We start from the raw sequence: 44,703 nt of genomic DNA on the forward strand, positions 1-44,703 counted from the left end.
GGCCCCCCTTCCCCTCCTGCACTCGCCGCTTGGCCAGGTCGTCCAGCGCGGTGGCGTCGCCGGCGTCGGCGGCGGCGCGGGCGAGGCGTTCCGCGCCTTCGTGGTCGCCGGCCTCCTCCCGCTTCCGCGCCAGGTCCCGCAGCGCGGAGGTGTTGCCGGTGTCGGCGGCGGCGCGGGCGAGGCGTTCTGCGCCTTCGTGGTCGCCGGCCTGCTCCCGGATCCGCGCCATCTCCCGCAGCACGCTGGTGTCGCCGGCGTCGGCGACTGCTTGGTACAGCGCGGAGGCGTGCCGATAGCGCCCGCGGTCGCGGGCGGCCTGAGCGAAAGCGCGGTGGTCGCTCACCGAGGCGGCGTGCCGGGTGGCGGCGTTCCAGAAGGTGGCGGGGGGACAGAGGAAGCGGCGGGTGCGGGCGCCGTGTTGTTCGAGGTAGTCGGCGAGGCGATAGGCCGGCTCGCCTTCACCGTGTGCGGCGGGGACGTGACCGGTGTCGGGACGGGGTTTGATCCGGGTCAGCGGCGGGCGGGCTCCCCTGCAGGGGCGGTGGTCGGTGAGGTAGGCGAAGGCGCTTTCGACCCAGTCGTCGTCGAGCAGGTTCCATTGCTCGTCGCTGAGATAGCCGGGGGCGGCTTCTGCGAGCAGGCGGCGGGGCAGGGCTGGGCCGTGACCGAGCCGGCGGGCGTCGATCGCGGCGTCCAGGATGGCGCGGGCGCCGGGTTCGGCGTTGTCGTAGAGCTCCAGCAGAGCCGGACCACCGGCCAGGTACTGGGTCAACCGCCCCTCCGGGGCCCGGCGCAGGGCCTCGGCCAGACGGGGATCGCCGGTGTTCGCCGCCTGCCGACCCGCGGTGTCGAGGTCGGTGCCGGCGAAGGACTCGGGAAGGCGGATGCTGGCGCTTTTGATCAGCTCGCGGGCCTGGGCGTACGGATCGGGCCGACCGGCGTGCGGGACCGCGGTGAGAGTCTTCCAGTAGGCGGGCCACAGGGTGCCCAGCACCAGCACCGGCCCTCGCTCCTGAGCACGCAGCAACTCCCGTAGCCCGCCGGCGATCCGCTCCCCGACGGCTGGATCGGCGGTGAGCAGATAGTGCTGGGTCTCGTTCAGCCACACCACGGTGTGCGGGCCGATCGACCTCAGCTCGGTCAGGACCGCCGCCGGACGGCTCGGCTCGATCGGGTGCCATAGCCGCCACGGCTCGGGCAGGGTCCGAACCGCTTCCCACAGGGCGCGGGTCTTGCCCGTCGCCGAGTCGCCGACCAGCACGACCAGCCGGGACGCCCCTTCCTGCACCTCGCGGACCACCTGGGCGAGGGTTTCGTCATGCGATCGAGGGATGTAGGCGGGTAACTCCTCCAACTCCCGACGGGCGGTGTCGACGCGAATCGCCGGATGGACTTCCAGGTCCAGCGGCCGGAACTGTCCGATCGGCCGCCCCGGTTCCGCTGCGGCCGGGGGCGGGGCGGGGGAGGCGGCCATCGGGAGAGGGCAGGTCGGCGGCCGGCCGTTCTGCGCGTCGTCATAGGCCTGCTTCCACGCCGTCATGGCCCCCAGCACCGCGTCGGGATCCCCGCGCTTGTCCTCTGCCACCTTCTTTCGGTAGGCCTCCAGCAGGCGCTCGACCTGGTCGCTCCAGTTCGGGAGCCGCTTACGCGTGCCGTGGATGAGCGACTCGACCGTGGTCTTCGGGATGCCGGAGTGGCGGGACAGCCACTGCGCCGAGGGGTTCCAGGCCGCCGACCGCGCCCGCGCCAGGTAGTCGAGGAAGAGTCGCACGCCGTCGCCGTCGCCGTCGCCGTGGTCGTTGGGCGGTTTCGCCATGTCGTGGCTCCTTCGCTGTCCTCCCCCGACAGATCCCCGGTGCCGCCGGCTACGGCGGCGATTTCAGGCTAAAACCGGATCAGCAGCCCTGCACGTCCGCCGCGGCCACGGAATGACCCCGGATAATCCGGGGTCGCCCGGCATCCGGACGTGGCAGGCCGTCGGCGGGTGCTCGTGCGCCGGTTGCCGGTTGACTCACCCCTGTACGTCCGGTTAGCTCTACTGGCAGCTCGCGACGACCTCTCCGCCGGGGAGTGACGGATGACAGACGCTCGCATGCGCGTACTCATGGACCGTCTCGGCGGGCTGGCGTACGGCGGGGACTACAACCCCGAGCAGTGGGACCGGGCCGTGTGGCGGGAGGACGTCCGGCTCATGCGCGAGGCGGGGGTGAACCTCGTGTCGCTCGGCGTCTTCGCGTGGGCCTCGCTGGAACCGGAGCCCGGCACGTACGAGTTCGGCTGGCTCGACGAGGTCATGGACCTGCTCCACGAGAACGGCATCGCGGTCAACCTGGCCACTCCCACGGCCGCGCCGCCCGCCTGGCTGACCCACCGGCACCCCGAAGTCCTCCCGGTCATGGCCGACGGCGAGCGGTTCGGCTTCGGCAACCGCCTGCACTACGACCCCTCGTCCCCGATCTACCGCGAGCACGCGGCGAACATCACCAGGCGGCTCGCCGAGCGCTACTCCTTCCATCCCGCCCTGGCCATGTGGCACATCAGCAACGAGTACGGCCCTACCGCGTACAACGAGGCCGCCTCGGACGGCTTCCGGCGCTGGCTGCAGCGCAGGTACGGCGACCTGGAGACCCTCAACGAGGCGTGGACCACCCGCTTCTGGGGGCAGGTCTACACCGGCTGGGACCAGGTCGAGGTGCCGAGCGTCCCCCGCACGTGGATGAATCCCAGCCGCATCCTGGACTTCAAGCGCTTCACCTCCGACGCCCTGCTGGAGTGCTTCGTCGCCGAGCGCGACATCGTCCGCTCCTTTCGCGACGACATTCCGATCGTCACCAACTTCATGCGCTTCTACCGGAACGCCGACTACTGGCGGTGGGCGCCGGAGGAGGACGCGGCGGCCCTGGACATCTACCCCGACCCCGCCGAGCCGGACTCGCACGTGTCGTCGGCCTTCCAGTTCGACCTGTTCCGGTCGCTCAAGGGCGGGCGGCCGTGGCTGCTCATGGAGCAGGCCACGAGCGCGGTCAGCCAGTGGAGGCTCAACGTGGTCAAGGAGCCAGGCCGGATGCGGCTCGGCTCGCTCCAGGCGGTCTCGCGCGGAGCCGACTCCGTGATGTTCTTCCAGTGGCGGGCCGGTCGCGGCGGGCACGAACGCTTCCACTCCGCGATGCTGCCGCACTCCGGTCCGGAGTCGCGCACCTTCCGGGAGGTCGCGGACCTCGGCCGCGAGGTCGGGCTGCTCGCACCCGTGGCGGGCACGACCACGCGGGCCGAGGTCGCCGTCCTGTTCGACTGGAACGGCTGGTGGGGGCTGGAGGAGCTGTGGGGCCTGCCCCGCAACGACTTCAGCTACGTGGAGACCGTCATGCGGCACTACCGGCCGCTGTGGGAGCACCACTACGCGGTCGACGTCGTGTCCACCCGGAGCGACCTGTCGCCGTACAAGGTGCTGGTCGTGCCCAACGCGTACCTTGTCGACGACGAGGGCGTCGCCGCCGTCGCCGAGTTCGCCCGCAGCGGCGGGACGGTCGTCGTGTCCTTCTTCTCGGGCGTGGTGGACGAATGTAACCGCGTCCGGCCGGACGGCTACCCGGGCGCCTTCCGCCGCCTCATCGGCGCGAAGATCGACGAATACTGGCCGGCGCGTCCCGGCGAGCGGTTCACCGTCGACTTCGCCGACGGACGTACGGCGACGGCGGACTGGTGGCGCGAGGACATCCACCTCGAAACCGGGACGGCACTGGCGACCTACGCGGACGGACTGCTCAAGGGGCGCGCCGCGGTCGTCGCCAACCGCTTCGGGACCGGCCGGGTCGTCTACTTCGCCACCCTTCTCGAACAGGACGCCTTCGACCGGGTGCTGATCGGCGAGCTGAGAGCGGCGGGCGTGGGGAACCGCTACGACGGCCTCCCCGCCCACCTGGAGTGCACGGTCCGCGAGGACGAAGGGCACGAATACCTCTTCCTCCTCAACCACGACGCGGAGGCGGCCGTCGCCGTTCCTCTCGAAAACCCCGGTACGGACCTCCTCACCGGCCTGCCGGCGTCAGGGGAGGTCACCGTGCCTCCTCTCGGAGCGGCGGTCGTCCGCCGGGCGCGGCAGGCGTGACCGTGGCCCGGCCGCCCGGCGGCTTCCGTGGAGGCGCGGTGCTCTCGCGGACCACGAGTTCGTTCGCGAGGTCGATGCGGTTCACGGCGACGTCCAGGCCGCGGGCGAGGTCGAGCAGCGTCTGGGTCGCGACGGCCGCCATGTCGGACAACGGCTGATGCACCGTGGTGAGGGCGGGGTCGATCCAGGCGGCGGCCGGCACGTTGTCGTATCCGACGACCGACAGGTCCCCCGGGATGTCGAGGCCGAGCCGCCTGGCCGCCCGGATGACGCCGAGTGCCTGCAGGTCGGAACCGGCGAAGATCGCCGTCGGCCGGTCCGTACGCGTCAGGAGATCCATGCCGTGCTCGTAGCCGGCGTTCACGTAGAAGGTGCCGTAGCGGACCAGGTCGGGATCGACGGGGAGCCCCGCCTCGTCATGGGCGACCCGGAAACCGGCGACGCGTGCCCTGCTGCACAGCACGTCGCGGGGGCCGGAGACGACCGCGATGCGGCGATGGCCCAGCTCCAGAAGGTGACGCGTGGCGAGCAGGCCGCCGTCCCAGTTGTTCGAGCCGACCACGGGCACGGACGCCGAGGTCTCGCCGTCGGTGTCGACGACGACGAACGGAATCCGCTGCCGCCGCAGCCTCTGCTGCTGGGCCTGCGACAGGCCGCACAGGACGAACAGCACGCCGAGAGGCCGGCGGTCGAGCACGCCGTCCAGCCATTCGTCGGAGGGCCGGTGCGCCCCGCCCAACTGCGAGAGGACGACCTCGATCCGCGCGGCGGACGCGACGGAGTCGACGCCGCGGATGATCTCCATGGACCACACGGAGTTCAGCTGGTGGAAGACGAGGTCGATCTGCCCCTTGAGCGCGCGCCGCTTCGGGCGGCGGCGGTACTGGTGCCGCGCGAGGCCGGCCTCGACGCGTTCGCGGGTGTCGGGCGCCACGTCGGGCCGGCCGTTGAGGACCTTGGAGACCGTGGTCACCGAGACACCGAGCTCTTCGGCGATGGACGCGATCGTGGCGGGGCGTGGATCGCGGGCGGGGAGGGCTGGTCATCTGTCCGCTCGTCGGTTTTTCCGAAAGTTTCGCGAAACTCTACCATCGAAAGGCCCTGAGATATGCCGAGATCCAGGGTGTATTCGGCTCGGCTAGGGCGGAGTCTCGGCAATTGACTGCCCTCTTGACGCACCCATGTCCGGGTCCTATATTTCCGCAATATTACTGAGAACTTTCGAAACTTTCGGTTCGCGCTGTCGTGCCGTTTCCCGGTGCGGGGTGCGCGAAGCCGCCCCCTTCGGCGGCCGCACGCGCCGCCGTGGATCCGTTCGGATGGCACCGGAGGCACGGGATGAGCACCACCAGGACGATCGACGCGTCGCCGGACACCGGGGATCCCCGGCGGGCGCGGCCCGATCCCGCGCGTAAGCAGCGCCCGCCGCGCCGCACGTGGCGACAGGCGCTGCGCCGTGACTGGCAGCTCTACTCGCTGGCGATCCTCCCGCTGCTGTTCTTCGTGGTCTTCCGGTATCTGCCGATGATCGGGAACGTCATCGCCTTCCGGAAGTTCGAGCCAGGCGGCAGCGTGCTGGGCGAGGAATGGGTCGGCCTGCGCTACGTGAAGATGTTCCTGAACGACCCGTCGTTCTGGCAGGTGTTCACCAACACCGTGGTCATCGGCGCGCTGACCCTGCTGTTCTGCTTCCCGACGCCGATCGTGCTCGCGCTGCTGATCAACGAGTTGCGCGGCCGCAGGATCAAGCGGTTCGTCCAGTCGGTGTCCTACCTGCCGCACTTCCTGTCGATGGTGGTCGTGGCCGGGCTGGTCATGGAGATGCTGTCGGTGGACGGGCCGGTCAACCAGCTCCTGCGCGCGGCGGGCAACGAGCCCATCGCGTTCCTGCAGGAGGCCGGCTGGTTCCGGACGATCTACGTCTCCTCCGAGATGTGGCAGACGGTGGGCTGGGGGACGATCATCTACCTCGCCGCGCTCACGACCATCGACGAGCAGCTGTACGAGGCGGCCAGGATCGACGGCGCGAGCCGGTGGCGGCAGGTCTGGCACGTGACCCTCCCCGGCATCCGGCCGACCGCGGTCACCCTGCTGATCCTCAACATCGGCACGTTCATGGCGGTCGGCTTCGAGAAGATCCTGCTGCTCTACAACCCGCTCACGTATCCCACCGCCGACGTGATCTCCACGTACCTCTACCGGATGGGCATCGTCTCCAACAGCTTCAGCTACGCCGCGGCGATCGGCCTGTTCGAGGCCGTGATCGGGCTGGCCCTGGTCATGTCGGCGAACCTGATCTCCCGGCGCACGGTGGGGACGAGCCTGTGGTGACCGTCGACAGGACGCGGGGCTACCGGGTGTTCCGGGTGGTCAACGCGATCATTCTGACCGGCGTCGTGGTCGTGACCGTGTACCCCTTCGTCAACATCGTCGCCCGGTCGCTCAGCGACGAGTTCGCCATCCGCGCCGGCAAGGTCAACCTCGTCCCCGTCGGGTTCACCTTCCGTACGTACGAGTTCGTGGCCTCCGACCCGACGTTCTGGATCAACTACCGCAACACGGTGATCTACACGGTCGTCGCCACGGCCATCGCGATGGTCATGACCACGTGCTACGCGTACGTCCTGTCGAAGAAGCACCTGAAGGGCCGCACGTTCCTGATCGGGATAGCGGTCTTCACGATGTTCTTCTCCGGCGGGCTCATCCCCAACTACATCCTCATCTCCAGCCTCGGGCTGAAGGACAGCATCTGGGCCATCGTGCTGCCGAACGCGGTAAGCGTCTTCAACCTCCTGGTGATGAAGGCGTTCTTCGAGGGCCTGCCGGCCGAACTTGAGGAGGCCGCCGCGATCGACGGCATGAGCACCTACGGCATCCTGCTCCGGATCGTGCTGCCGCTGTCGAAGGCGGTCCTCGCGACGATGGTGCTGTTCTACGCCGTGTCGTTCTGGAACTCGTGGTTCGCGGCCTTCCTCTACATGAGTCAGAACGACCTGTTCCCGGTGACCGTCTACCTGCGCAACCTCATCGCCGGCGCCACCACGGGCACGTCCGTCGGCGCCGACGCCACCGACATGACGGTGGCCACCAACATCAAGTCCGTGACGATGGTGCTCACCGTCATCCCGATCCTGGTGGTCTACCCCTTCGTCCAGCGGTACTTCGTCAAGGGCGTCATGCTCGGCGCGGTGAAGGGATAACACGCCGGACCTCTCATTCCGCTTCCACCCAGCCCGTTTCCCCAGCTCGTCTCCCCAGGGAAAGGACCCCCCTTTCATGTATGAGATCAACCGGCGTCAGGCGATGGTCGCCGTGGGAGCCTTCCTCGCGCTCGCCGCCTGCAGCAGCGACGGCGGTTCCGGCGGCAAGAAGAACGGCGACGACTTCGCGGTGAACCGCGACGGCGCGATGGCCGACTACGGCGTCGGCACGCAGTTCAAGGCCACTGCTCCCGTGTCGTTCAGCATCCTGTACAACAACCACCCGTTCTATCCGATCAAGGACGACTGGTTGTTCTGGTCCGAGCTGAAGAAGCGGACCAACGTGACGCTCCAGCCGAACGTCGTGCCGCTGAGCGACTACGAGAACAAGCGCAGCCTGCTGATCGGGGCCGGCGACGCGCCGATGATCATCCCGAAGACCTACCCCGGCCAGGAGACCCCCTTCGTCGCCTCCGGCGCCGTCCTGCCGGTCAGCGACTACCTCGACCTGATGCCGAACTTCAAGGAGAAGGTCGCCAAGTGGAACCTGCAGCCCGACCTTGACACGCTCCGGCAGGCCGACGGCCGCTTCTACGTGCTCCCCGGCCTCCACGAGGACTACTGGGTGGACTACACCATGGCGGTCCGCGCCGACGTACTCGACAAGCTCGGCCTGGAGATTCCGCAGACCTGGGACGACGTGCACACCGTGCTGAAGGCGATCAAGGAGGAGCACCCGGACTCCTACCCCTTCTCCGATCGGTGGGGGACCGTCTCCACGCCGGGCGGCGCCCTGATGAACTACCTCGGCACGGGCTACGGCGCCCCCTGGGGGTGGGGCTACACGAACGGTGTGATGTGGGACCCCACCGCGCAGAAGTTCGCCTACGTGGGCGCCATGGACCAGTTCAAGCAGGCGCTGCAGTTCCTCAACACGCTGGTGAAGGAGAAGCTGCTCGACCCGGAGAGCTTCACGCAGCAGGACGACCAGGCGATCCAGAAGCTGGTGTCCGGCAAGTCCTTCGTGATCAGCACGAACGCGCAGACGCTGGTCAACGAGTACCGTCCGCCGTTGAAGAAGGCGGACCCGAAAGCCAGGCTGATCAAGATCCCGGTGCCCATCGGGCCGCTCGGCCCGATCAAGGCGGGGTCCAACACCACCCGCCTGGAGAACGGCGTCATGATCTCCAAGAAGGCCCGGGACAGCAAGAACTTCGTCGCGATGATGCAGTTCATCGACTGGCTCTGGTACTCCGACGAGGGCCAGGTGTTCGCCAAGTGGGGTGTCGAGGGGACGACGTACACCAAGGACGCCTCCGGCAAGTTCCAGTTGGCGAAGGACGTCGACTTCGTCGGGCTCAACCCCGGCGCGCCCAAGCACCTGCAGAAGGACTTCGGCTTCTCCAACGGCGTGTTCGCCTACGGCGGCAGCACCGAACTGCTCCAGTCGACCTTCTCCGACGAGGAGATCGAGTTCCAGAAGACGATGAACGCCAGGAAGGCGTTGCCGGTGGCGCCTCCCCATCCGCTCACCGACGAGGAGCGCGAGCAGGCCTCGCTGTATGAGACGCCGCTCAAGGACCACGTCAGCCAGAACATGCTCAACTTCATCCTCGGCAAGCGGAGCTTCGACGAGTGGGACGCGTACGTCAAGGAGCTCGAGGCGAAGAACGTGTCGTCCTACATGAACCTCGTGAACGGCGCGTACGAGCGCTACAAGAAGGAGCACGGCTGAGCGGCCCGGGCCGGCCGTGCCTGTCCCACGGCCGGCGCGCGCTGTCGGCAACGGTGAGTGAAGGATGACGATGCGCGATCCTGTCCCCGATGTTCCGGACGAGACCCCCAACCGGCTCACGGACGCCTGGCGGTTCTGCGTGGGCACCGGCCGCTTCGACCTGGCCCTGCGGCGCGACTACCAGGAGTCGCTGGCGCTGGTGCAGCGGGAAATCGGCTTCCGGCACATCCGGGGGCACGGGCTGCTGAGCGACGGGGTGGGCGTCCACCGGCCGTACGAGTACCGGGGGACCCGGCACGTGCGGCACGTGTTCACCTACGTGGACCAGGTGATCGACGCCTACCTCGACCTCGGGATCAAGCCGTTCGTCGAGCTGGGTTTCATGCCGTCCGGGCTCGCGTCCGGCGACCAGACCGTGTTCTGGTGGCGCGGCAACATCACCCCGCCCCGCGACTGGCAGGAGTGGGCCGCGCTGGTGCGGGCCACGGTGACGCACCTGGTCGACCGGTACGGCCTCGAGCAGGTGCGCACCTGGCCGATCGAGGTGTGGAACGAGCCCAACCTCAAGGAGTTCTGGCTCGACGCGGACCGGGACGCCTACCACCGCCTGTACGAGGTGACCGCGAACACCGTCAAGGACGTGGACGCCTCGCTCCAGGTGGGCGGGCCTGCCATCTCTCCCGGCTCCGACGACTGGCTGGTGCGCTTCGCCGACTTCGTCGTCGAGCGGTCCCTGCCGATCGACTTCGTCAGCCGGCACGCCTACACCTCCGGCCCGGCCCAGCACGTGCCGTTCGGCGTGCACCAGACGCTGGCCCCGCCGTCGCGGCTGCTGGAGCAGTTCGCCACACCCCGGCGGCAGCTCCGGGGCGTCCGATGGCGGACCTACCCGTGCACATCACCGAGTTCAACTCCTCCTACCGGCCCGACAACCCGATCCACGACACGGCCTTCCACGCCGCGTACCTCGCGCCGGTGCTGGCCGCCGGGGGAGACCTGGCCGACTCCTTCTCCTACTGGACGTTCTGCGACGTGTTCGAGGAGGCAGGGGTGCCGACGTCGCTGTTCCACGGCGGCTTCGGGCTGCTGACCCACCGCCAGATCAAGAAGCCGACCTACCACCTGTACGCCTTCATGGCCCGGATGGGCGAGGAGATCCTGGCGCGCGGACCGGACCACCTGGTCACGCGGGACGACTCCGGCCGGGTCACCGCGCTGGCATGGGCGCCGGTGGACGTCACCGGCGGTCCGCCCGTCGACGGGCACACCGTGCGGCTGTCGATCCCGGTCGGCTCCCCGTCCGGCCGCGCCTTCCTGCTGCGCTCGTCGGTGAGCGAGGAGAAGGGCAACGCCTGGAGGGCGTGGTGCGAGATGGGCCGCCCCGCGTCCCCCCGGCCCCGGCAGCTCGACGCGCTGCGGGAGGCGGCCGAGCCGGTCCGCAGCCATCGCTGCCTGCCGGTCGAAGGCGGGCGCGTCGGCCTGGACATCACCCTCGACCGCCACGAGGTCACCCTGCTGGAGATCACGCCCGTGGTGGACGAGACCCCGCCCTGGGGGGACGGATGGGACGACGGCCGCCTGCTCGGCCTGAACGCGCTCGCTTCGGATGGGGAAGCCGCGCCATGACCGAGACGACGATGCGGCGGTTCGGCCAGGGACCGCTCTCACGCGCCTCCGCGCTTGTCTACACGCTGCTCGTGGTCGAGCTCCTGGTCCTGGTCACCACCGCGCCCGGCCTGGCCGGGCTCGTCCTGCTCGGCCACGACGCGGCCAACGTCTCGCTGGCCGCGGCCTGCGCGCTCCCGGCCGGCCCGGCGCTGTCCGCCGCGCTGTACGCGGTGCACCACCGCCGGCTCGACCTGACGGACCTCCATCCGGCGACGGCGTTCTGGCGCGGCTACCGGATGAACGTCTGCGGGGTGATGAAGCTCTGGATCCCGTGGCTGGCGTGGCTGACCGTCGTCGGATCGACGCTCGCGAACTTCGGCGCCGCTGGGGTCCCGGGGTGGTGGGCGATCCTGCTGGTCCTCATCGCGCTGGCGGCGGCCCTCTGGGGCGCGAACGCACTCGTGATCACATCGCTGTTCGCCTTCCGGGCGAGGGACGTCGCCCGCCTGGCCGCCTACTTCCTCTTCTCCTCGCCCCGGGTCGCGCTGGCCAACGCCTGCCTGCTGGTCGTCGCGACCGGCGTCACGCTGGTCGCCACCGAGGCCGCGCTGGCGCTGCTGGCCTCGGTGTTCGCGTCGGCGCTGCTGCTGAACAGCCGCCCGATGATCACCGAGGTCACCGAGCGGTTCACCGTCGAGGGGGCCTCGTGACGATCCCTGATCCCGTCCACCCGGCGTGGCTGCCGCCGGAGGCGTTCCGGGCGATCGGCTCGCGCCGCACGGCCGTGCTCGGCGACGGGCTCCTCGTCGAGACCGTGCACGACGAGGTGGCGCGGGCCTGCGTGCAGTACGGCGGGCGCGTGCGCGCGGCGCCGACGGCGGGGCAGTATGATTTCGTGCTCGCGCTCACGACGGCGGAGCCTCGGGCGGCGATCGGGGTCCGGCGCGATTCCGCGACCGGCGCCGAGGGATACCTGCTCGCGCGGCACGACGGCGTCACGGTGGTGCTCGCCGACGATCCCGCCGGGCTGCTCTATGGCCTGTTCCACGTCGTACGGCTCGGCGAGTCGGCGTTCACGGGCGAGCGGCAGGCCGAGCAGCACCGGCCCGCGACGCGGCGGCGCATGCTCGACCACTGGGACAACGTCGACGTGCACCCGGTGATGGGCCAGGTCGAGCGCGGCTACGCGGGCGGGTCGATCTTCTGGCACGACGGCGGGCCGCGCGGCGACCTGGCCCGGGTGCGCGCCTACGGGCGGCTGCTGGCCGCCTGCGGGATCAACGCGGTCGCCGTGAACAACGTCAACGTGCACGCCACCGAGGCCCGCCTGCTGACCGACCGGCTCGGCGACGTCGCCGCGATCGCGGACGTGCTGCGGCCGTATGGGATCCGGGTCCACCTGTCGGTGAGCTTCGCCTCGCCCGTCGTCCTCGGGGGGCTGCCGAGCGCCGACCCCCTCGACGAGGACGTACGCAAGTGGTGGACGGACGTCACCGATCGGGTCCACGACGCGATCCCCGACTTCGGCGGCTACGTGGTGAAGGCCGACTCGGAGGGTCAGCCGGGCCCGTTCGCGTACGGGCGCGACCACGCCGACGGCGCGAACGTGCTCGCCGAGGCGCTGGCGCCGTACGACGGGGTCGTGCACTGGCGCGCCTTCGTCTACAACCACCGGCAGGACTGGCGCGACCGGACGACCGACCGGGCCCGCGCCGCGTACGACCACTTCGCCCCGCTCGACGGGCGGTTCCGCGACAACGTGATCCTGCAGGTGAAGCACGGCCCGATCGACTTCCAGGTGCGCGAGCCGGTGTCGCCGGTGATCGCGGCCATGCCCGCCACCCGCCTGGCCGTCGAACTCCAGGTGACGCAGGAGTACACCGGCCAGCAGCGGCACGTCTGCTACCTCGCCCCGATGTGGCGCGAGGTGCTCGGCTTCCGCCCCTGGGGACCGGACGGAACCGCCGTGGCCGACGTCGCCGGGGGACCTGACGGAGACGGCGGCGGGCTCGTCGGGGTCTCCAACGTGGGCGACGACCCCTACTGGACCGGTCATCCGCTCGCCCAGGCCAACCTGTACGCCTTCGGCAGGCTCGCCTGGGACCCGTGGTCGGACCCGGCGGCGATCCTCGACGAGTGGATCGACCTCACCTTCGTGCCCGTGAGCGAGTCCGGGACGAGCGCAGACGTCGAGCGGTTGCGCCGCACCCTACATTCGATCATGGACGACTCCTGGCGCACTTATGAGCGGTACACCGCGCCGCTGGGCGTCGGGTTCATGGTCCGTCCCGGCCACCACTACGGGCCCGACGTGGACGGATACGAGTACACGCCGTGGGGCACCTATCACTTCGCCGACCGGGACGGCGTCGGCGTGGACCGCACCCGCGCCACCGGGACCGGCTTCACCGGCCAGTACCCGCCGCCGTGGTCGGAGGTGTACGAGTCGCTCGACCGGTGCCCCGACGAACTGCTGCTGTTCTTCCATCACGTCCCGTACGGACACGTGCTGCACAGCGGATCGACCGTCATCCAGCACATCTACGACACCCACTTCGCCGGGGCCGAGCAGGTAAAACAGGCCCGGCGACGATGGGAGGAGGCCGCCGGACTGTTCGACCCGTCCCTGCACGCCCGGGTCAAAGAGCTTCTCGACGAGCAGGTCCGCTGCGCGGAGGAGTGGCGGGACCAGATCAACGCCTACTTCTTCCGCAAGTCGGGCATACCCGACGTTCGCGGTCGCCACATCCCATGACGGAACCACGACGCGACGGCGTCTACAGGGCGGAAGGACACAGGGCAGAGGAACACAGGGCAGAAGGACGCTGGGTCGCGACCTGGACGGCGATGCCGCAGCTGACGGAGCCGGACAACATGCCGCCTTGGCCGTTCGCCCGGGACGACCTCGTTCTCGCCGATGCCACGCTGCGGCAGACGGTCCGGGTCTCGGTGGGCGGGCGGCGGACACGGCTGCGGTTCTCCAACGCCTTCGGCGGCGCCGCGCTGCCCATCACGAAGGTCACCGTCGCGCTGCCGGTCGGCGGGCGGGCCGGGGTGAGCGCGATCCGGCCGGAGACGGTGCGGCCGGTGACCTTCCACGGCCGCCCGTCGGTGACCGTCCCGGTCGGGGCGCAGGCGGTCTCCGACCCGCTGACCGTCGAGCCGGCGCCTCGGTCGAACCTGACGGTGACGGTCCATCTGGCCGACGGCCAGCGCTCGGCGAGCATCACCTCGCATCCGGGCTCGCGAACCACCTCGTTCCTGCTGGCCGGCGACCACGCCGACGCCGCGGACCTGCCCGGCGCGACCGCGCTGGACCACTGGTACTTCCTCAGCGGGGTGGAGGTGTGGGCCGAGCCGCCGGTCGCCGCAGTGGCGGTGGTGGGCGACTCGCTCACCGACGGCCGGGGCTCGACCACCAACGGCAACGACCGCTGGCCGGACCGGCTGTTCGACCGCCTCCAGTCCCGGCGCGCCACCTCCGGTGTGGCGGTGGTCAACCAGGGGGCGGGCGGCAACCGGGTGCTCAACGACGGACTGGGCCCCAACGTGCTGGCCCGGCTGGACCGCGACGTGCTCGCCCAGAGCGGCGTGGCCTGGCTGGTCCTGTTCGAGGGGGTCAACGACATCGGCACCGCCGAGGCGAGCCCGGCCGCGCAGAAGCAGGTGGCCGACGAACTGATCTTCGCCTACGACCAGATCGTCACGCGGGCGCACGCGCGGGGCGTCCGCGTCTACGGCGCCACGCTGACGCCGTTCGGCGGCAACGCCTCCTACGACGACGCCCGGTGCTACCGGGAGGCGGCCCGGCAGGCGGTCAACCGGTGGATCCGTACCGGCCGCCGGTTCGACGCGGTGATCGACTTCGACCGCGCCGCCCGTGACCCGGCCGATCCCCGCCGGTTGCTCGCGGCGTACGACGTGGGCGACCACCTGCACCTGAACCCGGCGGGCTACCAGGCCCTCGCCGACGCCGTGCCCGCCCACCTGTTCCGGCGGGAGCCGCTGCCCCCGGGCTTCGGATTCGACTGACGCGGCGGCGGCTAGAGTGGCGTCCTGCTGTGTTCCCCGGCCACCGACGTCACTGAGCACCCTGGATGAGCGAGCGCGATGAGAATCGTCGAGGACGACCTGTCCGGCCCGCAGATCGCCGAGTTCCTGCGGGAACACGTGCGGGAGATGCGGTCCATCACGCCCCTGGAGAGCAAGCACGCCCTCGACCTCGACGGCCTGCGCACGCCCGATGTCACGTTCTGGTCGGTGATGGACGGCGACACGATCGTGGGCTGCGGTGCGATCAAGAGGCTCGACCCGGAGCACGCCGAGCTGAAGTCGATGCGCACCTCGGCGGCGCGCAAGCGCAGCGGGATCGCGTCCCTGCTGCTGGCGCACATCATCGCCGAGGCCGGGCGGATGGGTTTCACCCGGCTGAGCCTGGAGACCGGCTCGGCCGACTTCTTCCTGCCCGCCAGGAGGCTGTACGAGAAGTTCGGGTTCGGCTACTGTGAGCCCTTCGCCGGCTACCGGCCCGATCCGCACAGCGTGTTCATGACCAGGCTGCTCTGACGACGTCGTCAGTACGCGTCGGGGCGTAGGGCCCGCGCGCACACGGTGAGGCCCTCCCTGAGGGTCTCATGCGTCGCGTCGTCGACCTTCTCGAGCATGACCGCTTCGATGTCGTCGAGCGAATCGTCGCACCGCCGCAGCACGGCCACCCCTTTGGGAGTGAGGCGGGCGCACAGCGTGCGGCCGCCGTCCGGGTGCGGGTCGCGGCGGATCAGGCCGCGCCGTTCCAGGTCGCGGATGACGAGGTTCATCGCCTGCGGAGTGACGAAGGCGATCCGGGCCAGCTCCGCCGACGACACCCCGTCGCGCGTGCGCAGTTCGCTGAGCGCCATGTATTCGGTCGTGGTGACGCCGTGCCGGGCGAGCGCGTCGTCCAGGCGGGCGCGGATGCGGCGCTCCAGGCGGAACACCAGGTAGCTCAGGCGTGCCGCGGGCGCGGGCGGCTGGGCGGCGGGACGGGAGCGGCGGGCGGTCACCGGACGACCATACCGCGCGATCTCCGGAATGTAAGTTTCGCGGTTTGCTATCAAGTCAATTGATAGCAAGTGCCTTGATAAGCAGTGGAAATGCCTGTTTGATCGCCGGAGCCCTTGGGGGCGTGTCTTGACCGCCGGGCGTCTCCGCTCCTATACCGGCTGACGTCACTACCTGCGAGTGAGCGGCGGTTCCGCGAACGTGCGTGGAAAAGACGCGAAAAGAGGGGGCCGCCGCCGATCGGAAAAGGAGGAGCGGATGAGGCGATTACTCACGGCGCTCGCCGGCGCGGTCACCGCGGTGCTGTGCGCCGCCGCGGTCCTGGTGTCGGCGCTGGTGTCCGCACATCCCGCCGCCGCGGCGACGTTGACCGAGGTGACGAACTTCGGCGCCAACCCCGGCAACCTGCGCATGTACGTGTACGTGCCGAACAGCGCCCAGCAGAATCCGGCGATCGTGCTGGCCATGCACACCTGCGGCGGCTCGGGGCCGGGCTTCTACTCGTCCACCGAGTTCGCGTCGCTGGCCGACCGGTACGGCTTCATCGTGATCTATCCGTCGGCGTCGAAGAAGATGAACTGCTTCGACAACTGGTCCGACGCGTCCAAGGTGCGCGGCGGCCAGACCGACCCGGTCTCGCTCATGTCGATGGTGACCTACGTCGAGCAGCAGTATCACGGCGACCCGAACCGGGTGTTCGCGACCGGCGCCTCCTCGGGCGCCATGATGACCAACGCCATGCTCGCCCTGTATCCCGAGGTGTTCAAGGCGGGCGCGGCGTTCATGGGCGTGCCGTTCACGTGCTTCCCCAACGAGGCGGCCTACAGCCCGGGGGGCAACTCCTCCCCGTGCGTGGGCAAGACCGCGCAGCAGTGGGGCGACGCGGTCCGCAACGCGAACCCCGGTTATCGGGGGCCGTGGCCGCGCATGCAGCTGTGGCACGGCACCAGCGACACGGTCGTCTCCTACGCCGAACTGGAGGAGGAGATCAAGCAGTGGACGAACGTGCACGGCCTGAGCCAGACGCCGACCTCCACGGACACGCCGCAGTCCGGGTGGAGCCGCCGCCGCTACGCCGACGCCTCGGGGACGGTGCGGGTCGAGGCGTACACCATCCAGGGCGCGGGCCACAGTCTCCCCATGAGCGGCATGGCCGCGGTCGCCATCCAGTTCTTCGGGCTCACCGGTAGCAGCCCGAGCCCGAGCGCCACCGTCAGCCCGTCCCTCAGCCCGTCCGCCAGCCCGCCCGCGAGCCCGTCGCCGAGCCCCTCGCCGTCCGCGAGCCCGTCGAATCCGCAGCAGGGCGGCGCGTGCCGGATCACCTACAGGGCCAATTCCTGGAACAACGGCTTCACGGCGGACGTCACGATCACGAACACCGGCACCGCTCCCGTCAACGGCTGGACCGTCACCTGGACGTGGCCGGGCAACCAGCAGATCACCAACGCGTGGAACGCCGGCGTGACCCAGTCCGGCGCCCAGGTCACCGCGCGCAACGTCTCCTACAACCCCGCCATCCCCGCCGGAGGCAGCACGAGCTTCGGCTTCCAGGCCTCCTACAGCGGCAGCAACACCGCACCGGCCGGTTTCGCCCTCAACGGCGCGGCCTGCACCGTCGCCTGACCGGGCCTCGGCCCCACCCTGCCCCTGCCGTCCCCTGCCGCGCCGCGAGCCGTCAGGGGGCGGCGCGGCCGGGTGTCAGACGGCCAGCGTGTCCAGGACGGTGGCGGCCAGCTCGGCGGCGGGCGGCTCGTACCGCTGGGCGAGCGCCTGGAAGGTCTGCTCGGCCTGGATCGCCGGCCAGTCCCGGGGCAGGTGCTCGGCCGGCAGGTGCGGGTCCTGGCGGACGAGCTGCAGCCAGTCGGTGTGCAGCAGCAACTGCCGCGCGAGGTCGTCGGCGCCGGGGAGCGGCCGGGAGACGTCCCACTGGGCGAGGAACGCCCGGTAGCGCGCGGCGATCTGCTCGATGTCGAACGCCTTCCCGACGAGGTCGGCCGCCTCGGTCGGCTTGAACGCCTTGGCGGTGAGCACGGTGACGTGGTCGCCCAGATCCAGAGAGTCAAGGACGTCGCTGACGTCCTTGACGCCCGGCGCGATCCACAGCCCGCTCTGCAGCAGGCCGAACCCGTGCCAGATGAGCCGGGACCGCAGGTCGTGCCGGGTGCTGCGGCGGCTGTCCGGAATGGAGAAGCCGACGAGCGTCCAGGTGCCGTCCCAGTCGCGGTTCACCGCGCCGGTCTCCCACACCCGCCTGCGCCCGTCCTCCAGGACCTCGACGGCACGCGGGGTGAGCCCGAAATACACCTTCCGTCCCTGCCGGTGCCGCGCCAGCAGGTTCCGCTTCACCATCCGCGCGAGCGTCGACCGTACGGCCTCCTCGGAGACGCCGAGGCGGGCGAAGACGTCGATGACGCTCCCGGAGTAGACGGCGATGTCGCGATGCAGCACGTAGATGCCGAGGAAGCTGAACATCAGGGACTGTGGGCGCAGGGATGGCGCCGTCTGGTCGTCTTCACCGCCGAGGGTCACACCAGCAGGGTAGACCGTCTCCGACGTCATGCAAATCTTTGACGGCCGTCACATAGTTGCCATACATTCGACGAAGTCACGCTGCCGAGCGAAGGGCGCAACTATGGATCTTTCCGGCAAGGTGGCCGTCGTCACCGGCGCGGGCCGCGGCCTCGGCCGCGCGTACGCCGAGGCGCTGGCGGCGGCGGGGGCGGCGGTCGTCGTTAACGACGTGGACGGCGACGCGGCCACGGGGGTCGGCTGGCGGGATCACCGCGAAGGGAGGCAGGGCCGCGGCCGTCGTGGCCCCGGTCGGCTCCGCCGAGGTCGCCGAGCGGCTGGTCGACACGGCCGTCAAGGAGTTCGGCCGGCTCGACGTGATGGTCACGAACGCCGGCATCCTGCGTGACCGGGTGCTGTGGAAGATGACGGACGACGACTTCGACGCGGTGATCGGCGTGCACCTGCGCGGCACGTTCACCTGCGCCCGGGCGGCGGCGGTGCGCATGCGCGAGCAGGGGAGCGGAGGACGACTGATCCTCGTCTCCTCACCGGCGGGCCAGCGCGGGAACTTCGGCCAGACGAACTACGCCGCCGCCAAGGCGGGCGTGGTCGCCATGGCCAGGACCTGGGCGATGGAGCTGGCCAGGGCGAACATCACGGTGAACGCGGTGGTCCCGGTGGCGGCCACGGAGATGACCAAGACCATTCCCGCGTTCGCCCCGGTCATCGAGGAGGCCGAGCGGACCGGAAAGCCGTTCCCCGACTGGCTGCGCAGGGACGAGGGGCTGGGCACGGTCGAGGACGTCGCCCCGCTCGTCGTCTTCCTCGCCTCCGACGCCTCCGCGGGCGTGACCGGCCAGGCGATCGGCATCGGGGGCGACCGTCTGGCGCTGTGGGCCCACCCGAAGGAGAAGGCCGTGGCGTTCGCCGACGGCGGGTGGACGGCCGACGCCATCGCCGCAGCCTGGGAGCCGGGTGTCGGCGCCGACCCCGAGACGTACGGCATCCCCGCACCCAGGAATCCCGTGCCGGAGGCGCCGAAGACGACGGAGGCCCGGTGAACACCGAGGACCTGGTCGCGATCGACGTGCACACGCACGCCGAGGTCTCGGCCGCCGGGCACGCCTCGCTGAGCGCCGAGCTGTTCGGCGCCTCCGAGAAGTACTTCAAGGAGCACCCGAGACCGACCATCCCCGAGATCGCCGCCTACTACCGCGAGCGGAGGATGGCCGCGGTGGTGTTCACCGTCGACGCGGAGCACGCCACCGGGCACCCCCGCATCTCCAACGAGGAGGTGGCCGAGAGCTGCGCCGAGCACCCGGACGTGCTGATCCCGTTCGGCAGCGTCGATCCCTGGAAGGGCCGGGCGGGGGTCCGGGAGGTGCGCAGGCTCGTCGAGGAGTACGGCGTGCGCGGCTTCAAGTTCCACCCCAGCATCCAGGGATTCGCGCCCGACGACCGGATGGCCTACCCCCTCTACGAGGCGATCCAGGAGCTCGGGGCGGTCGCCCTGTTCCACACCGGCCAGACGGGCATCGGCGCGGGAGTGCCCGGCGGGGGCGGGATCCGGCTGAAGTACTCCAACCCGATGCTGGTGGACGACGTCGCCGTGGACTTCCCCGAGCTGCGGATCATCCTGGCCCACCCGTCGTTCCCCTGGCAGGACGAGGCGCTGGCCGTGGCCACGCACAAGCCGTACGTCTACATCGACCTGTCGGGGTGGTCGCCCAAGTACTTCCCGCCGCAGCTCGTCCGGTACGCCAACACGCTGCTCAAGGACAAGGTGCTGTTCGGGTCCGACTACCCGGTGATCAGCCCGGACCGCTGGCTGGCCGACTTCGACAAGCTCGAGATCAAGCCCGAGGTCCGGCCCAAGATCCTCAAGGACAACGCCGTACGCCTGCTCGGGCTCGGCACCGGAGAAGGCGCACAGGACGGTTCCACGGAAGGGACGGCAGGCACATGACCATCACGGTGAACGGGCTCGACGAGATCAAGGCGCTGGCTGGCAAGGATCTCGGCCACAGCGGCTGGCTGCAGATCACCCAGGACCGGGTGAACACCTTCGCCGACGCCACCGACGACCACCAGTGGATCCACGTCGACCCCGGCAGGGCCAAGGACGGGCCGTTCGGCGGCCCGATCGCCCACGGTTATCTGACGTTGTCCCTGGTCATCCCGCTCTTCACCCAACTGCTGGACGTCCGGGGCGTGAAGATGAGCGTCAACTACGGCCTGGAGAAGGTGCGCTTCCCCAGCCCCGTGAAGGTGGGCGGCAAGATCCGCCTCGCGGCCGTCGTCGTCTCCGTCGAGGACGTCCCCGGCGACGGCGTCCAGATGCTGCTCGACTTCACCGTCGAGACCGACGGCTCCGCCAAGCCCGCCTGCGTGGCACGGGCGATCTACCGGCACTACGCCTGACGACTGACGCCTGAGACCCGGCGGCCAACTCGGCCGCCGGGTCGTCCGCGTTTGTTCTCATCCACAAACCTGCCCCCGACTCTCCGTTGCTGCACCAATTGCCGGTTTAGTCCGTTTGCGTGCAGACTTGCCCATCCATAAGCCCCTGACCTGGGGCTTCGCGGCGGAGAGAAAGGACCAGGTATGAGCGTGCCCCGGGGGCCCGTCGACTCCTCACGGGTTCCGCGATTCGCCGGACCGGCGACCTTCGCGCGGCTGCCGCGGCTGGACGAGGTCGGGCACGCCGACGTGGCGGTCGTGGGCGTGCCGTTCGACAGCGGGGTCTCCTACCGCCCCGGCGCCCGGTTCGGCCCCTCGGCCGTCCGCGAGGCCAGCCGCCTGCTCCGGCCGTACCACCCTGGCCTGGACGTCTCGCCGTTCGCGGCGCTGCAGGTGGCGGACGCGGGCGACATCGCGTGCAACCCGTTCGACATCCGCGAGGCGGTCGAGACCGTCGAGGAGGCCGCCTCCGGGCTGATGGAGGGAGGCACCCGGCTCGTCACGATCGGCGGCGACCACACGATCGCGCTGCCGCTGCTGCGGGCGGCCGCCCGTCGGCACGGCCCGGTCGCGCTGCTGCACTTCGACGCGCACCTCGACACCTGGGACACCTACTTCGGGGCCGAGTACACGCACGGCACGCCGTTTCGCCGGGCGGTCGAGGAGGGCATCCTCGACACCGAGGCGGTGTGCCACGTCGGCACCCGCGGCCCGCTGTACGGCAAGAAGGACCTCGACGACGACCGCCGGCTGGGCTTCGGCATCGTGACCAGCGCCGACGTGATGCGCCGGGGCGTGGACGAGGTCGCCGACGCGCTGCGGCAGCGGATCGGGAACCGGCCGCTCTACCTCTCGATCGACATCGACGTGCTCGACCCGGCGCACGCGCCCGGCACCGGCACCCCCGAGGCCGGAGGGCTGACCAGCCGGGAACTGCTGGAGATCCTCCGCGGCCTCGCGGGCGCCGACCTGGTCGGCGCCGACGTCGTGGAGGTCGCGCCCGCCTACGACCACGCCGAGATCACCTCCGTCGCAGCCTCCCATGTGGCCTACGACCTGATCAGCCTGCTCGCACTCAAGGAGGAGAAGTGAGCGACACGAACGCGACGAAGGGGCTGCCCGCCGCCTTCGCCTGGTCCCCGAAGGGCTGGCCCTCGGAGCGTGCCTTCAGCACCCCGGACGCGGCCGAGGTGTGGTGTTACACCGACCGGTTCTCGTACTTCCCCGGGGAGACCGTCCGCTTCCATCTCAGCGCGAGCGTCCCGTCCTTCGACCTCGAGGTGGTGCGCGACGGGCTGGAGCCGCGCGTCGTCTGGTCGCGCGAGGGGCTGTCGGCCGGCCGGTTCGAGGCGCCGGCCGACGCCCACGCCGTCGGCTGCGGCTGGCCGGTCGGGCTGGAGCTGGAGATCCCGGACGACTGGCGGAGCGGCTTCTACATCGTCACCGTGCGCGCGGTCACGCCGTCCGGAGAATTGTGGGAGCGCGAGCACTTCTTCGTCGTCAAGGCGCCGGCCGGGCGCGCGCCCGCCGCGCTCGTGCTGACCACGGGCACGATGCTGGCCTACAACGACTGGGGCGGCGCCAACCACTACCGCGGCCTGGGCGACGACCCGCGTTCCGACAACGGATCGCCGCTGGCCTCGACGCAACGCCCGATCGCCCGCGGAATGATCCGCAAGCCGGCGGGCGCACCCCGGGAGGCCAACCCCGGCACGCTGCCGATCAACGGCGCCCCCCGCTACCCCTCGTACGAGTGGGCGCGCCTGTTCGGGTACAGCCGCCACCACGCCGACGCGTTCTGGGCGACCTACGAGCGGCACTTCGTGGTGTGGGCCGAGCGCAACGGCTACGAGATCGACTACCTGACCCAGCACGACCTGCACTTCGACCCTCACGCGCTGGACGGGTACTCCTGCGCGATCGTCGTCGGGCACGACGAGTACTGGTCGTGGCGGATGCGCGACACGGTCGACGCGTTCGTCGACGCCGGCGGCAACCTGGCCAGGTTCGGCGGCAACTACCAGTGGCAGGTGCGCCTCAGCGACGACGGGACCACGCAGTACTGCTACCGGCTGCCGTCGCTGGACCCCGAGGCGGCCACGACGCCGCACCTGGCCACCACGGTGTGGGAGGCGAAGTCGGTCGGACGGCCCGGTGCCACCACCATCGGGCTCAACGGCCTCGGCGGGATCTACAACCGCTACGGCGTCGCCACGCCCCGCTCGTCGGGAGGCTTCACGGTCTACCGGCCGCACCACTGGGCCTTCGAGGGGACCGACCTCTACTACGGCGACCTGCTCGGCGGGCCCCCGTACTTCCTGGCGGCCTTCGAGCTCGACTCGGTCGAATACACCTTCCGGCGCGGCCTGCCGTACCCGACGTTCGAGGACGGCGCCCCGGAGACGCTGGAGATCCTGGCCCTCGCGCCGGCCGTACGCGGGGAGGAGGACCGCTTCGGCGGCCGGGTGCCGATCGGCGGGCCGGAGGAGGAGGTCTACAACTACAACGCGGACCTCGGCGACGACCTGCCCGACTACGTGCACGAGGGCGAGATGCGGGGCGCCGGGATGATCGCGGCGTTCACCCGCGGCGACGGCGAGGTCTTCAACGGCGGCACCACCGAGTGGTCCCACGTGCTCGGCCTCGGCGACCCCTTCGTGGAGCGCATCACCCACAACGTCCTGCGCCGCTTCGGCCTGCGCGGCCGCGTCGAGAACAGCCACGTGAAGAAGCAGGGAGGAACCGCATCGTGAGCGACGCGCAGAGCCGGACGGGCATCGACGCCGTCCGCGCGATCACGGCCGGGAACGGCGAGCGCTTCGTGCCCCCGCTGAGCGACTACCATCTGCTGTCCGCCGAGTGGACGGAGGCGGAGTTCCGGGTCTTCGGCGGCACCGCGAGCTCGTTCACCGGCGGTTTCTGGACCGGCGAGCCCGGCGCCGTACGGTTCGACTCCTGGCCCTATGACGAGATCTGCTTCATCCTCAAGGGCCGCGTCGCCGTACAGGACGAGTCCGGGCGGCGCAAGGAGTTCGGCCCGGGGGAGTCGTTCCACATCCCGCAGGGCTTCCGCGGCGACTGGATCACCCTGGAGCCGAGCGAGAAGGTCTTCGTCGCGGTCAGCCGCTGAGCTCCCCCCCCTTCCTGCCTTCGGGCCCCCACCCGCCTTCAGCCCCGAGCCGACCCGCAGTAAGGAGCACACACACCATGCCAGGTCATCCCCCCGGGAGCTCCGCGAACGCGCCCGACTCCCTGGCCAGCAACGCCATGGGCACCAAGGACCTCGTCTTCACGGTCCTGGCCGCGCTGGCCCCGCTGACGCTCATCGTCGCGGTCGCCCCCCTGCACTTCCTCAAGGGCGGTGCCGCCGTCCCCGGCGGCTACCTGGTCGCCGGGGTGGTCATGGCGCTGTTCGCCGTCGGTTTCATGACCATGAGCCGCTACGTCCGCAATGCGGGCGCCTTCTACGCCACCATCTCGCGCGGCCTGGGCAAGCCGGCGGGCTCGGGCGCGGCGATGCTCGCCGTCGTCGCCTACAACGCCCTGCAGATCAGCACGTACGGCGCGCTCGGTGTGTACGCCAACGAGACGTTCAAGAACTACTTCCACCGCGACGTGCCGTGGTGGGTGTTCGCGATCGTCGGCCTGGTCTTCGTGGGGTGGCTCGGATATCGGGGCATCCACACCAGCGCCCGGATCCTCGGGGCCCTGCTCGTGCTGGAGACGGCCGTGCTCGTCGTGCTGGCGGTCTACGTCCTGGCGAAGGGCGGCGCCGGTGACTGGTCCGCCGAGTCGTTCGCGCCCAGCAGGGTCTTCGACCCGGGTAACGGTGCGATGTTCGCCCTGGTCGCCGGGGCGTTCATGGGCTTCGAGGCCACCGCGATCTTCAGCGAGGAGGCGCGGGGCGGCATCCGTACGGTCCGCCGGGCGACCTACATCGCGGTCGCCTTCATCGCCGTCTTCTACGCCTTCGTCACCTGGGTCATCGTCATGGCCTACGGCGTCGACAAGATCGGACCCGCGGCCGAGGCCGACCCGGTCAACCTCGTCGTCGCCGTCTTCGACAGGTACGTGCCCGCCCCTATCACCGAGGTCATGCACATCCTGCTGCTGACCAGCGCGTTCGCCGCGCTGCTCGCGCTGCACAACGCGGCCAACCGCTACTTCTACGCGATGGGCCGCGAAGGCCTGCTGCCCCGCGCGCTCGGCCGCACCCACCCGCGGACCAAGGCCCCCTGGACGGCCGGCCTCGTGCAGACCGTGCTGGCGGCCGTGGCCGTCGTCGTGTTCGCGGTCTTCGGGATCGACCCCTACCTGGGACTGCTGCTGTGGGGCAGCGCGCTCGGGTTCCTCGGCATCATCTGCCTGTGGGCGTTCTGCTCCCTGGCGATCATCCGCTTCCTGCGCAGGCAGCGCCCGAGGCCGGCATCTTCCGGACCACGATCGCCCCGGGGCTCAGCTTCGCCGCCCTGGCCGTCGTGCTCTTCCTCGTCCTGAGCAACCTGCCGCTGCTGACCGGCGCCGGCACCACCACCAACATCCTGATCGTCGGTCTCGGCGTGGCCGCCGTCGTCGCCGGCGTGGCAAGGGCCCTGTATCTGCGGGCCCGCGCACCCCGGCTCTACGCCGGCTGGCCCAGACGTCCGTCGACGAACCGCCCGCGGGGCGGAGAGAGCCCGCCATCGGAAATGCCTGATCACGACACGTCATCGCCCGGCGGCTGCCGGGGCTACCTGCCGCTCGACCTGGCCGGCGTGCTGAACGCGCCGCGCTCGGTCCTCGACGACGGCGACTCCTATCGGCTCGGGTCGCGTACGCTCTACGGCCTGCCGTTCCTGTTCGGCGACGAGGGGAACGCGGGCGCGGCGCTGCTGCGCGTGGGCGGCCCGGACCCGGCGACCGTCACCGTCGAGGTGGACCGCGCGTTCACGTGGATGGTGGTCGCCCACGCCCTGGAGTCCCCGGACCTGTTCGACGGGCAGATGGCCGGTCAGCTCTGCGGGCACTACACCCTCGTCTACGACGACGGGACCACCGAGCGGCTGCCGGTGCGCCAGCGCCTGGAGATCGGGCCCACGCCCCGGCTGTGGAGCGACCGCGCCATCCCGCTCGACTGGGGGCAGACCCCGTTCCTGGCCGTCCCCGACGCCCAGCACCGGCTCATGCCGCGCACCCACGGGCGGTTCGACGCCGCCGGGGCGCGGTTCGTGGACATCGACGACCCGCAGGCCCGGTCGCCGTACGTCCTGCCCTACCGGTTCTACCTGTGGCCCTGCCGCAACCCCCGGCCCGAGAAGACGGTCCGCGTCCTGGAGATCCACTCGGCGGGCCCGGCCATCCTCGTCGGCGCGCTCACCGTCAGCGAGCTCGACGAGGACCCCTTCGGGCGTACGGTGTGGCGCGACGTCCTGCTCGACCTCGGCCCGTCGGCGGGGCCGATCTCGGAGGACCTGGCGGTGACCGTCGACCGGGGATCGGCGACCTACGTCTACCGCACGGTCGGCTCCGGCGACGCGGCCGCCGGGGACACGCCGGCCTGGGGGACGCCGGTGGGGGAGCACCACCAGGGCTACGTACGCGTCACCGCCACCCCGTCGGCGCGGCTGACGCTCACCCGCGGGGAGAAGGTGATCAGCGCCTGCGGCTGGGAGGAACTGCTCACCGCCGGGCGGCACAGCGACGGCGGGGTCACCTGGCGCGTCCCCGACGCCGGGCGGGCCTGGGTGCGCACCACGGTCAGGGACGCGGCCACCGGTGAGCCGGTCCCGTGCCGCATCCACTTCCGTTCCGCCGACGGGGTGCCCTACCCGCCGCACGGCCACCACGGGCACATCAACTCCGACGGCAACACCTGGAACCTCGACATCGGCGGCGACGTCCGCCTCGGCACCACGACCTACTCCTACGTCGACGGCACCTGCGAGGGCTGGCTGCCGCTGGGCGAGGTCACGGTCGAGGCGGCTCGCGGGTTCGAGTACGAGCCGCTGCGCACCACGGTCACGATCCGGCCGGGCCAGACCGAGCTCGAGCTGACCCTGGCCAGAGTGACGGACCTGGCCGCCGACGGCTGGTACAGCGGCGACACCCACGTGCACTTCGTCTCGACCCTCGGCGCGGAGCTGGAGGCCCGCGGCGAGGACGTCCGGGTCACCAACCTGCTGCTCAGCCAGTGGGGGCATCTGTTCACCAACACCGAGGAGTTCACCGGACGCCCGCACACCTCTCATGACGGCCACACGCACGTGTTCGCCGGCCAGGAGAACCGCAGCGGCATGCTCGGCCACATCAACCTGCTCGGCCTGCGCCGCCCGATCATGCCGTGGTGCACCGGCGGCGCCGAGGAGTCGGAGCTCGGCGGCGGCCTGGAGACCACGCTGTCCCACTGGGCCGACGAATGCCACGAACAGGGCGGCACCGTCGTGCTGGCGCACTTCCCCGTGCCCAACGGCGAGGCCGCGGCCCTGCTCGCCACCGGCAGGCTCGACGCCGTCGAGATGATCGCCTACGACCAGTACAACATCCAGGAGTACTACCGCTACCTCAACGCCGGTTACCGGATCACCCTGGTGGGCGGCACCGACAAGATGAGCAGCGAGGTGCCGATCGGCCTCATCCGCACCTACGCGCACGTGCCCGCGGACGAGGAGTTCGACTACTGGGCCTGGTGCCGGGCCGTCCGTGCGGGCGCGACCTTCGTCACCAGCGGCCCGCTCCTGTGGCTCGACGTGGACGGCCGCCGGCCGGGCCAGGACGCCCGCGTGCCCGCGAGCGGAACCGTACGCGTCGAGGCCCGCGTTCAGTCGATCTTCGACGTCGACCGGCTCGAGATCGTGGTCAACGGCCACGTCGTCGCCGAGCGCCGGATCGACACTCCCGGCCGCGTGCTCGAACTGACCGCGGACGTGCCCGTGACCGAGGACAGCTGGATCGCCGCGCGCTGCTATGGGCCGGGCGCCGACGTCGCCCGGCACCACGACGTGTGGGCCAGGCCGATCATGGCGCACACGTCTCCGGTCTACCTGCGCACGGGCGAGGAGTACGCCCGCTTCGACGCGGCCACGGTCGACCACATGCTGAACCTCGTCGACGGCTCCCTCGCGTACATCGACGAGCGCAGCCGGCGTCTGTGGCCCGGCCAGGTCTGCCACCGGCACGGGCAGGAGGACCACCTGGCCTTCCTGCGGGCGCCGTTCCTGCAGGCGCGCGAACTGCTGCGCGAGCGCAAGGCGGCCGGCTGAGGCCGCGCCGGCACGATCAGGTACGCGCCGCCCAATCGCCTCGACGGGCGGGCGGCGGCCGTCCTGGTCCACGTCGCCACCGGCGTTCACCGAAAGGGGGAGCGGGGTCTCGGCTCGTCACCGATCTTCTTGATCGAGCTTGCCCTGAGCCTCCCTCGAAAGATCCTGCCAGTCGGCCCAGGTCTTGAGCCGGTCGGCGTAGACCTGCTGGAGCATCGGGTAGAAGCCCTGGCCGAAGAGCACCCGCAGCGGCGGGTTGTCGGAGTCGACGATCTTGAGAAGCGCCCGGGCCGCGGCGGCCGGGTCGCCGGCGGGCTGCTTTCCCGCGAACGCGGCGAGGCGACGGCGGAGACCGTCGTAGATCGGGTCGGGCTCGGCCACGTGGCCGTTGTCGAGGGGATCGGGGTTCTTGCCTGACCGGGTGGCGAAGCCGCCGGGCTCGATCACGGTCACCTTGACGCCGAAGTCCGCCACCTCGTGGGCGAGGGTCTCGCCCAGGGCTTCCAGGGCCCACCTGGAGGCCTGGTATGCGCCGCCGAGCGGCATCGCGATGAGCCCGGCGGCCGAGGACATCTGGATGACGTGTCCCGATCCCTGCTCGCGCAGGTAGGGCAGCGCGGCCTGGATCACCCACACCGCGCCGAACAGGTTGGTCTCGAACTGGTCGCGCAGGTGCTGTTCGGTCAGCTCCTCGATCGCGCCGATCTGGGCGTAGCCGGCGTTGTTCACGATGACGTCGAGACGGCCGAAGTGCTCCTTGGCCCGCTTCACGCTCTCGAAGACGGCCGCCTTGTCGGTCACGTCCAGTTCGAGCGCGAGCACCGCGTCGCCATAGGCGGCGACCAGCTCGTCAAGGCTCGCGGTGTTCCGCGCGGTCGCGGCCACCTTGTCGCCGCGGGACAGCGCGGCCTCGACGAAGTTGCGGCCCAGACCGCGGGACGAACCGGTGACGAACCAGATCTTGCTCATGATGTCTTTCCGTTCTTTCTGCGGTTGTCTGCTGTTCCACCCCCTAGACAGACGACCCGGCACGGATATGACAGCGGATGAGTGTGACCTGCGTCTCTCCGGCAGTCGCGGCACGGCACGCCTGCGGCCCGTGGGCGCCGCGGCCGGGCGGGGTAGGCCGGAATAGAGGCCGAGGCCCGTGCCCCGGACCGGCCCGAGGGCATCCATATTGGGCAAAGTCTTGACCTCCGTTAGAAATCTGCCTAACCTCCGGACGAGAAGGCGAGAGTCTCAGCTCGCTCCCGGACGAGGAGCTCGGTCATGCCGAACCTGTCAGTCGCACCCCCCAGCCCGATTCAGCTCCGCCGCGCGGTGGCCTCCAGCTTCCTGGGCAGCGTCATCGAGTACTACGACTTCCTGCTGTACGCCACGGCCTCGGCCGTGGTCTTCAACAAGGTCTTCTTCTCATCCCTCGACTCGCTCACGGCGACGGTCGCCAGTTTCGGCACCTTCGCCACCGGCTACCTGGCGAGGCCGCTCGGCGGCGTCGTCTTCGGTCACTACGGCGACCGGCTGGGACGCAAGCGCATGCTCGTGCTGACCATGACTCTGATGGGCGTCGCCAGCTTCCTCATCGGCCTGCTCCCCACCTACGCCCAGATCGGCAGCCTCGCGCCCATCGCGCTCGTCGTGCTCCGGGTCCTGCAGGGCGTCGCCGTCGGCGGCGAGTGGGGCGGCGCGGTGCTGATGTCCGCCGAGCACGCGACCGGCAGGCGCGGCCTGTGGGCGAGCTTCACCAACGCCGGAGCCCCTTTCGGCATGGTGCTGTCCACGGCGGTGCTCAGCGGCACGGCCGCCGTCATGGGCGAGCAGGCGTTCCTGAGCTGGGGCTGGCGGGTGCCGTTCCTGATCAGCATCGTGCTGCTGGCGGTAGGCCTGTTCGTCCGGCTGCGGGTCGAGGAGACCCCGGTGTTCGAGGCCGCCAGGGAGCGGGTGTCCCGGGCGCCGCTGCTGGACGTGTTCCGCGACCACCCGAAGGCCCTCCTGCTCGGGATCGGCGTCGGACTGTCCGCGTTCGTGGCGCAGGGCACCCTCACCACCTATCTCATCGCGTACGGCGTGCGCGCCGGCTTCGCCCGGCAGGCGGTGCTGAACGCGCTCACGCTCTCATCCGCGCTGGCCGTGCTGGGCATCGTCGGCTGGTCGGCGCTGTCCGATCGGGTCGGGCGCCGGCCGGTGGTGCTCGCCGGCGCGGTGCTCATGGCGGCGTACGGCTTCGCGCTCTTCCCGATGGTGGACTCCGGGAGCACCGCCGTGCTCGCCGTCGCGCTCGTGCTCGGCCAGTCGCTCGTCCATCCGCTGATGTACGGCCCGCTCGCGGCGCTGTACACCGAGCTGTTCGCCACCGGGAGCCGCTACACGGGAGCCTCGCTCGGCTACCAGATCGCCGGGCTCGGCGCCGGTCTCGCGCCGCTGCTGTTCGCCCAGCTCGACGCGTCGACCGGCGGCGGGACGACGACGATCTCGGTGATCATCGCCGCCTGCTGCCTGCTGACCGTGGTCTGCGTGCTGGCGCTGCGCGAGACCAGCCGCCACGACCTGGCCTCGGTCACCACCGCCGTGCCCGCGTCCGGCCGCGTCGCGGACACGGCGAAACCGTCCTCCGCCTGACGAGGGGTGCCATCGATGCGCAACGCCGGACTGGGAGGCTGGCCGGCCCGCCGGGCCCAGATGAGCCCGGACCGCACCGCGTTCGTGTACGAGGACCGGCCGCTCAGCTACGCGGAGGTCCACGAGCGGACGACGAGGCTCGCGTCGCGGTTGCGTGACGCGGGGGTGCGGGCGGGGGACCGGGTCGCCTACCTCGGTCCCAACCACGTCGCCTTCGCCGAGACGATGTTCGCCACCCACGTGCTCGGCGGGATCTTCGTGCCGCTGAACTTCCGGCTGGCCGCGCCCGAGATCGCGTACATGCTCGAGCACTCGGGCGCGTCGGTCCTCGTCTACGCGCCGGAATGCGCGGAACAGTGTGCGGCGGCGGTCCGCGATCTCCCCGGGTTCCCGGGCCTGCGCACGGTCGTGGCGCTCGGGTCCCCGGCGGAGGGGGAGCGGCACTACGAGACCTGGCTGTCGCAGGGCGACCCCACACCGATCGACACCCCGGTGGCGCTCGACGACATCGCGCTCATCCTCTACACCTCAGGCACCACCGGACGGCCCAAGGGCGCCATGCTCAGCCACGCCAACCTGGCGTGGAACTGCTTCCACGTCCTGATCGGCGTGGACGTGGCGAGCACCGAGGTCACGCTGATCAGCGCGCCGCTGTTCCACGTGGCGGCCCTGAACCAGACCCTGCTGCCGACCTTCCTCAAGGGCGGAACCTCGGTCATCATGCCGTCGTGGGACGTCGAGCGGTGTTACGACCTCATCGAGAAGCACCGGGTCACCTGGATGTTCGGGGTCACCGCGATGTTCGCCGCGTTCGCGCGTTCGCCCCGGTGGCCCGGCGCCGACCTGTCCTCGCTGCGCACCCTCATGTCCGGAGGCGCGGCCATCCCGGTCGCGTTGATCCGCACCTACCAGGAACGGGGCCTGGTCTTCTGCCAGGGCTACGGGATGACCGAGACCTCCCCGGGCGCGACCTTCCTGGAGGCGGGCGAGAGCGTGCGAAAGGTGGGCTCCGCCGGGGTCCCGGTGTTCTTCGCGAACGTGCGCGTCGTCGGGCCCGACCTCACCCCCGTGGCGCCCGGCGAGCCGGGCGAGGTGCTCGTGCAGGGGCCGAACGTCACCCCCGGCTACTGGCGCGATCCGGAGGCGACCGCCGCCGCGCTGGCCGAGGGCGGCTGGTTCCACTCCGGCGACATCGCCACCCTGGACGACGAGGGCCACCTCCACGTCGTCGACCGGGTGAAGGACATGTACATCTCCGGTGGCGAGAACGTCTACCCGGCGGAGATCGAGGCCGCGCTCTTCGAGCACCCGGCGGTGGCGGAGGCCGCCGTGGTCGGGGTGCCCGACGACAAATGGGGCGAGGTCGGCCGCGCCTTCGTCGTGCCGCGCCCAGGCGCCGCCGTCACCCCCGGCGAACTGCGCGACTTCCTCCGCCCCCGGCTCGCGAAGTACAAGATCCCGGTCTACGTCGACGTCGTCGACGCGCTGCCGAAGACCGGTTCCGGCAAGATCCGCAAACCCGACCTGCGCAGGCGGCCTCTGCCCGCCGACCCCGAGGAGTGACCTGTGATCGTCACCGAGTTCGCGCGCAACCAGTGGTACGTGGCCGCCTACGGCCACGAGGTGGGCCGCCGTCAGCTCGGCCGCACCATCCTGAACGAGCCGATCCTGCTCTACCGCACCGAGGACGGGCGGGCGGTGGCGATGGCCGACCGCTGCGTGCACCGCCGGTTCCCCCTGTCGGAATCCCCCAGCCACCTGGTCGGCGACCGCGTGGTCTGCGGCTACCACGGCTTCACCTACGGCCCGGACGGCGTCTGCGTCGCCGTGCCCGCACAGCGGCGCATCCCGCGTACCGCGCGGCTGCGCACCTATCCGGTGGTCGAGCAGGACTCGTTCGTCTGGGTGTGGATCGGCGACCGCGAGCCGGGCGGCACGCTGCCGCCGCGCGCGCCCTGGCTCGTCTCGCCCGACTACGCCACGGTGTGCGGGATGGAGCCGCTGAACGCGCGGTACGGCCTGCTCGTGGACAACCTCCTCGACCTGTCCCACGAGACGTACCTGCACGGCGGGTACATCGGCACCCCGGAGGTGGCCGAGACCCCGATCACGACGGAGGTGGACGAGGACGCGGGCGTCGTCTACGTCAGCCGCCACATGGACGACGCGGCCTGCCCGCCGTTCTACGCCGAGTCGACCGGCATCAAGGGCCGGATCACCCGCTGGCAGGACATCGAGTATCACCCGCCGTGCCTGTACCTGCTGCACAGCCGGGTCGCCCCGGTCGGGTCGCCCCCGCCCGCCGACGACGGCACGGACCCGCACGCCTTCCACGTCGAGGTCGTGTACGCGATCACCCCGTCCACGGAGAACACCACGTACGACTTCTGGGCGGTGGCACGCGACTTCGCGTTCGACGACGAGAAGGTCTCGGACTTCCTGCGGGACAGCAATCGCACCGTCGTGCTGCAGGACGTGGCCGCGCTCAACACGCTGGAGCAGGTCCTCGCCGCGGAGCCGGACCGATACCAGGAGCTGTCGGTGAACATCGACACCGGCGGGCTGGCCGCCCGCCGCCTCCTCGCCCGGATGGCCGAGGCCGGTGCCGTACGACCGGAGGCCGCCGCCCGATGAGCGCGGACGACGCCGGCGCGCGGGGCGGCCGCACCGTCTACCGAATCCGCTGGCTGCCGGGGACGGACCGGCTGCACGCCTCCTGCTTCTGCGGGGCGGAGCGCGAGTTCGAGGACCCGGTGGCCTTGTGGGACTGGCTGCTCGGCCACCCCGAGGGCCACCGGCCCCGCCCCGTGGAGGCACACGACTCCCCGGCCCCGGCCGCCGCGCTCGTCTGAGACGACCACCACCGGAAAGGAAGCCTCGGCGACCATGCCCGTCACCGAACCGGAGTTCGACGTGAAGGTGGCGGGCAAGGCGCCCGTCGCCGAGGGCGTCGTCCTCCTGAGCCTCGTCCGCCCCGACGGCGGCCCGCTGCCCGCCTGGACGCCGGGCGCCCACGTCGACCTGCTGCTCGGCCCGGGACTGGTCAGGCAGTACTCGCTGTGCGGCGACCCCGGCGATCCCTCGATCTTCCAGGTGGCGGTGCTCAGGGAGCCCGGCGGGCGGGGCGGCTCCGCGTACGTGCACGACCGGCTCGCCGAGGGCGACACGATCCGGGTGCGCGGTCCCCGCAACCGCTTCGGCCTCGCCGAGTCACCCCGTTACCTGTTCGTGGCCGGCGGCATCGGCATCACCCCGATCCTGCCCATGATCGAGGAGGCGGCGCGGCGCGGATCCGACTGGCGGCTGGTGTACGGCGGGCGCACCCGGGCCTCGATGGCGTTCGCCGACCGGCTCGTCCGGAAGCACCCGGGCCGGGTGGAGCTGTGCCCGCAGGACGAGACGGGCCTGCTCGACCTCGACGCGCTGCTCGGCGTCCCGCGGGCGGACACCCTCGTCTACTGCTGCGGACCGGAGCCGCTGCTGGCGGCGGCGCAGCAGCGGTGCGCCTCCTGGCCGAAGGGAGCGCTGCGCGTGGAACGCTTCGTGTCCGCGGCCCGGAACGGCGCGGGCACGGCGGAGAGTACGGCGGAGAGCGCCTTCGAGGTGGAGCTAGCTCTGACCGGAACGACGCTGACCGTGCCGGCGGGACGCTCCATCCTGGAGGTGGTCGAGGAGGCGGGGGTCGCGGTGCTGTCGTCCTGCCGCGAGGGCACCTGCGGCACCTGCGAGACGGCGGTCCTCGGCGGGGTGCCCGACCACCGCGACCACCTGCTCACCGAGGAGGAGCGCGAGGCCGGGGACGTCATGTTCATCTGCGTGTCGCGGGCCCGGTCCGGCCGCCTCGTCCTCGAACTCTGACCCGCTCCGGAGCGGAGGTCGCCGGCCGGCCGCTCCGGCGTCACCGCCGCTCCTCGCCGTCGGCGCCGAGGAAGACGATGTCGAGGTCGTGGAGCCGGTCGGGGACGGCGTCGACGGCGATGCGGGTGATCTTCCCGTCGCTGACGGCGAACGTGAAGACGGCCTTCGGCCGGCCGCGGTGCGACCAGACGGCCGCAGGAACGCCGTCGACCAGAGCGAGCCGGGCGGCCTGAGCTCGTCCGGAGAAGAAGGCCGCCACCGCCTCGGCGCCGCGGATCTCGCCGGCCACGGCATCCGGATCGAGCAGATCGAGCAGGGCGGCGAAATCCCCGTTCCGGGAGGCGGCGAGGAAGGCGGCGACGATGTCCCGCTTCGGGGATCGGGCGGCCTCGGATGCCCCGGCCGCTCCCTGCACCCGGCGCCGGGGCGCGGCTGGCGAGTTGCCGGGCCCGCCGCGGGGGGAGCGGCCGACGATGGCGCCGATCTCGTCGAACGGCACGGCGAAGACGTCGTGCAGGACGAACGCGAGCCGCTCGGCGGGAGTCAGAGTGTCCAGCACCACCATCAGCGCGACACCGACCGAATCGGCCAGCAGCGCCTCGTCCTCGGGGCCGGCCTGGCTCGTCGGGTGGAGGTTCGCGTGCGGCGCGGCCGGCTCGGGCGGCAGCGTCCCGGCCGACTCCTCAGGCCGGGTCCGGCGTGCCTCCAGCATGTTCAGGCAGACCCGGGCGACGACAGTGGTCAGCCACCCGGCCGGATTCTCCACCTGGCCGGTGTCGGCGCGGCTGACCCGCAGCCAGGCCTCCTGCACCGCGTCCTCGGCTTCACCGGGCGAGCCGAGCATCCGATAGGCCACCGCTCGCAAGCGGCCCTGGTGCTCGGCGAACCGCTCGCTCAGCCAGTCCTGCTCGACCATCTGTCACATTCCTTCGTCGCGGCCTGTCATACCAGATGACCGGCGAACCCCTGCCGATGTGACATTCGGGCCCGGTCCGGATGTCCGGCCTGCCGGTTCGGCCGGCGAAAACACCGAAACCACCAGGAGAGAACCATGTCACTGCAGGTGAACGCCATCATGCTCGGCGTCGAGGACCTGGCCCGGGCCAAGAAGTTCTACGAAGGCCTGGGCTGCGAGATCGACACGGACACCCCCCACTTCGTTTCGTTGCGTCTGGGCGAGGGATCTCCGCAGCTGGCGCTCTACGAATGGGAGGCGGCGGCACAGGACGCCGGAGTCTCCGCGGAGGGATCCGGATTCCGCGGTGCCTCGTTCCACTTCAACCCCGACTCGCGGGAAGCGGTGGATGAGATGATGCGGAAGGCGGTGGCCGGCGGCGGCAGCGTGGTCAGGGAGGCGGCCCCCGCCCAGTGGGGCGGGTACTTCGGCTACTTCAGCGACCCGGACGGCTATCTGTGGAAGGTCACCACCTACGCCTCCTGACCAGGTAGACCTCAAACGGAATCCCCGGACGCGCCACACCCGGCGAGGCCGGGGATTCGCCCGTCAGCCACCCCAGGTGCCGACGGTCTCGCCCGAGGCGATCGCCGCGTCCTTGATCCGCTGGTGCACCGCTGTCGCGTCGCCGCCCGGCGTGATCGGGCCGCGCAGCGCGTACACGATGAAGTGGTAGTGGTGCACCCCGCTCGGCGGGCAGGGCCCCGCGTAGGCGGCCTTGCCGTCGCTGCCCGGCAGGACCTTCCCCGGGGCGCGGCCCTCGGGCACGCTCGTCACGGTGACGGGGATGCCGGTCACGATCCAGTGGATGTACGTCCCGCCGGGAGCGTCCGGGTCGTCCACCACGATCGCCAGCTCGCGAGCGGAGGCGGGCACACCGCTCCAGGTGAGCGGGGGCGAGACGTCCTGACCTCCCTGCCGCGCGCACACGTGCTTCCTGGGGATCCTGGCGCCCTCGGCGAAGGCCGGGGTGCTCACCTTCAGAGCGTCCGTGGGCGATGCGCCCTCGGCCGAGCACCCCGGGAGGAGGACCGCCAGGAGGACACCGCCGACCAGCTTGCCGATCTTCATTGGGCCAGGATAGGCGGCCGGAGTGTGTCGGCCCCGTCATCGCGTCCGGCGTGTGCGACACCGGACCGCCGGGATCGGAGCGACGCGGGCGTCCCGCTCCCGGCCGGGAGCGGGACGCCCGGTGAACTCAGCCGTCGATGCGGTGGGTGGTCCAGAACGACGACAGGTCGACGGAGGTGGCGGCCTGGGCGGCGGCCTTGAACTCCGCGGTGGTCGAGACCCCGTACCAGTGGGCCGCGGCGTAGTTCTTCAGCAGGTTCTGCATCGCCGTCGTGCCGATCGTGCGCCGCAGGTCGTGCAGGGCGCACTTGCCGTAGGTGTAGACGACGGTGCCGTACCGGCTCGAATGGGCGTCCCAGTAGGCCATCGAGTTGCTGATCTTCTCGGCCGACGACTGCCAGGAGACGCTGTTCCAGCAGTTGGTGCCCGAGAGGCCGTTGTAGAGGTCGGTGGCGTAGTCGGTGAACGACTCGTCCAGCCACGGGCTGGCGTACTCGTCGTCGCCGACGATCCCGTACCACCATTGGTGGGCCAGTTCGTGGGCGAGCGCGGTGGAGCTGACCACGTCGAGCACGAAGCCCGGGTACTCCATGCCGCCGAACCAGAAGTTGTTGTCCAGCACCACGTCCGCCTCGCCGTACGGGTAGGCGCCGAACCGTCCCGCGTGTGCGACGAGCGCGTTCTTCGCGGTGGTCATCATCGAGCTCGCGCTGCCGGAGCTGATCGAGCTCACCCGGTAGACGTTCACGACGACGCCCGTCGTGGTGGTGCTCGTGGTCTTGACGAACGGCCCGGCCGCCCATGCGAACTCGCGGACCTTCTTCGCGGTCGCCGTGGTGATCGTACGGCCGGACGCTCCCGGCGTGTCGACGGAGGTGCCGGTCGCGGGCACGAGCAGCGACGTCGGGTGGTCGAGCGTCACCGAGTAGTCGCTGGTCAGCGCGTAGAAGGACTCGCCGTTGTTGCTGTACGGGTCGAGGTGCCAGCCGCTCGCGTCGCGGACCGCGAGCACCGGCAGCGCGTTGCCGATGAAGTTGTAGGACCCGTCGCGCCCGAACCGATCGGCGCCGCTGGGCACGACGATGCTGAGGTCGAACCCGATCGAGGCGCTCTGGTTCTGGGCGAGCGGGGCAGGCAGGGCGATCTTCATCGCGGTGCAGGAGACCGACAGCGGGGACGGCGTGCCCCCGGTCACGTTGGTCACGGTGACCGGCGTGGACGGGCATGCCCCGTGGTAGTTGTCCCACAGGCGGAGGTAGACCTCCGTCAGGGGGTCCGCCGACGGGTTGGCGAAGGTGACGCTCTCGTGCCCCGTCCACGTGCTGCCCGAGGCGTTGCTGGTCAAGGTGACCGTGTAGGAGGGCGATCCGGGCGTCCTGGTCCCGTCCACCGCGTGGGCGGCCGGCGGAACGCCCCAGACGAGGACGAGCACGGCCGCCGCCGTGGTGATCAGGAATCGTCGCACCATGAGGAGGGTCTCCCTTCGAGCGCCCGAACCCCCGATCTGCCGACGTAATGTAACTTTTTGTCAAATGTCGGTCAATGATTGCTTTTTGGCCGTTCTGGTGCCTGTATCCGCAAGATTTGCCCCGACCGGCGCTGATCGGCCTTTCACCTAATGCGATTGCATGGACACGGACCGTCATCGATACTCGTCCGGGTGGCAGCCGTACTCGGGGGGTCCAGGGTGGTTCGAACCAGACATGGCAGGACCACCACGGCGATCGTCGCCGCGACCGTGCTCCTGTCTGTCCCTTCCGGCGCGGCCTCCGCCGGCCCCGCCGGTGATCGGCCTATCGACTGCCGCGCCTGGCCGTGGCCGAGCCCCGAGATGGTGAAGAACGTCAGGCCCGTGTACTCACTGACGAGCGGGAAGTGGGGCAACGAGGTGGACGTCACGCTCTGGCGCGGCGACGCGGGCCCGCGCGGGGAGTGGCACTACTGGGCGACCCTCACCGGCCGCACCCGCCCGGGTGACGAGGTCTGGCTCAACGTCTGGCCGCCGGGCGGCGGCCCGTGGCATCGGTGCGGCCCCTTCCCGGTGAGCCGCGAGGGCCAGGCGGTCTCCTCGCCGATGGCCGTCTGGCGTGATTTCACCCTCGTCAGAGCCTGCGGCCGGCACGACGACGTCAGCGCGTGCGGACGCGACAAGGGCGCGATGGTGGACTGACCCCCGGCGGTGCCGGCCGGGGAAGGCCGGCACCGGGATCGTTTGGTCAGCTCGTCGCGCAGGGCGAGCCGTTGAGCGTGAACTGCTGGGGTGCGGGGTTGGCACCGTTGTCCCAGCGGCCGAGGAAGCCGAAGGTCACGCTGCCGCCGTTCGCCGCGATCGTGGCGTTGTAGCCGGCGTTGGTCACCGTGACCTTCGACCCGCTCTGGGTGTACGAGCCGTCCCACAGCTGGGTCACGGTCTGCCCGTTGCCGTACGTCCAGCCGAGCCGCCAGCCCTTCACGGCCGCGGTCCCCCGGTTGACGATCCGGACCCCGGCCTGGAAGCCGCCGGGCCACTGGTTGGTGACCGCGTACGTCACCGTGCAGGTGGCCGCCGGCGTCGGCGAGGAACTGGGAGAGGGGACTGGGGCGACGGGGACGGGCTGGGGCTCGCGGAGGGCGACGGGCTGGGGAGGGGCTCGGGACGGCGAGGGGGACGGTGAGGGAGAAGGCGACGGGGAGGGCGACGGGCCGGTGCCGGCGGGGATCACGATGGTGCTGATCGAGTTGGCCGGGAACGTGCCGGTGAAGCCGCCTGCCCCGACCTGCACGTCGGCGTCGCGCCTGATGGCAGACGTGTCGGCCGCCCCGTAGCGGTAGACCTGGGCGGTCGCTCCGCCGTCGCGTCCCTTGACGGCGACCTCGCTGGTCAGGTCGTCGCCCGTCTTGTTCACCACGACGAGCGTGAGCGCCTTGTCGGAGGCGCGCTCGGCGGCGTACACCGCCAGCTTGCCCTGGTCGGCGCTGGTCGCGCCGACCGCCGTCTCGCCGAACCGGCCGCCCTCGCCGTCGTAGTTGAGGTACATCCGGAAGGCGTACGCGCCGGGCTGGGAGGCCGTGGGCGGCCCCCACAGGGTGGCGAGGTCGAGGCCCTCGCGGCCGAAGATGCCGAGGATGTCGGCCTGGGCCAGGGCGCCGTTGATGTGGTCGAGGGCGCCCCAGTTGTACTCGGTGATCGCGGTCTTGGTGCCGGGATACTCGGCGGCCACCAGTTCCTTCATCCGGGGGATGAGCCGCACCTGCGTGTTGATCCAGCTCTCGTCCGTGTACGACGGGTCCCACAATGCCCGGGTGGAGCGCAGCCGCAGGGCGTCGGTGGCCGGGTCGCCGCCGGAGCCGAAGGCGACGCCGGACGCCTGCGGGTAGAAGTGCTCGTCGAAGTAGTCGAGGACGCGCAGGCCGTGCTCGTCCTCGTACTTCTTCATCTGCCGCAGATACCACGTGGTGAACGGAAGGCCGCCGCGGACCTCCTTGTCCGGCGGGTTCGACCAGCAGTTCGTCCGGCCGCAGGTCTCCTGGTCGAGGCCGGAGTAGTCCCAGGAGGACCAGCCCCAGCCGACCGGACCGAGCGTCTTCGCCCCGGGGTCGGCGGCCTTCACGGCGGCGCCGATGAGGTAGGCCTTGTCGCGCAGTTCGACGGAACTCGCACCCTCGGGGTGGACGTCACGATGTGTGCTGTGCCAGATATCGGGCTCGTTGTCGAGGTTGTAGAACTTCACGCCGCCGCCCGCGGCCGTGCCGTACCTGCCGGTGAGGTGGCCGATCCAGTCCTTCACGTACGCCGCCCCGGCTTCGACGCTCGTGTCGTGGGGGTCGTTGCCGGTGATCTTCGTGCCGTCGGGCTTCACGCCGTTGCCGCAGTCGGGACGCCACTGGTCGGTCTGCTGCTGCGGGCCGTACTTGGCGACGGAGAACCCGCAGGAGGCGTCGCGGCCCTTGGGGACCCAGCCGATCAGCGGGACGGTGAGGATGGTGTCGGTGCCGGTGCGCCGGTCCTGCTCGACGAACCGGTCGGTCGTCGAGCCGTCCGGCAGTTTCGACGGGTCGGCGTTGTCCTCGGCGATGTTCTCGAAGTACCAGTCGGAGGCGCGGTTGCTGGTGTCGTACAGGTAGTTGTAGCGGGTCGTCGCGTTGCCGCCCCACCGGCGTACGGGGAGGCGCAGTTCCTTGGCCAGCGCCTCGTCGGCGAAGTTCATCCCGTAGATGTACGGGCTGATGGGGTGCCGCCCGGTGGTGGCGTCCACCGTCAGCGCCGGGCCGTCGGCGGCCGCGAGGGCGGGCACCTGCCCGGCCGCGCCGATCGACAGGGCGATCGCCGCGGTGAGGGCGATCGGGAGCGTTCGCGTTCGCACGGGTCTCCTCTCGAGTCCCTGGGGTCGTGGAAGTCCTGGGGCCGCCGGATGCGAGGGGAGCACCCGTCGCGCGGCCAGGCCATCACGCTGGCCAAGACCCGGGCGGGGGAACAAGAACGCGGTTCGCTGGAGTACGGCGGATAGGCGTTGAGCAGCCACACCCTCTCACCTGCCGGTGGAAGTTTCACGAGGACACTGGTTCCACGGGTCGAGACCGGGCGGTGCTCGGTCCGTCCGCGCTGTCCGGGCGGCCCGAAGCGGGCAGGGCACGGAGGTCCCGCTTCCGCGTCGGGCCCACGAGGGCGTCAGGTGGCCACGAGGTCGAACGACTCCCATGGGCCGATCGCGTCGCGGTTGGCGATCAGGGGCTGGGCGCCTCCGCTCTCGGCACAGACGTACCTGCCGTTCGCCTGCGCCCTGAGGCTGATCGTGCCGTCCGGGTTGGCGACCTGCCGGAAGGTCTCCCAGGGGCCGATCGCGTCGCGATTGGCGATCAGGGGCTCCGCCCCGGCGCTCTCGGCCGTCACGTACTTGCCGTTCGACCGGGCGCGCAGCGCGATGTCGCCACCGCCGAGGTCGATCCGGTCGAACTGCTCGTTCACGCCGACGCCGGACCTGCTCGCGACAAGCGGTGACCCGGTGGCGGCGGTGACGTACAGGTTGTTGGCCCGGGAACGCAGGCTGACGGCGGGGGCGCCGCCCTGCTGAGTGCGGATCCGGAGGGCGTCCACCATGCCGACCGATGTGGTCCTGTTGACGATCTTGATGCTGTGCTGTCCGTTCGCCAGGCCGGTCTTGCTGTAGACGACCTGCTGGACCTGCCTGGCCCCCGGCACGTACAGGTTCACGTTGGCTTGGAAGACGTCGTCGATGTAGACGTCCACGTTGCCCATGTCGCCGTTGCGCTCGGACAGGTAGTCGACGCCGGTGCCGGTGAAGGTGTATCGCGCGGTCGCCCCAGCCGTGGTCGTGTGGTGGGTGTCGTCGTTGAAGTCGCCGTAACCGCGGGACGTCGTGTGGTGCCAGTTCGCGTCGTAGGTGAGCTCGGTGTCGTTCACCAGTCCGCTCTGCGTGGCCCCCAGACCCAGCGTGGACGCGGTGCCGCTCAGGGTCTTCACGCCCTGGTTCGCCGTGCCGGTCAGCCGGGCCTGCGCGTACGAGCTCAGCGGCTTGGCCGTGCGCTCGACCACGTAGACCGCGCCGGGGGCCGTCGCGAACGTGATCTCGGTCCCGGAGCCCGTGGTCAGGATCGCACCGTCGGACACCCGCCGGACCCGCGCCTGCTGGCCGTTCCACGGGTTCACGACCGTGGCCTGCTTGCCGTACAGGCTCTTCAGACCGACGTACTTGACCTCGCCGGCCTCCCGCTCGGCGCTGACGAGGAAGCCGTCCTTGGCGAGGAGCGTGAACTTCCCGGCGAACGACGCGTCGCCGGGCACGGCCGGGAACACCCGGATCCTGTCGTTGTAGCTCTGCATGAGCGACTCGTTCAGCGCCGTCAGGTGTACCCCCAGATACTCGAAGACGCCGTTGGTGTTGTTCGTCATGCCGTTCGGATAGTTCTGGTACTTCTGCAGCATGGTCCTCATGCCCTGGTAGGCCTGGTCGCCGAGGCCCAGCCGGGCGGCCTGCACGGCGTCGTTGGACCACACGTTGCCATAGGGGAAGGGCCGCTGGTTCCAGGTGTTCAGGGCCGTCTGGTAGTCGGGGGAGCCGATGCCGGTCACCTCGTACGGCCAGATCAGCTCGGCCGCCACGTTCTCGTTGTTGCGGGTCTGGGAGAGGGGCGGCTGGTGTGGCTGGTAGGCGCCGTTGGAGACGACGTACGGCGTCAGGTGATCGAGCACGTCCTGCCAGGTCGACCGCAGGCCGGAGTCGGCCCCGAGCTGCGCGCTCACCCGTATCGCCAGCGGGAACAGGCTGCGCACGGCCGCCAGGTCGGTGATCGCGTTGCGTACGTTCCAGTACGTCTCGTGGGAGTTGGAGTTCGCCATGTAGTAGGTGCCGGTGGCCGTGTCGCGGGACAGCATGGCCGAGTAGAACTTCGCGGTCTCCCGTATGAAGGGATAGGCCACGTTCCGCAGGTAGTCCGCGTCGTCGGTATAGCGGTACCGCATGTACATGCTGTAGGCGGCCTCGTAGCCGGTGGACAGGATGTTCTTGGTGTAGTCGCTGCCGACCGTGCCGCGCGCGTTGCCGTCCCAGCCCATGGTCTCCGGCACCCACAGGCCGTCCACGCCGTACCGCGTCTGGGTGTACGCCTTCAGGGCGGCGTAGTTCCGGCTGTACAGGTTGTCGTGCCGGTCGATGAGCTCGGTGTGGTTGGAGGCGAGGAAGGACAGGTAGACGTCGCGCTGGTTCCAGTACCAGTACGCGTTGCTCCACTTCGTCTCGTCCCGCGTCGCCCGGAAGACGCCGTTGATGAAGTGGAAGGGGTAGTTCCCGTGGCCGCCGGCCGCGATCATGTAGGTGGACAGGTAGTACACGTTCTCCAGGTAGTCGGCGTCGCCGCCCAGGCCGGAGTACTGCACGAACGACCTGGCCCAGAACGCGTGCCACCAGTTCTTGTAGCCGGTGAACGTGGTGGCGTACCCGGCCGACCTGACCGAGCTCAGCTGGGTGCGGGCCTGCGCCACGGAGTCGCGGCCGGGGGCGTTGATCCGGCTCGCCGCGGTGAACCAGATCGTGTAACTGGAGGCCGGCGTGACGGTCAGCCGGACCGTCCGCGAGTCGACCACCTGGGTGGAGAAGCTCGCGCCCTCGACCGTGGCCGCCAATGTGTAGCCGAAGCCGTTCGGATCGGACTGCCCCCGGCTCAGCCCGGCCATGCCGGCATCCGCGAACGTGGAGATCGTCCTCCATGTGTTCAGATCGGGCACGTCGCCGCTGTTGGTGACGGTGGCGGGGTCCCACATGCTCAGCGTGAGGGTCACACCGGACACGCCGCCGCGCGCGTCGTCCACATGGATGCCCATCACCTCGGAGTTCGGCGACCCCATGACGGTGACGGTCCGGTCGTCGTCGTACTTCGTGACCAGAGTGCCGTCATAGAGGGACAGCCGCTGCTGGTAGGTGGAGTAGCCCGAGTCCATCGCCGGGGTGGTCGCCAAGTTCACCAGGCCGGCGGCGTACGCGGACTGCTCGGACAGGTCGACCCCTGACGTCTGCATCGTCAGCCCGTTCTGGCTCCAGACCATGGCGCCGGTGCGGCCGTTGCCCACGGTCAGGCCGTACAGAGGGTTGGTGTTGGGCCGGTTGTAGACGACGTCGTGCTTGGACAGGTAGCTCGCGTAGTCGACGTTCAGCGTGCCGCTCGCCTGGTCGAAGGCGGCGTCGGCCGCCGAGGCGCGCGCCGGGGCGGCGATCCCGCCGGTCAGCAACCCCGCGAGGAGCGCGGGCAGCGGCAGGAGCCGCAGGAGCCTCATCACATGGCTCACCCTTTCGTGGTGGTGGCCGCCCCCTGACGGGTGGACGCGTCGCGGCATGGCGGATCCGCCTCCCGCGGTCCGGCGGGAGACGGGGAGTCGGTGCGGCGGTGAGTGAGGACGGGAATCACGGGGTGGAGAGGCCGCGCGGTGCCGTGCCGGCTGTCGGCGACCGGATCGGCGCCGCGCGGGCCTCTCCCCGTGTGTCACAGCCCGGGGGCTTCGCACGCCGCCTCCGGCACGAGGTGGCGCACAACCGCGATCTCCGGACTGTCAGCCGCAGTTAACATCGGATGTTTCTGTCCGTCAAGGGCCTGTGATGTCCCGATTTATTGTGATCGTTCACAATGCTGGACAGAGAGAGATCGGATGTAAGCAGCGATCGACGGTCGGCGATTATCGCCTTGACTCCCGTCGCCGGGCGCACGCATGCTGCTCTCACGGTACACAAAACGTTTTGCGGGTCGAACGGACAGAAGTGGGGGCACATGGCGGAAGCTGCCGGCGCCGGGTCCTGGTGAGGGCGCCGCCG

At 70.6% G+C, this 44,703-nt stretch carries 35 protein-coding genes and 2 pseudogenes (1 of these 37 only partly in view); 27 read left to right on the forward strand and 10 right to left on the reverse strand.

Annotated features, from left to right (window positions below; genetic code table 11):
* On the reverse strand, window positions 1-1,816 hold the 5' portion of the coding sequence (locus B1L11_RS03340; protein ID WP_079313060.1) for an ATP-binding protein. It extends 62 nt beyond the left edge of the window; the window shows 1,816 of its 1,878 coding nt (coding positions 1-1,816); its start codon is at window positions 1,814-1,816; the stop codon falls past the left edge of the window.
* 261 nt (window positions 1,817-2,077) lie between these two features.
* Here B1L11_RS03340 and B1L11_RS03345 point away from each other — a divergent pair, with 261 nt between their 5' ends.
* Window positions 2,078-4,108, forward strand: coding sequence for a beta-galactosidase (locus tag B1L11_RS03345; RefSeq protein ID WP_143736866.1), 2,031 nt, complete (start codon window positions 2,078-2,080; stop codon window positions 4,106-4,108).
* Here B1L11_RS03345 and B1L11_RS03350 read toward each other — a convergent pair.
* Window positions 4,056-5,114 (reverse strand): LacI family DNA-binding transcriptional regulator, encoded by a 1,059-nt coding sequence (locus B1L11_RS03350; protein ID WP_079313064.1) that lies wholly within the window; start codon window positions 5,112-5,114, stop codon window positions 4,056-4,058. The two genes, B1L11_RS03345 and B1L11_RS03350, sit on opposite strands and share 53 nt — an antisense overlap.
* Before the next feature lie 332 nt (window positions 5,115-5,446).
* Here B1L11_RS03350 and B1L11_RS03355 point away from each other — a divergent pair, with 332 nt between their 5' ends.
* From B1L11_RS03355 to B1L11_RS03385, 9 genes and pseudogenes are all read left to right on the forward strand, one after another.
* Window positions 5,447-6,439: a sugar ABC transporter permease gene (locus B1L11_RS03355; protein ID WP_079313066.1), complete on the forward strand. Its 993-nt coding sequence runs from the start codon at window positions 5,447-5,449 to the stop codon at window positions 6,437-6,439.
* Window positions 6,436-7,308: a carbohydrate ABC transporter permease gene (locus B1L11_RS03360; protein WP_218670871.1), complete on the forward strand. Its 873-nt coding sequence runs from the start codon at window positions 6,436-6,438 to the stop codon at window positions 7,306-7,308. The genes B1L11_RS03355 and B1L11_RS03360 overlap by 4 nt, the downstream gene beginning before the upstream one ends.
* Before the next feature lie 76 nt (window positions 7,309-7,384).
* Entirely contained in the window at window positions 7,385-9,043 is a 1,659-nt protein-coding gene (locus B1L11_RS03365; protein ID WP_079313070.1) for an extracellular solute-binding protein, read from the forward strand.
* A 70-nt stretch (window positions 9,044-9,113) separates the two neighbouring features.
* Window positions 9,114-9,848 (forward strand): annotated as a pseudogene (locus B1L11_RS03370) (hypothetical protein); the annotation flags it as partial.
* 71 nt (window positions 9,849-9,919) lie between these two features.
* On the forward strand, window positions 9,920-10,669 hold the full coding sequence (locus B1L11_RS47890) for a hypothetical protein (protein WP_256862184.1): 750 nt from the start codon (window positions 9,920-9,922) through the stop codon (window positions 10,667-10,669).
* A complete protein-coding gene (locus tag B1L11_RS44760) occupies window positions 10,666-11,361 on the forward strand; it encodes a hypothetical protein (protein ID WP_143736868.1) in 696 nt (231 codons plus the stop codon). The genes B1L11_RS47890 and B1L11_RS44760 overlap by 4 nt, the downstream gene beginning before the upstream one ends.
* Window positions 11,358-13,406, forward strand: a complete 2,049-nt coding sequence (locus tag B1L11_RS03375) for an alpha-glucuronidase (RefSeq protein ID WP_179154953.1) — start codon at window positions 11,358-11,360, stop codon at window positions 13,404-13,406. The genes B1L11_RS44760 and B1L11_RS03375 overlap by 4 nt, the downstream gene beginning before the upstream one ends.
* A 92-nt stretch (window positions 13,407-13,498) precedes the next feature.
* Window positions 13,499-14,683 carry an SGNH/GDSL hydrolase family protein gene (locus tag B1L11_RS03380; RefSeq protein WP_256862185.1) on the forward strand — a complete coding sequence of 395 codons (1,185 nt, stop codon included), beginning with the start codon at window positions 13,499-13,501 and terminating at the stop codon, window positions 14,681-14,683.
* Window positions 14,684-14,761: 78 nt separating this feature from the next.
* Window positions 14,762-15,217 (forward strand): GNAT family N-acetyltransferase, encoded by a 456-nt coding sequence (locus tag B1L11_RS03385; protein ID WP_079313076.1) that lies wholly within the window; start codon window positions 14,762-14,764, stop codon window positions 15,215-15,217.
* Between the two features lie 8 nt (window positions 15,218-15,225).
* Here the strand turns inward: B1L11_RS03385 and B1L11_RS03390 are convergent, their stop codons facing one another.
* On the reverse strand, window positions 15,226-15,693 hold the full coding sequence (locus B1L11_RS03390) for a MarR family winged helix-turn-helix transcriptional regulator (RefSeq protein ID WP_256862186.1): 468 nt from the start codon (window positions 15,691-15,693) through the stop codon (window positions 15,226-15,228).
* Window positions 15,694-15,949: 256 nt separating this feature from the next.
* On the opposite strand from B1L11_RS03390, the gene B1L11_RS03395 reads away from it, so the two are divergent.
* Window positions 15,950-17,314 carry a PHB depolymerase family esterase gene (locus tag B1L11_RS03395; RefSeq protein ID WP_079313078.1) on the forward strand — a complete coding sequence of 455 codons (1,365 nt, stop codon included), beginning with the start codon at window positions 15,950-15,952 and terminating at the stop codon, window positions 17,312-17,314.
* Between the two features lie 75 nt (window positions 17,315-17,389).
* Here B1L11_RS03395 and B1L11_RS03400 read toward each other — a convergent pair whose 3' ends face one another.
* The gene (locus B1L11_RS03400) at window positions 17,390-18,250 is read right to left on the reverse strand and encodes a PaaX family transcriptional regulator C-terminal domain-containing protein (RefSeq protein WP_256862187.1); all 861 of its coding nucleotides are present in this window, start codon (window positions 18,248-18,250) and stop codon (window positions 17,390-17,392) included.
* On the opposite strand from B1L11_RS03400, the pseudogene B1L11_RS53700 reads away from it, so the two are divergent.
* The 9 genes and pseudogenes from B1L11_RS53700 to B1L11_RS46440 all read left to right on the forward strand — a co-directional run.
* Window positions 18,249-18,383, forward strand: a pseudogene (locus B1L11_RS53700) (hypothetical protein); the annotation flags it as partial. The gene B1L11_RS03400 and the pseudogene B1L11_RS53700 overlap by 2 nt on opposite strands.
* The gene (locus B1L11_RS03405) at window positions 18,328-19,263 is read left to right on the forward strand and encodes an SDR family oxidoreductase (RefSeq protein WP_306291591.1); all 936 of its coding nucleotides are present in this window, start codon (window positions 18,328-18,330) and stop codon (window positions 19,261-19,263) included. The pseudogene B1L11_RS53700 and the gene B1L11_RS03405, both read left to right, overlap by 56 nt.
* Entirely contained in the window at window positions 19,260-20,168 is a 909-nt protein-coding gene (locus B1L11_RS03410) for an amidohydrolase family protein (RefSeq protein WP_079313080.1), read from the forward strand. The genes B1L11_RS03405 and B1L11_RS03410 overlap by 4 nt, the downstream gene beginning before the upstream one ends.
* Entirely contained in the window at window positions 20,165-20,623 is a 459-nt protein-coding gene (locus tag B1L11_RS03415; RefSeq protein ID WP_079313082.1) for a MaoC family dehydratase, read from the forward strand. The genes B1L11_RS03410 and B1L11_RS03415 overlap by 4 nt, the downstream gene beginning before the upstream one ends.
* A 183-nt stretch (window positions 20,624-20,806) precedes the next feature.
* A complete protein-coding gene (speB, locus tag B1L11_RS03420; RefSeq protein WP_079313084.1) occupies window positions 20,807-21,754 on the forward strand; it encodes an agmatinase in 948 nt (315 codons plus the stop codon).
* A complete protein-coding gene (locus tag B1L11_RS03425) occupies window positions 21,751-23,415 on the forward strand; it encodes a N,N-dimethylformamidase beta subunit family domain-containing protein (RefSeq protein ID WP_079313086.1) in 1,665 nt (554 codons plus the stop codon). The genes speB and B1L11_RS03425 overlap by 4 nt, the downstream gene beginning before the upstream one ends.
* On the forward strand, window positions 23,412-23,792 hold the full coding sequence (locus B1L11_RS03430; protein ID WP_218670873.1) for a cupin domain-containing protein: 381 nt from the start codon (window positions 23,412-23,414) through the stop codon (window positions 23,790-23,792). The genes B1L11_RS03425 and B1L11_RS03430 overlap by 4 nt, the downstream gene beginning before the upstream one ends.
* Before the next feature lie 77 nt (window positions 23,793-23,869).
* Window positions 23,870-25,159: an APC family permease gene (locus tag B1L11_RS49665; protein ID WP_079313090.1), complete on the forward strand. Its 1,290-nt coding sequence runs from the start codon at window positions 23,870-23,872 to the stop codon at window positions 25,157-25,159.
* Window positions 25,160-25,824: 665 nt separating this feature from the next.
* Window positions 25,825-27,900, forward strand: a complete 2,076-nt coding sequence (locus tag B1L11_RS46440; RefSeq protein ID WP_256862191.1) for a CehA/McbA family metallohydrolase — start codon at window positions 25,825-25,827, stop codon at window positions 27,898-27,900.
* A gap of 117 nt (window positions 27,901-28,017) precedes the next feature.
* On the opposite strand, the gene B1L11_RS03445 is transcribed toward B1L11_RS46440, so the two are convergent.
* On the reverse strand, window positions 28,018-28,869 hold the full coding sequence (locus B1L11_RS03445; protein WP_079313092.1) for an SDR family NAD(P)-dependent oxidoreductase: 852 nt from the start codon (window positions 28,867-28,869) through the stop codon (window positions 28,018-28,020).
* Between the two features lie 300 nt (window positions 28,870-29,169).
* Between B1L11_RS03445 and B1L11_RS03450 the strand changes: the two genes are divergently transcribed.
* From B1L11_RS03450 to B1L11_RS03470, 5 genes are read left to right on the forward strand one after another with little or no spacing between them, the layout of a single operon-like run.
* Window positions 29,170-30,519 (forward strand): MFS transporter, encoded by a 1,350-nt coding sequence (locus B1L11_RS03450; RefSeq protein WP_079313094.1) that lies wholly within the window; start codon window positions 29,170-29,172, stop codon window positions 30,517-30,519.
* A gap of 15 nt (window positions 30,520-30,534) precedes the next feature.
* Window positions 30,535-32,082: a long-chain fatty acid--CoA ligase gene (locus tag B1L11_RS03455; RefSeq protein ID WP_079313096.1), complete on the forward strand. Its 1,548-nt coding sequence runs from the start codon at window positions 30,535-30,537 to the stop codon at window positions 32,080-32,082.
* Window positions 32,083-32,085: 3 nt separating this feature from the next.
* Window positions 32,086-33,153 carry an aromatic ring-hydroxylating dioxygenase subunit alpha gene (locus tag B1L11_RS03460; protein WP_218670874.1) on the forward strand — a complete coding sequence of 356 codons (1,068 nt, stop codon included), beginning with the start codon at window positions 32,086-32,088 and terminating at the stop codon, window positions 33,151-33,153.
* Window positions 33,150-33,371: a hypothetical protein gene (locus B1L11_RS03465; protein WP_079313098.1), complete on the forward strand. Its 222-nt coding sequence runs from the start codon at window positions 33,150-33,152 to the stop codon at window positions 33,369-33,371. Before B1L11_RS03460 ends, B1L11_RS03465 begins: the two co-directional genes overlap by 4 nt.
* Window positions 33,372-33,405: 34 nt before the next feature.
* Complete coding sequence (locus tag B1L11_RS03470; protein WP_079313100.1) at window positions 33,406-34,377, forward strand: PDR/VanB family oxidoreductase; 972 nt, start codon at window positions 33,406-33,408, stop codon at window positions 34,375-34,377.
* A gap of 40 nt (window positions 34,378-34,417) precedes the next feature.
* Here B1L11_RS03470 and B1L11_RS03475 read toward each other — a convergent pair whose 3' ends face one another.
* A complete protein-coding gene (locus B1L11_RS03475) occupies window positions 34,418-35,293 on the reverse strand; it encodes a sigma factor (protein ID WP_079313102.1) in 876 nt (291 codons plus the stop codon).
* Window positions 35,294-35,428: 135 nt separating this feature from the next.
* On the opposite strand from B1L11_RS03475, the gene B1L11_RS03480 reads away from it, so the two are divergent.
* Entirely contained in the window at window positions 35,429-35,818 is a 390-nt protein-coding gene (locus B1L11_RS03480; RefSeq protein WP_079313104.1) for a VOC family protein, read from the forward strand.
* 63 nt (window positions 35,819-35,881) lie between these two features.
* Here the strand turns inward: B1L11_RS03480 and B1L11_RS03485 are convergent, their stop codons facing one another.
* Window positions 35,882-36,403 carry a YbhB/YbcL family Raf kinase inhibitor-like protein gene (locus B1L11_RS03485; RefSeq protein WP_079313106.1) on the reverse strand — a complete coding sequence of 174 codons (522 nt, stop codon included), beginning with the start codon at window positions 36,401-36,403 and terminating at the stop codon, window positions 35,882-35,884.
* A gap of 127 nt (window positions 36,404-36,530) precedes the next feature.
* A complete protein-coding gene (locus B1L11_RS03490; RefSeq protein ID WP_079313108.1) occupies window positions 36,531-37,871 on the reverse strand; it encodes a M1 family metallopeptidase in 1,341 nt (446 codons plus the stop codon).
* A 384-nt stretch (window positions 37,872-38,255) separates the two neighbouring features.
* On the opposite strand from B1L11_RS03490, the gene B1L11_RS03495 reads away from it, so the two are divergent.
* On the forward strand, window positions 38,256-38,573 hold the full coding sequence (locus B1L11_RS03495; protein ID WP_143736870.1) for a hypothetical protein: 318 nt from the start codon (window positions 38,256-38,258) through the stop codon (window positions 38,571-38,573).
* Between the two features lie 46 nt (window positions 38,574-38,619).
* Here the strand turns inward: B1L11_RS03495 and B1L11_RS03500 are convergent, their stop codons facing one another.
* Together B1L11_RS03500 and B1L11_RS03505 are read right to left on the reverse strand one after the other, a co-directional pair.
* Window positions 38,620-40,746, reverse strand: a complete 2,127-nt coding sequence (locus tag B1L11_RS03500; protein ID WP_079313112.1) for a glycoside hydrolase family 44 protein — start codon at window positions 40,744-40,746, stop codon at window positions 38,620-38,622.
* A 305-nt stretch (window positions 40,747-41,051) separates the two neighbouring features.
* Complete coding sequence (locus B1L11_RS03505) at window positions 41,052-44,183, reverse strand: hypothetical protein (RefSeq protein ID WP_218670875.1); 3,132 nt, start codon at window positions 44,181-44,183, stop codon at window positions 41,052-41,054.
* Window positions 44,184-44,703: the final 520 nt, after the last annotated feature.

Source organism: Microbispora sp. GKU 823 (assembly GCF_002027145.1).
Taxonomy (GTDB): domain Bacteria; phylum Actinomycetota; class Actinomycetes; order Streptosporangiales; family Streptosporangiaceae; genus Microbispora; species Microbispora siamensis.

Excerpts from the sequence above, each read along its gene's own strand:
- B1L11_RS03485 (WP_079313106.1), bottom strand. The coding sequence starts at position 36,403 with ATGAAGATCGGCAAGCTGGTCGGCGGTGTCCTCCTGGCGGTCCTCCTC.
- B1L11_RS03465 (WP_079313098.1), top strand. The coding sequence starts at position 33,150 with ATGAGCGCGGACGACGCCGGCGCGCGGGGCGGCCGCACCGTCTACCGA.
- speB (WP_079313084.1), top strand. The coding sequence starts at position 20,807 with ATGAGCGTGCCCCGGGGGCCCGTCGACTCCTCACGGGTTCCGCGATTC.
- B1L11_RS03445 (WP_079313092.1), bottom strand. The coding sequence starts at position 28,869 with ATGAGCAAGATCTGGTTCGTCACCGGTTCGTCCCGCGGTCTGGGCCGC.
- B1L11_RS44760 (WP_143736868.1), top strand. The coding sequence starts at position 10,666 with ATGACCGAGACGACGATGCGGCGGTTCGGCCAGGGACCGCTCTCACGC.
- B1L11_RS46440 (WP_256862191.1), top strand. The coding sequence starts at position 25,825 with ATGCCGCGCACCCACGGGCGGTTCGACGCCGCCGGGGCGCGGTTCGTG.
- B1L11_RS03345 (WP_143736866.1), top strand. The coding sequence starts at position 2,078 with ATGACAGACGCTCGCATGCGCGTACTCATGGACCGTCTCGGCGGGCTG.
- B1L11_RS03400 (WP_256862187.1), bottom strand. The coding sequence starts at position 18,250 with ATGACGTCGGAGACGGTCTACCCTGCTGGTGTGACCCTCGGCGGTGAA.
- B1L11_RS03415 (WP_079313082.1), top strand. The coding sequence starts at position 20,165 with ATGACCATCACGGTGAACGGGCTCGACGAGATCAAGGCGCTGGCTGGC.
- B1L11_RS03355 (WP_079313066.1), top strand. The coding sequence starts at position 5,447 with ATGAGCACCACCAGGACGATCGACGCGTCGCCGGACACCGGGGATCCC.
- B1L11_RS03380 (WP_256862185.1), top strand. The coding sequence starts at position 13,499 with ATGCCGCAGCTGACGGAGCCGGACAACATGCCGCCTTGGCCGTTCGCC.
- B1L11_RS03470 (WP_079313100.1), top strand. The coding sequence starts at position 33,406 with ATGCCCGTCACCGAACCGGAGTTCGACGTGAAGGTGGCGGGCAAGGCG.
- B1L11_RS03480 (WP_079313104.1), top strand. The coding sequence starts at position 35,429 with ATGTCACTGCAGGTGAACGCCATCATGCTCGGCGTCGAGGACCTGGCC.
- B1L11_RS03385 (WP_079313076.1), top strand. The coding sequence starts at position 14,762 with ATGAGAATCGTCGAGGACGACCTGTCCGGCCCGCAGATCGCCGAGTTC.
- B1L11_RS03490 (WP_079313108.1), bottom strand. The coding sequence starts at position 37,871 with ATGGTGCGACGATTCCTGATCACCACGGCGGCGGCCGTGCTCGTCCTC.
- B1L11_RS03365 (WP_079313070.1), top strand. The coding sequence starts at position 7,385 with ATGTATGAGATCAACCGGCGTCAGGCGATGGTCGCCGTGGGAGCCTTC.
- B1L11_RS47890 (WP_256862184.1), top strand. The coding sequence starts at position 9,920 with ATGGCGGACCTACCCGTGCACATCACCGAGTTCAACTCCTCCTACCGG.
- B1L11_RS49665 (WP_079313090.1), top strand. The coding sequence starts at position 23,870 with ATGCCAGGTCATCCCCCCGGGAGCTCCGCGAACGCGCCCGACTCCCTG.
- B1L11_RS03475 (WP_079313102.1), bottom strand. The coding sequence starts at position 35,293 with ATGGTCGAGCAGGACTGGCTGAGCGAGCGGTTCGCCGAGCACCAGGGC.
- B1L11_RS03455 (WP_079313096.1), top strand. The coding sequence starts at position 30,535 with ATGCGCAACGCCGGACTGGGAGGCTGGCCGGCCCGCCGGGCCCAGATG.
- B1L11_RS03395 (WP_079313078.1), top strand. The coding sequence starts at position 15,950 with ATGAGGCGATTACTCACGGCGCTCGCCGGCGCGGTCACCGCGGTGCTG.
- B1L11_RS03450 (WP_079313094.1), top strand. The coding sequence starts at position 29,170 with ATGCCGAACCTGTCAGTCGCACCCCCCAGCCCGATTCAGCTCCGCCGC.